At 71.8% G+C, this 52,964-nt stretch carries 40 protein-coding genes and 1 pseudogene; 32 read left to right on the top strand and 9 right to left on the bottom strand.

Annotation, left to right across the window (positions count from 1 at the left end; translation table 11 throughout):
- A partial coding sequence (locus tag BZB76_RS36690) for a maltotransferase domain-containing protein (protein ID WP_170180663.1) occupies positions 1 to 143 on the bottom strand: 143 nt, incomplete at its 3' end.
- Positions 144 to 258: 115 nt separating this feature from the next.
- Between BZB76_RS36690 and glgP the strand changes: the two genes are divergently transcribed.
- The 3 genes and pseudogenes from glgP to BZB76_RS17900 all read left to right on the top strand — a co-directional run bounded on the left by glgP (position 259) and on the right by BZB76_RS17900 (position 5,797).
- Positions 259 to 2,841 carry an alpha-glucan family phosphorylase gene (gene glgP / locus BZB76_RS17910; RefSeq protein ID WP_121435447.1) on the top strand — a complete coding sequence of 861 codons (2,583 nt, stop codon included), beginning with the start codon at positions 259 to 261 and terminating at the stop codon, positions 2,839 to 2,841.
- A gap of 47 nt (positions 2,842 to 2,888) precedes the next feature.
- A pseudogene (locus tag BZB76_RS17905) lies at positions 2,889 to 3,089 on the top strand (type II toxin-antitoxin system Phd/YefM family antitoxin); the annotation flags it as partial.
- A gap of 137 nt (positions 3,090 to 3,226) precedes the next feature.
- A complete protein-coding gene (locus BZB76_RS17900) occupies positions 3,227 to 5,797 on the top strand; it encodes a DUF4132 domain-containing protein (RefSeq protein ID WP_121435445.1) in 2,571 nt (856 codons plus the stop codon).
- Between the two features lie 15 nt (positions 5,798 to 5,812).
- Here BZB76_RS17900 and BZB76_RS17895 read toward each other — a convergent pair whose 3' ends face one another.
- Both BZB76_RS17895 and BZB76_RS17890 read right to left on the bottom strand, forming a co-directional pair.
- Positions 5,813 to 6,598: an SWIM zinc finger family protein gene (locus BZB76_RS17895; protein ID WP_121435444.1), complete on the bottom strand. Its 786-nt coding sequence runs from the start codon at positions 6,596 to 6,598 to the stop codon at positions 5,813 to 5,815.
- Positions 6,598 to 9,576, bottom strand: coding sequence for a DEAD/DEAH box helicase (locus tag BZB76_RS17890; protein WP_121435443.1), 2,979 nt, complete (start codon positions 9,574 to 9,576; stop codon positions 6,598 to 6,600). The genes BZB76_RS17895 and BZB76_RS17890 overlap by 1 nt, the downstream gene beginning before the upstream one ends.
- Before the next feature lie 121 nt (positions 9,577 to 9,697).
- On the opposite strand from BZB76_RS17890, the gene BZB76_RS17885 reads away from it, so the two are divergent.
- Positions 9,698 to 10,480 (top strand): enoyl-CoA hydratase/isomerase family protein, encoded by a 783-nt coding sequence (locus BZB76_RS17885; RefSeq protein ID WP_121435566.1) that lies wholly within the window; start codon positions 9,698 to 9,700, stop codon positions 10,478 to 10,480.
- On the opposite strand, the gene BZB76_RS17880 is transcribed toward BZB76_RS17885, so the two are convergent.
- Positions 10,467 to 10,748: a winged helix-turn-helix transcriptional regulator gene (locus tag BZB76_RS17880; RefSeq protein WP_121435442.1), complete on the bottom strand. Its 282-nt coding sequence runs from the start codon at positions 10,746 to 10,748 to the stop codon at positions 10,467 to 10,469. The genes BZB76_RS17885 and BZB76_RS17880 overlap by 14 nt on opposite strands.
- 146 nt (positions 10,749 to 10,894) lie before the next feature.
- On the opposite strand from BZB76_RS17880, the gene BZB76_RS17875 reads away from it, so the two are divergent.
- The 7 genes from BZB76_RS17875 to BZB76_RS17845 all read left to right on the top strand — a co-directional run bounded on the left by BZB76_RS17875 (position 10,895) and on the right by BZB76_RS17845 (position 19,006).
- Entirely contained in the window at positions 10,895 to 11,662 is a 768-nt protein-coding gene (locus BZB76_RS17875) for an SDR family NAD(P)-dependent oxidoreductase (protein ID WP_121435441.1), read from the top strand.
- A gap of 208 nt (positions 11,663 to 11,870) precedes the next feature.
- A complete protein-coding gene (locus BZB76_RS17870) occupies positions 11,871 to 12,821 on the top strand; it encodes an acyl-ACP desaturase (RefSeq protein ID WP_121435440.1) in 951 nt (316 codons plus the stop codon).
- Positions 12,822 to 12,865: 44 nt separating this feature from the next.
- The gene (locus BZB76_RS17865; protein ID WP_121435439.1) at positions 12,866 to 13,690 is read left to right on the top strand and encodes a serine/threonine-protein kinase; all 825 of its coding nucleotides are present in this window, start codon (positions 12,866 to 12,868) and stop codon (positions 13,688 to 13,690) included.
- Between the two features lie 50 nt (positions 13,691 to 13,740).
- Positions 13,741 to 15,672 carry a serine/threonine-protein kinase gene (locus tag BZB76_RS36390; RefSeq protein WP_170180662.1) on the top strand — a complete coding sequence of 644 codons (1,932 nt, stop codon included), beginning with the start codon at positions 13,741 to 13,743 and terminating at the stop codon, positions 15,670 to 15,672.
- Positions 15,673 to 15,721: 49 nt separating this feature from the next.
- The gene (locus tag BZB76_RS17855; RefSeq protein ID WP_121435437.1) at positions 15,722 to 17,092 is read left to right on the top strand and encodes a protein kinase family protein; all 1,371 of its coding nucleotides are present in this window, start codon (positions 15,722 to 15,724) and stop codon (positions 17,090 to 17,092) included.
- Positions 17,093 to 17,252: 160 nt separating this feature from the next.
- Complete coding sequence (locus tag BZB76_RS17850; RefSeq protein WP_121435436.1) at positions 17,253 to 18,032, top strand: electron transfer flavoprotein subunit beta/FixA family protein; 780 nt, start codon at positions 17,253 to 17,255, stop codon at positions 18,030 to 18,032.
- Positions 18,033 to 18,055: 23 nt separating this feature from the next.
- Positions 18,056 to 19,006 carry an electron transfer flavoprotein subunit alpha/FixB family protein gene (locus BZB76_RS17845; protein ID WP_121435435.1) on the top strand — a complete coding sequence of 317 codons (951 nt, stop codon included), beginning with the start codon at positions 18,056 to 18,058 and terminating at the stop codon, positions 19,004 to 19,006.
- Between the two features lie 38 nt (positions 19,007 to 19,044).
- On the opposite strand, the gene BZB76_RS17840 is transcribed toward BZB76_RS17845, so the two are convergent.
- Positions 19,045 to 20,238: an MFS transporter gene (locus BZB76_RS17840; protein ID WP_121435434.1), complete on the bottom strand. Its 1,194-nt coding sequence runs from the start codon at positions 20,236 to 20,238 to the stop codon at positions 19,045 to 19,047.
- Between the two features lie 78 nt (positions 20,239 to 20,316).
- On the bottom strand, positions 20,317 to 20,850 hold the full coding sequence (locus BZB76_RS17835; RefSeq protein WP_121435433.1) for a TetR/AcrR family transcriptional regulator: 534 nt from the start codon (positions 20,848 to 20,850) through the stop codon (positions 20,317 to 20,319).
- Between the two features lie 113 nt (positions 20,851 to 20,963).
- On the opposite strand from BZB76_RS17835, the gene BZB76_RS17830 reads away from it, so the two are divergent.
- Positions 20,964 to 22,133, top strand: a complete 1,170-nt coding sequence (locus BZB76_RS17830) for a cysteine desulfurase family protein (RefSeq protein WP_121435565.1) — start codon at positions 20,964 to 20,966, stop codon at positions 22,131 to 22,133.
- A 124-nt stretch (positions 22,134 to 22,257) separates the two neighbouring features.
- Positions 22,258 to 23,022, top strand: coding sequence for a DUF1206 domain-containing protein (locus BZB76_RS17825; protein WP_246007011.1), 765 nt, complete (start codon positions 22,258 to 22,260; stop codon positions 23,020 to 23,022).
- A 14-nt stretch (positions 23,023 to 23,036) separates the two neighbouring features.
- On the opposite strand, the gene BZB76_RS17820 is transcribed toward BZB76_RS17825, so the two are convergent.
- Positions 23,037 to 24,218 (bottom strand): DUF695 domain-containing protein, encoded by a 1,182-nt coding sequence (locus BZB76_RS17820; RefSeq protein ID WP_246007010.1) that lies wholly within the window; start codon positions 24,216 to 24,218, stop codon positions 23,037 to 23,039.
- Positions 24,219 to 24,447: 229 nt separating this feature from the next.
- Here BZB76_RS17820 and mnmA point away from each other — a divergent pair, with 229 nt between their 5' ends.
- From mnmA to BZB76_RS17800, 4 genes are all read left to right on the top strand, one after another.
- Positions 24,448 to 25,524 carry a tRNA 2-thiouridine(34) synthase MnmA gene (mnmA, locus tag BZB76_RS17815; protein WP_121435431.1) on the top strand — a complete coding sequence of 359 codons (1,077 nt, stop codon included), beginning with the start codon at positions 24,448 to 24,450 and terminating at the stop codon, positions 25,522 to 25,524.
- A gap of 40 nt (positions 25,525 to 25,564) precedes the next feature.
- The gene (locus tag BZB76_RS17810) at positions 25,565 to 26,578 is read left to right on the top strand and encodes a methionine synthase (RefSeq protein WP_121435430.1); all 1,014 of its coding nucleotides are present in this window, start codon (positions 25,565 to 25,567) and stop codon (positions 26,576 to 26,578) included.
- 51 nt (positions 26,579 to 26,629) lie between these two features.
- Positions 26,630 to 28,801 (top strand): NAD-dependent DNA ligase LigA, encoded by a 2,172-nt coding sequence (gene ligA / locus BZB76_RS17805; protein ID WP_121435429.1) that lies wholly within the window; start codon positions 26,630 to 26,632, stop codon positions 28,799 to 28,801.
- A 257-nt stretch (positions 28,802 to 29,058) separates the two neighbouring features.
- Entirely contained in the window at positions 29,059 to 31,185 is a 2,127-nt protein-coding gene (locus BZB76_RS17800; RefSeq protein WP_121435428.1) for a putative bifunctional diguanylate cyclase/phosphodiesterase, read from the top strand.
- A 6-nt stretch (positions 31,186 to 31,191) separates the two neighbouring features.
- On the opposite strand, the gene BZB76_RS17795 is transcribed toward BZB76_RS17800, so the two are convergent.
- Complete coding sequence (locus tag BZB76_RS17795; protein ID WP_121435427.1) at positions 31,192 to 31,434, bottom strand: DUF6458 family protein; 243 nt, start codon at positions 31,432 to 31,434, stop codon at positions 31,192 to 31,194.
- Positions 31,435 to 31,588: 154 nt separating this feature from the next.
- Between BZB76_RS17795 and gatC the strand changes: the two genes are divergently transcribed.
- From gatC to gatB, 5 genes are read left to right on the top strand one after another with little or no spacing between them, the layout of a single operon-like run.
- Complete coding sequence (gene gatC, locus BZB76_RS17790; protein ID WP_121435426.1) at positions 31,589 to 31,888, top strand: Asp-tRNA(Asn)/Glu-tRNA(Gln) amidotransferase subunit GatC; 300 nt, start codon at positions 31,589 to 31,591, stop codon at positions 31,886 to 31,888.
- On the top strand, positions 31,888 to 33,372 hold the full coding sequence (gatA, locus tag BZB76_RS17785; protein ID WP_211343034.1) for an Asp-tRNA(Asn)/Glu-tRNA(Gln) amidotransferase subunit GatA: 1,485 nt from the start codon (positions 31,888 to 31,890) through the stop codon (positions 33,370 to 33,372). Before gatC ends, gatA begins: the two co-directional genes overlap by 1 nt.
- Positions 33,373 to 33,396: 24 nt before the next feature.
- Positions 33,397 to 34,554, top strand: coding sequence for an AAA family ATPase (locus tag BZB76_RS17780; RefSeq protein WP_121435424.1), 1,158 nt, complete (start codon positions 33,397 to 33,399; stop codon positions 34,552 to 34,554).
- Entirely contained in the window at positions 34,551 to 35,153 is a 603-nt protein-coding gene (locus BZB76_RS17775) for a DUF4276 family protein (RefSeq protein WP_121435423.1), read from the top strand. The genes BZB76_RS17780 and BZB76_RS17775 overlap by 4 nt, the downstream gene beginning before the upstream one ends.
- 14 nt (positions 35,154 to 35,167) lie before the next feature.
- Positions 35,168 to 36,652, top strand: coding sequence for an Asp-tRNA(Asn)/Glu-tRNA(Gln) amidotransferase subunit GatB (gene gatB, locus BZB76_RS17770; RefSeq protein ID WP_121435422.1), 1,485 nt, complete (start codon positions 35,168 to 35,170; stop codon positions 36,650 to 36,652).
- 4 nt (positions 36,653 to 36,656) lie between these two features.
- Here gatB and BZB76_RS17765 read toward each other — a convergent pair whose 3' ends face one another.
- The gene (locus BZB76_RS17765; RefSeq protein WP_121435421.1) at positions 36,657 to 37,754 is read right to left on the bottom strand and encodes a PQQ-dependent sugar dehydrogenase; all 1,098 of its coding nucleotides are present in this window, start codon (positions 37,752 to 37,754) and stop codon (positions 36,657 to 36,659) included.
- 430 nt (positions 37,755 to 38,184) lie between these two features.
- Here BZB76_RS17765 and BZB76_RS17760 point away from each other — a divergent pair, with 430 nt between their 5' ends.
- The 10 genes from BZB76_RS17760 (at position 38,185) to serA (ending at position 52,536) form a co-directional block, all read left to right on the top strand.
- The gene (locus tag BZB76_RS17760) at positions 38,185 to 41,043 is read left to right on the top strand and encodes a putative bifunctional diguanylate cyclase/phosphodiesterase (RefSeq protein WP_121435420.1); all 2,859 of its coding nucleotides are present in this window, start codon (positions 38,185 to 38,187) and stop codon (positions 41,041 to 41,043) included.
- A gap of 115 nt (positions 41,044 to 41,158) precedes the next feature.
- Positions 41,159 to 43,045, top strand: coding sequence for an acetolactate synthase large subunit (locus BZB76_RS17755; RefSeq protein ID WP_281273877.1), 1,887 nt, complete (start codon positions 41,159 to 41,161; stop codon positions 43,043 to 43,045).
- A gap of 4 nt (positions 43,046 to 43,049) precedes the next feature.
- Entirely contained in the window at positions 43,050 to 43,574 is a 525-nt protein-coding gene (gene ilvN / locus BZB76_RS17750; protein WP_117399668.1) for an acetolactate synthase small subunit, read from the top strand.
- Positions 43,575 to 43,626: 52 nt separating this feature from the next.
- The gene (ilvC, locus tag BZB76_RS17745) at positions 43,627 to 44,610 is read left to right on the top strand and encodes a ketol-acid reductoisomerase (protein ID WP_121435418.1); all 984 of its coding nucleotides are present in this window, start codon (positions 43,627 to 43,629) and stop codon (positions 44,608 to 44,610) included.
- Between the two features lie 128 nt (positions 44,611 to 44,738).
- On the top strand, positions 44,739 to 45,350 hold the full coding sequence (locus BZB76_RS17740) for a PadR family transcriptional regulator (protein ID WP_121435417.1): 612 nt from the start codon (positions 44,739 to 44,741) through the stop codon (positions 45,348 to 45,350).
- Complete coding sequence (locus BZB76_RS17735) at positions 45,347 to 46,063, top strand: ABC transporter ATP-binding protein (RefSeq protein ID WP_121435416.1); 717 nt, start codon at positions 45,347 to 45,349, stop codon at positions 46,061 to 46,063. Before BZB76_RS17740 ends, BZB76_RS17735 begins: the two co-directional genes overlap by 4 nt.
- The gene (locus BZB76_RS17730) at positions 46,060 to 48,030 is read left to right on the top strand and encodes an FtsX-like permease family protein (RefSeq protein WP_121435415.1); all 1,971 of its coding nucleotides are present in this window, start codon (positions 46,060 to 46,062) and stop codon (positions 48,028 to 48,030) included. The genes BZB76_RS17735 and BZB76_RS17730 overlap by 4 nt, the downstream gene beginning before the upstream one ends.
- A 97-nt stretch (positions 48,031 to 48,127) precedes the next feature.
- Entirely contained in the window at positions 48,128 to 49,654 is a 1,527-nt protein-coding gene (locus tag BZB76_RS17725) for a DUF2079 domain-containing protein (RefSeq protein ID WP_147449459.1), read from the top strand.
- Between the two features lie 365 nt (positions 49,655 to 50,019).
- Entirely contained in the window at positions 50,020 to 50,658 is a 639-nt protein-coding gene (locus tag BZB76_RS17720; protein ID WP_246007009.1) for a thymidylate synthase family protein, read from the top strand.
- 288 nt (positions 50,659 to 50,946) lie between these two features.
- Positions 50,947 to 52,536: a phosphoglycerate dehydrogenase gene (gene serA, locus BZB76_RS17715; RefSeq protein ID WP_121435413.1), complete on the top strand. Its 1,590-nt coding sequence runs from the start codon at positions 50,947 to 50,949 to the stop codon at positions 52,534 to 52,536.
- Positions 52,537 to 52,964: the final 428 nt, after the last annotated feature.

Below are 52,964 nucleotides of genomic sequence, written 5' to 3'. Positions count from 1 at the left end.
GTCGCCGACACCTCGACCGTCTCACCCACCACCGCCTTGGCAGGCCACCGACCACACCCCACCACCGGCGCGACATCAATAATCGGAATGCGACCAACCCGCGGAATCCCGGTCCCGCCGGACGTCCCGGACTCGACGTGCATGTGCCGTCCCCTACCCGTGCGAACCTTCCAAAACGTCCATGGGCGGGAACGGGACAGGCAAAGTGCGTCCATCGCCTGTCGCACCACCGGACCGCAGCACATACCGTGACGTTGTGTGAAGGCAATCCGACGTTTCACGGTCCGTACCGTCCTTCCCGAGCCGCTCCGGCTGCTCGAGGAACTGGTTCTCAACCTGCGCTGGTCGTGGCACCACGAGACGCTCGACCTGTTCCGCGCCGTGGACCCGGCGTTGTGGAAGGCCGTCCACCACGACCCGGTCCGGCTGCTCGGCGAGGTCGCGCCGGACCGGCTGGCGCAGTTGGCGAAGGACCGGCGGTTCCTGCGCCGTCTCCGCGACACCGCCGACGACCTGCACGAATACCTGACCGCGCCGCGCTGGTACCAGTCGCGTGCCGGGGGCCCGTCCGCGATCGCCTACTTCTCGCCCGAGTACGGCATCACGGCCGCGCTGCCGCAGTACTCCGGCGGCCTCGGCATCCTGGCCGGTGACCATCTCAAGACGGCGAGCGACCTCGGCGTCCCGATCATCGCCGTCGGGCTGCTCTACCGGCACGGTTACTTCTCGCAGTCACTTTCGCCGGACGGTTGGCAGTTGGAGCGCTACCCGCCGATCGACCCGAACGGGCTGCCGCTGGCCCTCCTCCGTGAACAGGACGGGTCACCGGTCCGCGTCGTCCTCGACCTGCCGAAGGGCCGGGGCCTGCACGCGCAGGTGTGGATCGCGCAGGTCGGACGCGTCCCGCAACTCCTGCTCGACTCCGACGTCGAGGAGAACGACCAGTCGGCCCGGGACGTCACCGACCGGCTGTACGGCGGCGGCGGCGATCACCGGCTGCTCCAGGAGATGCTGCTCGGCATCGGCGGCGTACGGGCGATCCGGGCGTACTGCCGCATCACCGGACATCCGGAACCGGAGGTGTTCCACACCAACGAAGGCCACGCCGGGTTCCTCGGCGTGGAACGCATCCGCGAACTCGTCGCCGAGGAGGGCCTGACCTTCGACGAGGCGTTGGAGGCGACCCGCGCGGGCACGGTCTTCACCACGCACACCCCCGTCCCGGCGGGCATCGACCGGTTCCCCCGCGACCTGGTCGGCCGGTACTTCGACGGTTCCGCCGAGAAGGTCGAACGGGTCCTCGCGCTCGGCGCGGAGGACTACCCCGGCGGCGACCGCACCGTCTTCAACATGGCCGTGATGGGAATGCGGCTGGCGCAGCGCGTCAACGGCGTCAGCGAACTGCACGGACGGGTCAGCCGGGAGATGTTCGGCGGGCTGTGGGGCGGCTTCGACACCGCCGAGGTCCCGGTCGGGTCCATCACCAACGGGGTGCACGCGGGCACGTGGGTGGCACGCGAGATCCTGGAACTCGCCGCGCGGGAGGTGCCGTCCATCCTCGAGTCCGGCAAGGGCTGGGAAGAGGTGCGTGCCCGCCCCGGCACCGAACTGTGGCGGATCCGCGGCGTCCTCCGTCGGCGGCTCGTCATGGAGGCGCGGCGCAGGCTCCGCGAGTCGTGGCGGCAGCGGGGCGCGAGCGAGGCCGAGACCGCCTGGATCGACCAGGCCCTCGACCCGGACGTGCTGACGATCGGGTTCGCGCGGCGCGTCCCGTCCTACAAGCGGCTCACGCTCATGACGAGCGACCCGGACCGGCTCCGCGCGATCCTCCTGAACGAGGAACGGCCGGTGCAGATCGTCATCGCGGGCAAGGCACACCCGGCGGACGAGGGCGGCAAACGGCTGATCCAGGACATCGTGCGGTTCACCGAGTCGGAGGACGTCCGGCACCGGATCGTGTTCCTGCCCGACTACGACATGGCCCTCGCGCAGTACATGGTGCAGGGCTGCGACGTGTGGATGAACAACCCGCTGCGTCCACTGGAGGCGTGCGGCACGTCCGGGATGAAGGCGGCCCTGAACGGCGCGCTGAATTTGTCGATCCTCGACGGGTGGTGGGACGAGTGGTACGACGGCCAGAACGGCTGGGCGATCCCGTCCGCCGACGGCCTCGCCGCCCCCGACCGGCGCGACGAACTGGAGGCCGCCGCGCTGTACGACTTGATCGAGCACCACGTGTCCGTCACGTTCTACGACCGTGACGCGGCGGGCCTGCCGCGCCGCTGGCTGGAGATGGTCAAGCACACCGTCGCCACCCTCGGCCCGAAGGTGCTGGCGTCCCGGATGATGCGCGACTACGTCGAGGCCCTGTACGCCCCCGCCGCCGCGTCCGAACGCACCATGGTCGCCGACCGCTTCGCGGGCGCCCGCGACCTCGCGGCCTGGAAGCGCCGCGTCCGCAAGGCCTGGCCGGGCGTCGCCGTCGAACACATCGAGTCGAACGGCGCGGAGAGCCCCCAGGTCGGCGCCCAGCTCTCCGTCCGAGTCGTCGTCGACCTGGGCGGCCTCACCCCCGAAGACGTCGCCGTCGAGGCGGTCTACGGCCGCGTGGACGACTCCGACGCCCTGATCGACCCGTCCTACCTACAACTGGAGGAAGACGAACCGGCAGAAAACGGCCGAGTCCGCTACACAGGCGAACTCCCTCTCAACCGCAGCGGCGCCTTCGGCTACAACGTCCGCGTCGTCCCCATTCACCCGATGCTCACCGGCCGCGCCGACATGGGCCTGGTCACCCTGCCGCCCACACCCCCCGGCATGACCAACGGCGACCTCCGCTAGCCACCCGATCGGTTCCGGGGCCTGATACGAATGATGATGACCAGGTTCCCGTGCGGATCACTTCCAGGGGGAGAGACGCCGTCCTGATGTCGGCCGAGGACTACGACTCCTGGCAGGAGACGATCTATCTGTTGCGTTCTCCGGCCAACGCTCGACGCCTCATGGAGGCCGTGGCTCGCGATAAGGAAAGTCGTCCGGCAGTGGCGAAGACCGTGGAGGAGCTGGAACGCTCGGCCGGTGACGGGTAAGAGGCCCGATTCGGCGAAGACCCACTCGATCTCCGGCGGCATTTCCCCGGCGAGCAGCCGGGCGCGGGTACGGCCCGGGACGCCGGTCCCTGTTCCTCCGGTGGGAGTGTCGGAGGTGGGGGTTAGGTTCCCGGGGCATGGTGAAGATGGTGGACGTTCCGGCTGAGTGGCGCGAGCACATTCATCCCCGGCGCGGGGGCATCCCTGGGCCGACCGTTGTTCTGGACGAGGACGCGGCCGCGCGGGCGCGGGAGTGGCAGCGTCTCGCGCGGCCGATCGCCGAGGACATGGCGGAGCACGAGCGCACCGAACCGGAGTTGGGCAAGGCCGTCCGGGCGTGGCTGGGGGGAGAGCCCGACCCCGTGGGGGCGGCGGCCGTCGCCTCGATCGCGGTGCGGTACGTACACGACGTCGACGGTGCGATGTTCCTGGACGCGTGGGTGCTCGATCACGGGCCGGCGTTCGCCGCGTGCGCGGTCACCGAGGCGTCCGCCATCGAGTTGGGCCCGGTGCCGCGCCCGATGACACCCGACACCGACGGCGTCGTCCGCGTCGTCGCCTACCTGGGGGAAGGGCCGAAGGGGTGGCGCGGGGAGATCCGGCGCCCGACCCGCGGGGATTTTCGGATCGCGGGTCGGTGGGTCGCCGAGGACTCGGTGGTCAAGCGGCTCCGCACGCTGCTGGCGGCGGCTCCGGAGACCGAGTACCGCGACGCCGTCGCGCGGCTGGCGGAGCACCGCGGCGACGACGCCAGGCGCGCCACGGTCTCTTATCTCGTGCCCACCGAGAAGGCCTGGGTGGACGAGAGCCTCGACGAGTACGGCGGAGTTCTCGACTACGAACACCGGCTCTGTTCGCTGTCCAGGGCCGCGCACGTCGACCAGGCGCGCGGGATGGTGGTGACGCCCGCCGTGGTCGGGACGTTACTCGACGGGTTGGGCGCGGACGCTCTTCCGCTGCTTCGCAGGGAACTCGGCTACGACGAGGAGAAACGTCCGATCGTGCTGCGGGGGCTTCTCGCGATCCCCGACGAGGCGATCTTCGCCGTCCTGCTCGACCATGCGGGCGGCGAGGGCGTGCCCCCCGCGTTGAAGGAGGCGACCGAACGGTACCCGGTACAGGCCGTCCGGGCGCTGGCGTCGTCGGCCGGGGACGACACGACCCGGGGTATGGTCGCGGCCGGGCTGCTGCGTGGGCTGCTGTTCGCCGAGCCCGATCTCGTCGAGGAACTGCCGCCAGGGGCGGCTGTTGAAGGGCCCCGGCCACCGGTCCCGGACGCCGACGACCTGCCCGGCGCGCTCAACGGCAGGCCGCCGCGCGGCGCGAAGGTCGACTGGGCCGACCCGACGCTGCTTCCGCAGATCCTCACGCGGGGCCGCGACCGGGCGCTGCCCGCGCGGGCGACCCGGTGCCTGCTGGCCCTGCTCGCCAAGGACGCCCCCGAGGTCGCGGACGTCCGCGAGTTCTGCGACCGGCATTCGCTGGCCGAGTTCTCCTGGGCGTTGTTCCAACGGTGGTTCGCGCTCGGCGCGTCCACCCGGCACAAGTGGGCGCTCACGCAGCTCGGCCTGATCGGCGACGACACGACGGTGCGGCGGCTCAGCGTCCTGATCCGGCGGTGGCCGGGCGAGGGCCGCACCGCGCGGGCCAAGACGGCGCTGGACGTCCTCGCCCGGATCGGCACCGACGTCGCCCTCACCCACCTGTTCGAACTGACCCGCAGGGGGAAGTACAAGGGGCTCAAGGCCACGGCGGCCCGGAAGATCGACGAGATCGCCGCCGCGCGTGGCATCACGGCGGACGACCTCGCCGACCGTGCCGTTCCCGACTTCGGTCTGGACGCCCAGGGCACTCTCGTCCTCGACTACGGCCCGCGGCGGTTCACCGTGGCGTTCGACGAGCGGCTCGTCCCGCTGGTCGTGGAGCCGAACGGGCGGGTCCGCAAGAGCGCGCCGAAACCCGGGCCGCGGGAAGACCCGGCCGCGCACGCCCTGTTCACCGGCCTCAAGAAGGACCTGCGCACGATCGCCGACCGGGAGATCAAACGCCTCGAACTGGCCATGACGACCCGGCGGAGCTGGACGCCGGACGACTTCCACTCCCTGTTCGTCACCCATCCGCTGATGGGGCACATCGTCCGCCGCCTGGTGTGGATCACCGACGGCGGCACCGCCTTCCGTGTCGCCGAGGACCGCACCTACGCCGACGTCGACGACGATCCGTTCACCCCCGCCCCTGACGCGCGGGTCGCCATCGCTCATCCGGTGTTGCTGGACGATGTGGAGGCCTGGGCCGAACTGTTCGCCGACTACGAGATCCTTCAGCCGTTCGAGCAGCTCGGACGGCCCGTCTACCGCCTCACCGGCGACGAGCGCGCCGCGCACCGGCTCGCCCGGGTGGAGGGGCTCGCGCTGCCCTACGGCAAGGCCATGGGCCACTCCCAGGGGCGCTGGGAATCGGTCGACGAGGACGGCAGGTTCTCGGGCGCCTGGCTCGCCCGGCGCGACCCGGCGGGCCTGTACGTGGTGGCGGAGTTGACCCCCGGCATCGACCACTACATGTACGGCGAGGGAGCCGACCAGAAGATCACTGCCCTGTGGGCGGGGCCCGCCCCTACACGTCCGCCGAAGGACACGGTGCCGCTCGGAAGCGTCGACCCCGTCACGATGAGCGAGGCCGTCCACGACCTCGTGCGCAGCGCGTCCTGATGGTCCATGGTCGCGTTATTCGGGGGTGAGGGCCTCGTAGGCGGGGGCCAGCACGTCGGTGAGGGGGCGGCGGCGGATCTTGATGGGTGGAGGTGGGGCCACCCGCAGGACGAAGCCGGGCGGGACGGGTGGTGTCGCCGGACGGTCGCGGAGGTGGGCCAGGCCCGACGGGGGTGTCCAGAAGCCGGAGGCGGTGAGCGGCTCGTCTTCCAGGTCGAAGGGGTCGGGTTCGGTCGCCGCGCCGCGCCGCAGTGCCGCCAGCAGTTGCTGCCTGCCACGTCCGTTCCACTGAAGGATGAGGAACGGGTCGTCGTCGAACGCCTCGGCCAGCAGGTACAGGACGGCCGCGGCGTGCTTGCACGGGTCGCCCCAGTCGGGGCAGTCGCACATCAGGTGCAGATCCTCGGCCGAGTAGGGGAACAGGGAGAGGCCCAGTTCGGCGAAGACCCACTCGATCTCCGGCGGCATCTCCCCGGCGAGCAGCCGGGCGCGGAACACGGCCCGGGACGCCAGTTCCCGCTCCGCCGCGCGCCAGCCGTCGGCGTCGATCGCCTCGATGCCGAGCGCCACCTCGTACGGGTCGGGCGCCGTCCCGTGGACCCGCGCGGTGACCTCGTAGGGGGCGACCTTCAGGTCGAACACGTGGCCCTTGCGGGCGTAGGCGCGGCCGCGCTGGAGCCGGCCCTTGTCGGCGAACGACTCGACCAGGTCGATGAAGCGGCGCGACCACCACTGGGAGCCGATCGAGCCGCGTCTCGTGCGGGCCCTGATGCCCTCGAAGCCGTCGAGGCCCTCGTCCATCAGTCGCTCACCGCCTCGGGGGACAGGCGCAGGACGTCGCGCAGTTCCGCGACGGACAGTTCGGTCAGCCACTCCTCGCCGGTGCCGACGATGGAGTCGGCGAGGGCCTTCTTGCGTTCGATCATCTCGTCGACGCGCTCCTCCATCGTCCCGACGCAGATGAACTTGCGGACCTGGACGTTGCGGGTCTGTCCGATGCGGAACGCGCGGTCGGTGGCCTGGTCCTCGACGGCGGGGTTCCACCAGCGGTCGACGTGCACGACGTGGTTGGCGGCCGTGAGGGTGAGGCCCGTTCCGGCGGCCTTGAGGGACAGCAGGAAGATCGCGGGTTCGGGGTCGTCCTGGAAGCGCTGGACGAGGTCGTCGCGCGCCTGTTTCGACGTGCCGCCGTGCAGCCACAGGACGGGACGTTCGAGACGCGCCGCGAGGTAGGGCCGGAGCATCGAGCCGAACTCGGCGTACTGGGTGAAGACCAGCGCCTTCTCGTTCTGCTCCAGGACCTCGGCGCAGATCTCTTCGAGGCGTTCGAGCTTGCCGGAGCGGCCGGGGAGGCGTGAGCCGTCCTTGAGGAGCTGCGCCGGATGGTTGCAGACCTGTTTCAGCTTGGCCATGGTCGCCAGGACGAGCCCGCGGCGCTGTGTCTCGTCCGCCTCGGCGATCTGGGTGAGCATGTCCTCCACGGTGGCCTGGTAGAGGGACGCCTGCTCGGTGGTGAGATTGCAGTAGACCTTGATCTCCTGCTTCTCCGGCAGATCCGAGATGATCGACCTGTCGGTCTTGAGGCGGCGGAGGACGAACGGCTGGGTCGCCCGCCGCAGCGCCAGCGCCGCCTGCTCGTCGCCCTCCCGCTCGATCGGGATCGCGAACCGGCGCCGGAACTCGGCGCGCGGGCCGAGCAGCCCGGGGTTCGCGAACTCCATGATCGACCAGAGTTCGGTCAGATGGTTCTCCACCGGCGTTCCGGTGAGCGCGATCCGGGCGCGGGCCGGGATGCTCCGCACCGCCCTGGCCTGCCGGGTCCCGCTGTTCTTGAGCGCCTGCGCCTCGTCGCAGACGACCCGTTCCCAGCCGATCCCGGCGAGGGTCTCGGCGTCCCGCGTCGCCGTGCCGTAGGTGGTGAGGACGAGGTCGGCGCCCGCGGCGGCCTCGACGAGATCGTCGCCGCGGCGCCGGGACGTCCCGTGATGGACGTACACGCGCAGCTTCGGAGCGAACCGGGCCGCCTCCCGCTGCCAACTCCCCACCAGCGACATCGGCAGGATCGCCAGGGTCGCGCCGGGCGCCGCGCCGTCCGCCCGCTCATGGACGAGCAGGGACAGCACGGAGATCGTCTTCCCGAGGCCCATGTCGTCGGCGAGCAGGGCGCCGAGGCCCAGACCGTCCATGAACGCCAGCCAGGCGAGCCCCCGCTCCTGGTAGGGGCGCAGTTCGGCGTCCAGCTCGTCGGGCGTGCGCATGGGGGTGAGACGGCGGTCGGCCTCGCCGGACAGAAGATCGCCCAGGGCGCCGGACGCCTCGACGCCGGTGAGGGGGAGGGCGTCGTCGCCCGCGTGAACGACCGCGCGGATCGCCTCGGCGGCCGTCATACGGCCGTGGCGCGGACGGCGAAGGAAGTCGAGCGCGGCCTGCAACTGTTCCTCGTCCAGCTCCACCCACCGGCCGCGCAGCCGGACGAGCGGCGTCTTGAGCCGGGCCAGTTCCTCCAGTTCGGCCTCGTCGATGCTGTCGTCGCCGATCGCGAGGTCCCAGCGGAAGTCGACCATGGCCTTCAGGTCGAAGCCGGAGGGCGCGGCGGCGCCGGACGAGGCCTCGGGGTCGTCCCGGGTCGTCAGCCGCATGCCGAGCTTCGCCTTGCCCGCCCACTGGGGGAGCAGGACGCCGAACCCCGCCGCGGCGAGCATCGGCGCCGCCTCGCGGAGGAAGCGGAACGCGCCCGCCGTGTCGAGGAGCAGCTCGGCCGGCTCCGGGCCGTCCAGCGCGCGGGCCAGGTCGGGGAACAGGCGCAGGGCGCGGCCGAGCCCGGTGAGGAGCGTCTCCTCGGCGTCCGCGAGCGAGGTGGCCTCCCCACCCCACACGAGCGCGGCGGGAACGTAAAGGCTCGGGTCGTCGGTGCCCTGGAGGGCGAACTCCACCCGCCACGCGTCGTCGGTCTTCTCCTCCTCGGCGCCGGGTTCGGCGAGGCGGAAGCAGACGCGCAAGGGCCCCGCCGGGCGGCGCGCGGCGGCGGCCCACGCCTCCAGTTCGGCGATCAGGTCGTCCGGGTCGTCGCGGGGCTCCCGCGCCACCCGCGGGGACGGGCCGGTCAGCGCCGCCACCCAGCGTTCGGCGAGGGGCAGCCGGTCGGGGACCTTGCGCCGCGACACCAGCAGCGGATGCGGCACCACGCCCCGGACGGCCGTGTCGACCAGCCCGGACAGCGCCTCCCGCAGCACCTCGGCGGCGGGACGTCCACCGTCGGCGGCGCGGCAGGCGGCGGGCATGGCGCGGGCCAGCGCCCGGTAGCGGGCCGGGTCGTCGATCACCGGGCGCCAGCGGGCCACGAGATCGCCGTCCTCGCGCACCAGCGCGGGCAGCACCTGGCCGCGTTCGGTGAGATGGACGGCCTCGTCCGCGACCATACGGAGAAAGCGCAGGTCGGTGCCGGGGATCACGTCGGCGGCGGCCTCGGCGGCCTGGAGCAGGGCCATGGCGGGGAACGGCTCCAGGACGAGCGCGGGCACCCGCCAGGGACGCAGTTCGGGCTCCCGCGACACCGGCTCGGGGCCCAGTTCGGCGGACGGCAGCGGATGGTCGCCGAGGGTGGGCAGCGACATCGACAGTTCGACGCGGAACGCGGTGCGCACGAGCGGCTCGTACGAGGTGCCGGTGAAGTCGCACGTGGCGAACGGGTGAACGTCCGGGGAGAGCTCGTGCGGCCCGGTGCGCTCGGCCCACAGGCAGAGCGCACCACCATGCCAGGTGGCGTGGGCGACGAGCATGGTTCCCGAAGCTACCAGCAGCCTCCGACGTCACGCGTCGGCACAGCGGCCCCGGAGCGCGTTCGGCCGTTGTCTGGTTAGGCTCGTGGCGTTCGTCACCGAATCGCACAGGAGGGTCGCCGTGGGCGAGTTCGTACGGGTCGAGGTCGAGGACGGAATCGCGACGATCAGGCTGGACCGTCCGAAGATGAACGCCCTGAACGCCCAGATGCAGCGGGAACTGATCGACGCGGCCCGCCAGGTCACCCAGGACGACGCGGTCGGCTCGGTCGTCCTCTACGGCGGCGAGAAGGTGTTCGCGGCGGGCGCCGACATCAAGGAGATGGCCCCGATGTCGTACGCGCAGATGTCGGCGGGCCACTCGCGGCTGCTCCAGGACTTCGCCAGGGCCCTCGCCGGAATCCCGAAGCCGGTGATCGCCGCGATCACCGGATACGCGCTGGGCGGCGGACTGGAGGTGGCGCTGACGGCCGACTTCCGCGTCGCGGGCGAGAGCGCGAAGGTGGGGCAGCCGGAGATCCAGCTCGGCATCATCCCCGGCGCGGGCGGCACGCAGCGGCTGTCCCGGCTGATCGGGCCGACCAGGGCCAAGGACCTGATCTTCTCCGGACGGCATGTCGCGGCGGACGAGGCACTCGCGATCGGGCTCGTCGACCGTGTCGTCCCGGACGCCGACGTCTACACGGCCGCCAAGGAGTGGGCCGCCACGTTCGTCGGCGGTCCCGCGATCGCGCTGCGGGCCGCCAAGCAGGCCATCGACGCGGGCCTCGAGGTCGACCTGGAGACCGGACTGGAGATCGAACGGACGCAGTTCGCGGCCCTGTTCGCCACCGAGGACCAGGCGGCGGGCATGCGCAGCTTCATGGAGGAGGGCCCCGGCAAGGCGAAGTTCACCGGCCGCTGAGCGCCTGCGCGTTGAGGACCTCGTCGGCATAACGCTCCGTCCAGCGCCCGAGCGCGAACAGCGGTTCGAGCATGCCGCGTCCCGGCCCGGTCAGGTCGTACTCGACACGCGGCGGCGCCTCGGCGTACCGGCGGCGCGTGACGCGGCCGTCGCGTTCGAGGCGGCGGAGCGATTGGTTCAGCACCTTGTGGCTGATGCCGCCGATCCGGTCCTGGAGTTCGCGCGGACGGAGCGGGCTGTCCCGCAGCGTCCACAATCCGACCGTCATGCCGCCGCCGCTCGAGCATGCCGGCGGTGAGCCGGAAGCCGTATCCGCACGAGGTTCGGGCGCCCAGGTCTCGGACGGATGAATCTCGGGAGTTTCTTGGGCGAGCCGCACGGGCCCACCAAGATCGGCCGATAGCATCTCGCGCCATGCGACACGCGTATCGCACCGCGCTCGTGACGGGTGCGTCCAGCGGCATCGGTGAGAGCTTCGCCCGGCTGCTCGCCGGTCGCGGCACCGATCTGGTGATCGTGGCGCGCCGGGCCGAACGACTGGACGTCCTGGCCCGCGAGCTGGTCGAGCGGTACCGCGTCGCCGTGGAGGTGCTGGCGGCCGACCTGACCGACCCCCTCCAGCGCGCCGAGGTGGAGGGACGGCTGAGCGCCGATCCGGTGGAACTTCTGGTGAACAACGCCGGTCGCGGTGCTTTTGGACCGTTCGCGGAGGCGCCGCTGGACGACCAGCTCGCCCAGATCGAGCTGAACGTGACCGCGCTTGTCCGGCTCACCCGCGCGGTCCTGCCGGGGATGGTCGGGCGGGGCCGCGGCGGGGTGTTGAACGTGGCGTCGATGTCGGGGTTCACGCCGTCGCCCGGCAGCGCCACCTACGGGGCGACGAAGGCGTATGTGGCGGCGTTCTCGGAGAGCCTGCACTCGGAGGTGGCGGGCAGCGGCGTCCATGTGACCGCGCTGTGTCCCGGATTGACCCGCACGCGGGACGACGTCGCGTCCCACCCGCTGTGGCTGCGCCGGGACGACGTCGCGCGGGCCGGCCTCGACGCGGTGGCGGCCGGACGGGCCATGTGCGTCCCCGGCGTGCAGTACAAGGCGGCGTTCCCGGCGTTGCGGCTCGTCCCGAGGCCGCTGCTGCGGGCCGCGGTGAGCCGGATGCGCCACCAGGCGGCGGACACCTGGTGACAAAGGCCTCACCCGCTCTTATTGCTCAGATCTACAAAACTCGCCACGCCGCGCTTGTAACAGGGGTGGCTTGACGACGGGTGCGCGAACTGGCGACGATCGAACCTACGGTTGCGTAGGTTATGTATCGCCTGCTGGCAGCCCCTCCGGTGCCGCGAGCACGGTGGCACCGACCGGCCAGAACGCCCTCGTCCAGCGAAGGAACCGCATGTCCCTGACCCCCGAAGAGAAGCTCCAGACCGCTCTCCTGGTCGACCTCGAGCCGGTGGTCGAGAAGGAACTGAACCGGCACCTGTCGATGGCCAAGGAATGGTTCCCCCACCAGTACGTGCCCTGGAGTGAGGGCCGTGACTTCGACGGGCCCCTGGGCGGCGAGCCGTGGTCGATCGAGCAGTCCAAACTGAGCCTGGAGGCGCGCGAGTCGCTCATCGTCAACCTGCTCACCGAGGACAACCTGCCCGGCTACCACAACGCCATCTCCACGGCGTTCAGCCGCGACGGCGCCTGGGGCACCTGGGTGAACCGGTGGACGGCCGAGGAGAACCGGCACGGCATCGTCATCCGCGACTACCTGACCGCCACCCGCGCGGTCGACCCGGTCGCGCTGGAGCGTGCCCGGATGCGCCACATGGAGGCCGGCTACGAGGCCGACCACGGCGACTCGTTCCTGCACGGGGCGGCGTACGTGTCGTTCCAGGAACTCGCGACCCGGGTGTCGCACCGCAACACCGGCAGGGCGTCCGGCGACCCGCTGTGCGAGCAGATGCTGGCCCGTGTCGCCGCCGACGAGAACCTCCACATGATCTTCTACCGGAACCTGCTGGCCGCCGCGCTGGAGGCCGCGCCGAACGAGACGATGCGGGCGATCACCGACGTCGTCAAGGGCTTCCAGATGCCCGGTCACAGCATCGACGGCTTCCTGCGCAAGTCCGTCCTGATCGCCAACGCGGGCATCTACGACCTGCGGCTGCACCACGACGACGTTCTCGTCCCGGTCCTGCGCAAGTGGAACATCTTCGACCGCACCGACCTGACCGGCGACGGCGCGAAGGCGCTGGACGAACTCGGCGAGTTCCTGGCGCAGTTGGACGCCGCCGCCACCAGGTTCGAGACCCGACGTGAGGAGCGCCGCGCCCGCCAGGCCGCCCGGAAGGAGTAAATTTCACCGGGAACGAGTGCCCGTTTTCTGGCGTCAAAAGGGTTATGGGGAATGATCGGCGGCTCGGGGCCTACCGGTTGCTGGGGGAGATCGGCCGGGGGAGCACCGCGATGGTGTACCTGGCGATGGACCCCCACGGCCGCGAGGTCGCGGTGAAGCGACTCGCCCCGCAGGTCGCCGGGGAGCCGGAGGCGATCAGCCGGTTGGCCCGCGAGATGTCCGCGCAGGCGCGCGTGCGCAGCAGGTACGTCGCGCGCCTGGTGGACGGGGCCATCACGGCGGACCGGCCGTACGTGGTCATGCAGTACGTCCCCGGCTGCCCGCTCGGCGATCTGATCCCGGCGTACGGGCCGCTGCGCCGTGACCGGCTCATCCGGTTCGCGCGGCGGCTGGCGCTCGCGCTCGGGGACGTCCACGACGCGGGCGTCCTGCACCGGGACGTCGCGCCCGGCAACGTGATCGTGATGGGCGACCGGCCGACGCTGATCGACTTCGGCATCGCGCACGAGACCGGCGCCCCGCAGCTCACCAGGCGCGGCATGGTCGTCGGGACGCCCGCCTACCTGGCGCCCGAACTGATCGAGGGCGGGCGCGCCACCCCCGCCTCCGACGTGTTCTCCTGGGCGGCGACCGTCGCGTTCGCCGCGACGGGACGTCCCCCGTTCGGGCGCGGCTCACTGCACGGGGTGTGCTTCCGCATCCTGCGCGGCCAGGCCGACCTCGACGGCGTACCGGAACCGCTGGCCCCGCTGCTGCGGGCGGCGTTCGACCGAGACCCGGCGGCCCGGCCGACGGCCCGGTGGCTCGCCGGAGCGCTCGCGGCCCGCGACGGCACCGTGTCCCGCCGCGCCGGGGTGACGGCGGCCTGACAATGCGGAGAACTTCGAGGACGATCGACGGGGGTAGGGTTTCGGAAACGATGAGGGGAGCTGTCACGTCCGGGGACCGAATCGGCCACTACAGCGTGCTCCAGACCCTGGGGGAAGGGGGAATGGGCGTCGTCTACCTCGGCGCCGACCCCGAGGGGCGCAACGTGGCCATCAAGGTGCTGCGGCCCGCGGTCGCGGGCGACGCCACGGCGCGTCGCCGGCTGGCCCGCGAGGTCGACTCGATGCGCCGGGTGCACAGCCCGCACGTCGCGGAGATCCTCGACGCCGACGTGACCGCCGACCAGCCCTACATCGTCACCCAGTACGTGCCCGGCCGGACGCTTGAGGAGATCGTCGAGGAGTCCGGGCCGATCTACGGGCCGGGCCTGCGGCGGCTCGCGGTCGGGCTGGGCACCGCGCTGTCGGCGATCCACGGCGCCGGGATCGTGCACCGCGACCTCAAACCCGGCAACGTCATGCTCGTCGACGGCGAGCCCATCGTGATCGACTTCGGTATCGCGCAGGCCGCCGACGCGACCCGGCTCACCGCCACCGGCATGGTCATCGGCACGCCCGGCTACCTGGCCCCCGAACTCATCGAGGGCGAGGACGCGGGCCCGCCCTCGGACGTGCACGCCTGGGCCGGAACGGTCGCCTACGCCGCCACCGGCCGCCCGCCGTTCGGCTCCGGCACCTTCGAGTCGATCTTCTACAAGATCATGCAGGGCACGCCCGACCTGGACGGCGTGCCCGACGCGCTGCTGCCCGTGCTGCGCTCGGCGATGGCACGGCACCCGGCCGAACGACCCACCGCGGTCAAGCTGGTGCAGCTCACCCGGCGCATCCACCTCGAAGCCACCATCACCGACCAGACCATGGTCGACCGGCACTACCCGTCGTCCGCCTCGCGGTCGACCGGGTCACGGTCGGCCGGTACGGCCCAGCCGATCGAGGAGACGGCGCCGGACCACTCCAGGAACTTCTCCATGCCGCTGCCCGCGCCGCACCCGCAGGACGCTCCGCCGCGGTCGAGCACACCGGGGACCACGGCGCTCCCGGCGCTCCCGGCGCCCGGTCCGCCTCCGCCGCCACCCGCGCCGGCCCCGTCTCCGGCCCCGGCGCCGGCACAGCCGAAGGACTTCGTCGGGCAGCTCCCCCCGGCCGCGCCGCCGCCCGTCCCGCCACCGGGGCCCGCGCCGTACTACGCCCCGCAGCAGTACGGGCCGCCCTCGGACCAGCCGCAGGACCAGCCGCGTCGCGGCGCGTTGCAGCGCCGCCCTCCGGAGCCGGAGGGGCCGCGCGGCGAACTGGAGCGCGCCGACCGGGCCCGCGCCGACGTGGCCGCCCGCGCCCGCGCCGAACGCGATCGTCGCAAGCCCTACGGCTGGTACCGGCTGATCAGCTTCCTCGTCCTGGTCGCGCTGCTCGGCTTCGCCGACATCGCGCCGCTGTTCGCGGTCGGTGTCACGATCGCCGGGGTGCTCGTCCTGCGGATGGGCGACAAGGCCGCCAGGGGCATGGAGGGACGGCGGACCCGCCGGGGCCCGCGCACCGGTGACGCCGTGGCCGCCGCGTTCCGGACGCCGCTGCACCTGCCGGGCGCCCTGATGGCCACGGTTCTGTGGACCTCGCTGAGCGTGCTCGCCGGACTGATCATCCTCGGCGTTCTGATCTTCGCCGCCTCCGGTATGACCGCCTCGAACGCCATCGCCTACTCCGCCATGGCGGTGATCGGATTGCTCTGCCTCGCGCCGGGCAGCGGCGCCCCGCGACGCCAGCTCGCCCGGATCTGGGGCGCGGCGTTCCCGCGCACGGGCGCGGCGGCCGCGGGCGCGCTGGTCGTCGGCGTCCTCGCGGCGGTGCTGGTCGTGCTGGCGCAGGAGCGACCGCCCGACACCGCCCCGCTGGACGGGATGAGCCGAGACCTGGAGGCCCTGCGCGCCGACGTCCGCGACCTCGTGTCCAACGCACCGGGCATGTGAGCGGACGCGGCTCTGCGCGGCGCCTCCGGTCGATAGGGTGGCGTGCCATATGAGCGGCGACATCGACCGGCAGGCGCACATCGGTCAGTACCGGCTGCTGTCCAGGCTGGGCGGCGGTGACGGCTCGGGCTCCGGGGCCGTCCACCGGGCCGCCGGGCCCGACGGCCGCGACGTGGCGATCAGACTGCTCGCGCCGGACGCGACCCCCGACATCGCCCGGATGCGCGCGGTGCTCAGCCCCTACGTGGTGGACGTCCTGGACGGTGCCGCCGCCGCGTCCCCGCCCTATGTCGTCTCCCGGTTCGTTCCGGGAAGGCCGCTGGCGGAGACGGTGGCCGAACACGGCCCGATGTCGGGTGACGCGCTGCGCCGCATGGCCTTCGGGCTGGCGAAGGCGCTCGCCGCCATCCACCGGGCCGGTCTCGCGCACGGTGCCCTCGACCCCACGACGGTCCTGGTCGTCGACGGCGCGCCCGTCGTCGTCGACTTCGCGTTGACCGCCGCCGACGTCGCCGACGACATCCGCGCCTGGGCCGAGACCGTGGCGTTCGCCGCCACCGGAACCGGCGAGATGGTCGCCGGTTCCCTGCCCGGCGCCCTGCCCGCCGGGCTGCGCCCGATGGTCGCCGCGGCCTGCCACCCCGACCCCGCCGCCCGCCCCTCGGCCGCCGAGCTGGCCGAGGCGACATCCCGGCTGACCCTGCCTGAGACGCCCGCCCCGCCGCGTCAGGCACCGCCGCGTGAGGCACCACCGCGTCAGGCACCGGCGCGTCCCACAGCACCGGCTCCACCGCCGCGCGCAGCCCAGACCTCCGCGCCACCCGCCCCCGCCGCCACTCCGGCCGCCACCGTCTCCGCGTCGGCGGCGGACGCGCACGGGCTGGCCGTGGCACGCGGCTGGGCCCGGCTGCTCGCGGCCATGGTCGTGGTCATCGCGGTCGGTCTGGTGCTCATGGCGCCGATCGTGGGCCTGGCGCTGTCGCTGGCCGCGGTGACGCTGCTGCGGGTCGCGGGAACGACCGCGCGCGGCTGGGCGTGGGCCTTCGGCCGGACACTGCTGACCGTCCCGTACGCGGCGGCGTTCACCGTCGCGGTGCCGCTCGGGCTTGTCGCGGTGTCCGCGGTCGGCGGGGAGATCGACTCGCTCAGCGCCTGCGCGTTCGGCGCCGGGGCCGGCGCGGCGGTGCTGTGGACGGCGCCGGGCGTCAACGGCCCGCGACGGCAGCTGGAGCGGATGTTCGTGTCCGTCGCGCGGCGGCCGCGGGGCATCGCGACCGCGGGAGTGGTCCTCGGCGTGCTGGCGCTGGCGACGGTGGTCGGCGCGCTCACGCTGACGCCGAGCTTCTCGCCCATGTACGGGCTGCAGAGTTCGCTGGAGAGCACGATGGACCGGTGGCAGACGGGCGTCAACCGGTTCTGAGGAATGTCCCCGATGCTGCTACCCGCGAGTAACCTAGGGGTGCGCAGCCGAAGTCGGGACCCGGTTCCGAAGCTCGTTCGGGTGTTTGGCAGGCTGTGACATCGAAGTCCGCCGCTGACCTCAGCGGCCAACGGAGTGCAGGGGAGGTCGGCCACCCACCATGAACATCGTCGTCCTGGTGAAGCAGGTTCCCGACACGGAGAGCCCGCGCAAGCTGAAGTCCGATGACAGCACGCTGGACCGCGCCGCCGCCGACGGCGTCATCAACGAACTCGACGAGTACGCGATCGAGGAGGCGCTGCGGGTCAAGGAGGCCCACGACGGTGAGGTGACCGTCCTGACCATGGGGCCGGACAAGGCCACCGACTCCATCCGCAAGGCCCTGGCCATGGGCGCCGACAAGGCCGTCCACCTCGTCGACGACGGTCTCGCCGGCTCCGACGCGCTCCAGACGTCCTACGCGATCCAGCAGGTCCTCGGCCGCACCGGGTTCGACCTGGTGATCCTCGGGTCGGAGTCCACCGACGCGCGGACCGGGCTGCTGGCCGCGATGCTCGCCGAGCGGCTCGGCGTCGCGCAGCTGTCCCTCGCGAACAAGCTCGAGATCGACGGGACGTCCGTCCGGGCGCAGCGGCAGACCGATTACGGCTTCGACCGTGTCGAGGCGACCCTGCCCGCGGTCGTCAGCGTCGTCGAGAAGATCAACGATCCGCGCTACCCCTCGTTCAAGGGGATCATGGCGGCCAAGAAGAAGCCGGTGGAGACGCTCGGTCTCACCGACGCGGGCATCGAGCCGGCGCGGGTCGGCCTGGCGAACGCGGCCACCGAGGTGGTCGACTTCGCCGAGGCGCCGCCGCGCGAGAAGGGCCAGATCGTCACCGACGAGGGCGACGGCGGCGCGAAGATCGCCGAGTTCCTCGCCGCGAAGAAGTTCGTCTGACCGGGGAAGGGGATTAGCGAACCATGGCGGAGATTCTCGTCCTCGTCGACCACGTCGACGGTGAGGTCAAGAAGGTCACGCTCGAACTGCTGACGCTGGCGAACAGGCTCGGCGAGGCGGCCGCGGTGTGGGTCGGCCCCGGCTTCGAGGGTGCGAAGGACAGGCTCGGCGAGTACGGCGCCGGCAAGGTCTACGTCGCCGACGACCCGGAGCTGACGTCCTATGTCGTCGCGCCGAAGGCCGCGCTCCTGACGAAGCTCGTGAACGACCGGTCCCCGGCCGCGGTGCTGGTGCCCGCGACCGGCGAGGGCAAGGAGATCGCCGGACGGCTCGCCGTCCGGACGGGCTCCGGCGTGCTCACCGACGTCGTGGACGTCACCGACGGATTCGTCGCCGAGCACTCCATCTTCGGTGGCGGTGTCATCGCGCACGCCCGCGTGCGGACCGGCACGCCGATCATCGCCGTCCGGCCCAACTCGGTGACCCCCGAGCCCGCTCCGGCGACCCCGGCGGAGGAGGCGGTGACCGTCGAGCTGTCGGACGCCGACCGGGCCGCGAAGGTCGTGGAGAAGGTCGTGCAGGAGAAGGGCGAGCGCCCTGACCTGACCGAGGCCGCGATCGTCGTGTCCGGCGGGCGCGGTGTCGGCGGCGCCGAGAACTTCTCGATCATCGAGGGCCTGGCCGACTCGCTCGGCGGTGCCGTCGGCGCGTCCCGCGCCGCGACCGACGCCGGCTGGTACCCGCACACGTTCCAGGTCGGCCAGACCGGCAAGACCGTGTCGCCGCAGCTGTACATCGCGGTCGGCATCTCCGGCGCCATCCAGCACCGGGCCGGGATGCAGACGTCGAAGACCATCGTCGCCATCAACAAGGATTCCGAGGCGCCGATCTTCGAACTCGTCGACTTCGGTGTGGTGGGCGACCTGTTCCAGGTCGCGCCGCAGCTCACCGAGGAGATCACCAAGCGGAAGTGACCGACGGACGGGCCCCGGCCCGGACCGCCGCCGGCCGATCAGGCGGCGACCGGTTCGGGGCCGGGGTCGGTCACGTCGACGGGCGTGGCGTCGGCCGCCCCGTCCACCGGGACGAACCGGGCACCGGCGGCGATGAGCAGCGACAGGACGACGACCGTGCCCACTCCCAGCCGCAGCGACGTGGCGTCCGACAGGAACCCGACCACGACCGGGCCGAGCAGCAGCCCGCCGTAGCCGATCGCGCTGACCTGCGCGACGGCCGCGCCCGGACGGTCCGGCGCGGCGGTCCCGGCCAGTGACATCGTCGTCGGGACGACCGCGCAGACCATCAGTCCCGTGACGAAGAACCCGGCGAGGGCGAGGGCCGGCACGGGCGACAGCACGACGACGGTCATGCCGAGCGCGGTACCGACGCCCGCGCCGGCCAGCAACCTGCGGGTGCCCACATGGGCCCGGACGCGGTCGCCGAAGATCCGGCCGGTCAGCATCGCCGCCTCGAACATCGGGAGCCCGGCCGCGGCCACGGCCTCGCTCGCGTCCATCTCGTCGTGCAGCAGCAGTCCGCTCCAGTCGGCGATCGACCCCTCGGTCATGAACGCGATGAAGCAGAGGGCGCCGATCAGGTACACCGCGAGCGGCATGCGGCGCGCCCGGCGTCCCGTCCCGGCGGACGCGGCGGCCGGCGGGTCGGGCAGGTACGTGCGGCCGAGCGCGAGCCCGGCGGGGAGCGTCAGCGCGGCGGCGGCGAGGACCGTCTCGGTGAACCCCAGCCCGACCGCCGCGGTCACGACGCCGAGCAGGCCGCCGCTCATCGCGCCGACGGACCAGCCGGCGTGCAGACCGCTCATCACGGGCCGCTTGTACGCCCGTTCGACGGCGGTGCCCTGCGCGTTCATCGCGATGTCGGTGATCCCGAACGTCATGCCGAACACCACGACGGCGGCGAGCAGCGCGCCGTGGCCGGGCGCGAGCGCGACGGCCGCGTAGGAGAGCGCCGTCAGCGGCAGCGCCAGCCGCAGCGTGGCGCGGCTCCCGGCGCGGGACATCACGACGCGCAGCGCCTGCATGGCGGTGATCGCGCCGAGCCCCCAGACGAGGACGACGATGCCGACCTCGGCCTCGCTGAGTTCGAACTTGTCGACCAGCGCGGGCATCCGGGACACCCACACCCCGGTCAGCAGGCCCGCCAGCGCGAAGGTCAGGAACGTCCCCCAACGAGCGCGGGGCAGCATGGCTCACCTCTTTCTTCGGCTCGGCACAATCTCGTCATGGAACGCTCCAAACACGGAGCGGTGGGCGGGCGCCCGGGGTCATCCGTCCAGCAGGCCGAGGAGCCGCCGGCGCAGGGCGGCGAGCTGCTCCTCGTCGAACAGCCCGGGATCGTGGCTCATGACCTCCCAGAGGCCCTCGACCGCGAGCCGGACGGTCATCGCGGTGCACGGGTCGGTGTCCTCCGCCGGGTCGCGGCCGTGCCAGCGGCGCATCGCCTCGTTCAGCGGCGCCGCCTGCTCGGGGTCGGCCGCGGCGGCCGTGATGGCCGACCAGCGCCGGTGCGTGCGGGCGTCACCGGTCAGGAGCTCGAAGGTGGCCTCGACGTAGGCGCGGGTGTAGGCGTCCGCGGTGCCGTCCCCGAAGGAGTCGATGTAGGAGGCGACCAGGTCGTCGAACTCGTCGATGGTCCGCGCCACCATCGCCCGGACCAGCGCCTCCTTCGTGGGGAAGTGGTAGAGCAGCCCACCCTTGCTGACGCCGGCCTGCTCGGCGACCGCGGTGAGCGTCAACGCCCGCGTTCCCTGCTCGAAGAGGACGGTCTCGGCGGCGTCCAGGAGGGCTTCTCGTTTCATGACGCGCCTACTGTACCGGCTGGACGGTACAGTCCACCAGTCCGAGGGTGCCGACCGCCACCGCCCGGGTCCCCGGAGGGAACATCGGCGGCGCGGCTACTGTTGTCCGCGTGGTGACCTACCTCGACCATGCGGCGACCACCCCGATGCTGCCCGAGGCCATCGAGGCGATGACGGCCGAGCTGCGCGAGCTGGGGAACCCGTCGTCCCTGCACGCGGCCGGGCGCCGCGCCCGCCGCGTCGTCGAGGAGTCCCGCGAGGTCATCGCGGAGGCGTTCGACGCCCGGCCGAGCGAGGTCGTGTTCACCTCCGGCGGCACCGAGGCCGACAACCTCGCCGTCAAGGGCCTCTACTGGGCCCGCCGCGCCGCCGACCCCGCCCGCGACCGGGTGCTGGCCGGCGCCGTCGAGCACCATGCCGTCCTGGACGCCGTGCGGTGGCTCGCCGACCACGAGGGCGCCCGTGTGGACTGGATTCCCGTGGACTCCGCCGGACGTGTCCGTCCCGAGGCGCTCCGCGAGGCGCTCGGCACCGGCGACGACGTGGCCCTCGTCACGGTGATGTGGGCCAACAACGAGGTCGGGACCGTCCAGCCGGTCGCCGAACTGGCCGCCGTCGCCCGCGAGCGCGAAGTGCCCCTGCACACCGACGCCGTCCAGGCCGCCGGGGCGCTGCCCGTGTCGTTCGCGGCGAGCGGGGCGCAGGCCCTGGCCGTCACCGGCCACAAACTCGGCGGGCCCGTCGGCGTCGGCGCGCTGCTGCTGGCCAAGCCCAAGGAGCCCGTCTTCCTCGACCCGGTGCCGCTGCTGCACGGCGGCGGGCAGGAACGCGACGTCCGGTCCGGGACGCTCGACACCGCGGCCATCGCCGGGTTCGCCGCCGCCGTCCAGGCCGCGACCGCCCACCGCGAGGTCGAGGCGCGTCGCCTCACCGAGCTGCGCGACCTGCTGATCGACGCCGTCCGCGCAGCGGTGCCGGACGCGGTCCTGAACGGCGACCCCGTCGACCGGCTCCCCGGCAACGCGCACTTCTCCTTCCCCGGCTGCGAGGGCGACGCCCTGCTCATGCTGCTGGACGCCCGCGGCATCGCCTGCTCCACCGGCTCGGCCTGCTCGGCCGGGGTGTCGCAGCCGAGCCACGTCCTGACGGCGATGGGCGCCGAGCACGCCCGGGGATCCCTGCGCTTCACCCTCGGCCACACCTCCACCGAGGACGACGTCAAGGCGCTCGCCGACGCGCTCGCCCCCGTCGTCGAACGCGCGCGCCGTGCCGGTTTTGGGTGACTGACCGGCTTTGATGGTGTTTGACCGTCTCTTGAACGGGGACGGCGTGTCCGTGGCGACGACGGATGTGAGCGACGGACTCGAACGGGCGGCGGGACACCCTTGGTTCCACGGTGTGTCCCGCGTGGGACTGGTGGCGCGCGGCCTTCTCTACCTCCTCATCGGCTGGCTGGCCCTTCAGGTCGCCTTCGGCGGCGGCGGGCAGGAGGCCGACCGTAAGGGGGCGTTGCAGATCGTCGCCGACAAACCCGGCGGTCCGGTCGTCATCGTGCTGATGGCCGTCGGGTTCGCGGCCCTGGCCCTCTGGCAGTTCGCCGAAGCCGGGTTCGGACGGCCGACGCCCGACGGCGACAAGCCCACCAAACGCCTCGCCTCCGCCGCGCGCGGCGTCGTCTACGCGGCCGGATGCGCGGCCACCCTGCTGTTCATGCTCGGCCACCAGGGCGCGTCCAGCGACCAGCAGTCGAAGACCTTCACCGCGCGCCTGATGGGCCAGCCCGGCGGGCGCTGGCTCGTGCTGGCGATCGCCGCGGGCTTCGTGATCTGGGGCGTCGTCGTGGTCGTCCAGGCGGTCCGCCGCACGTTCATGGACGAACTCGACACCGCGAAGATGGGACATGTCGCCCGGCGTGTCGTCCAGCCGTTCGGTGTCGTCGGCAACGCCGCCCGCGGGCTCGTCGGCGCCGCCGCCGGCGCCTTCCTCGCCTACGCGGCCATCACCTTCCAGCCGGACAAGGCCAAGGGCCTGGACGGCACCCTCCGCGAGTTCGCCGACACCCCCGCCGGAGCCTGGGGCCTCGCCGCCGTCGCCGTGGGCGTCCTCACCTTCGGCCTGTACAGCCTTGGCGAGGCCCGCTACCGCAAGGTCGACTCGACCAGGCCCATCTAGGTCCGTCCCGGACGTCAGGGCTGGTAGGGAGCCAGGGCCTTCCAGCCGGGATCGCTGGTGGAGGCGACCCTGGCCTTGCCCTCGGGCCACCCGGCCGCGAGCTGGTCGAGTTCGGAGATGACACCCGAGTCGGGATCGACGTACAGGTGGAAGACGCGCAGGCCGTCGCCGGTCTCGCGGACGGCGAGGACGGCCCGGTCGCCGAGCCTGGTGAGCTTCTTCTCGAAGGCGCGCAGCGCGCTCGACGACGGCTCGACGGGCAGCCGGTCGGGATTGCTGTTGGCGTACGGGACGCTGATCGCCACGTGCAGGTCGCAGAGCGGGTAGTCCTGGCGGTGCAACGGGAACCGGGCGCCGAGGCGGGCGGGATGGCCGCGCGGGGTGCGGCCCTCGCCGGTCAGCCAGGCGGGCTCGGCGAACGGCTCGGCGATCTGCTCGATCACCGAGGGCAGCATCGACGGCGGGAGCGCGTCGATCGGCGCCTCCGTGGCGATCGAGACCTCGCCGACCCAGCGGGCGACGTCGTCCTCGCCGAGCGCCCAGTGCAGGACGTTCAGCGCGACCTGGATGCGCTGCTCCTCGGCGACGAACAGGAAGTCGGGATGGTAGGCGGTGAGATGCACGCGGGCGCGGTCGGCGTCGGCGCGCATGCCGAGCCGGACGTACTCCAGGTCGAACTCGTGGTCACCGAGGATGAGGTCCTGGTTGAGCATCTCCGGGTCGGGCTGCCGCGCCGGATGGAACACCCACCCGGCCGCCGCCGCCCCGGACGGCGCGGCCCGGACCCAGCGCTCGGTGATGCCGCGCAGCTCCGGGTTCCCGCCGCCGGTCACGGTGAGGAACGGGGCCCGGTCCTCCGCGCCGCCGATCTCCCAGAGCAGTCCCGGATGGATCTTGTGGACGCGGCGCGACAGCTCCTCCATCGTCTCCGCGGAGAGCCCACCGCCGGGCGGGCCCGGTTCGGGGGCGTCGAGGTCGGCGGCGTCGAGGTCCGGGAGGTCGAGATCGGCCACGTGGTCCGCCTCGGGCGCGTCGAGGTGCGCGGCGGACCCGGACGAATCGGCCACGGGCGTGTCGGGCCCGGCGGCCAGGGACGCTTCGATCGTCGGGCGGGCCTGCGCCCACCATTCCCAGAACTCGCTGATCGCGGGCGGCGTCACCGCGGACGCGTCGCGCGGACGACGGAAGATTCCCACCTGTCGTCTCTTCCTTGTCGTGGTCAAGCGGCCGAACCGCCTCATGACCGGGGCCGATGAGGTCGCTGGAGTTTGTTTTCCCGGCATGGCGGGGCTCCGCCGGGTCCGGCGAGGCCATGTCCGTCCCGGTAAACCCTACGTGAGGCACCGCGTTTCCCGTCGGCGCCGGCCCCGGCGACCGAAATACGGTGGCGGGGGAGTGGGTCGTGGCGCGTACCCTCGAAGGGTTATGGCACTGCGCGTACTTGCCGCCATGTCGGGCGGCGTCGACTCCGCCGTGGCCGCCGCCCGCGCCGCCGAGGCGGGGCACGAGGTCACCGGCGTCCACATGGCCCTGTCCACCAATCCGCAGTCGTACCGGACGGGCGCCCGGGGCTGCTGCACCCTGGAGGACTCCAGGGACGCCCGCCGGGCCGCCGACGTGATCGGCATCCCCTTCTACGTGTGGGATCTCGCCGAGCGCTTCCATGAGGACGTCGTCGAGGACTTCGTCAGCGAGTACGCGGCCGGCCGCACCCCGAACCCGTGTCTGCGCTGCAACGAGAAGATCAAGTTCGCGGCGCTGCTGGACCGGGCGATGGCCCTCGGGTTCGACGCCGTCTGCACCGGCCACTACGCGCGGCTGGACGGCGGCGTCCTGCGCCGCGGCGTCGACGAGGCCAAGGACCAGTCCTACGTGCTGGCCGTGTGCACGCCCGAGCAGCTCGCGCACGCGCTGTTCCCGCTCGGCGACACCACCAAGGCCGACATCCGGCGGGAGGCGGAGCGGCGTGGCCTGCGGGTGGCCGACAAGCCCGACAGCCACGACATCTGCTTCATCGCCGACGGCGACACCCGCGGCTTCCTCGCCGAGCGGCTCGGCACGGCGCCCGGCCCGATCGTCGACACCGACGGCAACGAGGTCGGACGGCACGACGGCGCCTACGCCTACACGATCGGCCAGCGCAAGGGCCTGCGGATCGGCACGCCCGCGCCGGACGGCCGCCCGCGCTACGTCCTGGACATCTCCCCGGTGACGAACACGGTGACCGTGGGGCCGCGCGACTCCCTGAACGTCGACGAGATCGTCGGCGAGCGCCCGGTGTGGCTGAGCGACGCCCCGGACGGGCCGTTCGACTGCCACGTCCAACTCCGCGCGCACGGGGAGGTCTACGGCTGCACGGCCGAGCGGGACGGCGACGTGCTGCGCGTCCGCCTGTCCAGTCCCGCCCGCGGTGTCGCCACGGGGCAGGCCGCCGTCCTGTACGACGGCGACCGGGTCCTGGCGTCCGCGACGATCGCCGAGACGGCCCGAGCCCTGGTGTAGGGCTCACCGCCGTGATCGCCGCGCCGATAGGGTTCGCGGTGTGACCAGTTATCCGTGGCAGGAGGGGACGGCGACCGGGATCGGGTCGTACCCGGGCGACGACCCGGCGGAGGCGCTGCGGATCGTCCTCGGTGAACTGCCCGAGATGCCGCATCTGCCGGAGCTGCCGGCCCGCGGTCCCGGTGCCGACCTGACGGGCCGGACGGCCGGTCTGCTGGTCGACATGCCGGTGCGGGTGGAGCCGTCCGGGTGGCGGTTCTCCGACCGGCCGGGCCGGGACACGCTCCGCTCCCACGACCATCTGGAACGCGACCTGGACGTCCTGGAGGAGATCGCGGGCGGCCATGACGGACCGTTCAAGATCCAGGTGTGCGGGCCGTGGACGCTGGCCGCGACGATCGAACTGCGCAACGGCGACCGGGCGCTGAAGGACGCCGGGGCCGTCCGCGACCTGGCCGCCTCGCTCGCCGAGGGCGTCGCCGCGCATGTCGCGGACGTCCGCCGCCGCCTGCCCGCCGCGCGGATCGTCGTCCAGCTCGACGAGCCCGGCCTGCCCGCCGTGCTCGCCGGGACGATCCCGACGGCCAGCGGGTTCTCCCGGCTGCGGGCCATCGAGGAGCCCGTCGCGGAGGACACCCTCCGGACGGTGATCGACGCGGCCGCCGCGGACGACGCGGCGTACCCGATCGTCCACTGCTGCGCGCGGAACGTCCCGTACGCGCTGCTGCGCGGCGCGGGCGCGCAGGCGATCTCGGTCGACCTGCGCATGGTCCCCAGGCGCGACGACGACGCGGTCGGGGAGACGATCGACGCCGGAACGGGCCTTCTCCTCGGCGCGGTGCCCGCGACCGACACCGCCCTGCCGTCCCTCCGGGCGACCGCGGAGCCGGTGAAGGAGCTGTGGCGGCGGCTCGGGTTCCCGCCCGCGCGACTGGCGCGCCAGGTCGTGATCACCCCGGCCTGCGGCATGGCCGGGGCGTCCCCGCGCCACGTCCGCGAAGCGCTGAGACGATGCCGCGACACGGCCCGGATGATCTTTGAGGATGCCGAGTGACCTGGGGCGCGGCGGGCTCACAATGTCGGAGGCAGTCGCCACAATAGGGGCATGAGCATGAGCGACGGGGTGCCCGCCGAGGCACGTCAGCGGCACCTTGAGCTGAGCCAGGAGATCGACGAGGCCAACTACCGTTACTACGTCCTCGACCAGCCGACGCTCACCGACGCCGAGTACGACTCCCGGATGCGCGAGATCCGCGATCTGGAGGAGCGCCATCCGGAGTTGGTCACGCCCGACTCGCCGACGCAGCGGGTCGGCGCGCCCATCGTCACCGACTTCGCGACCGTCGACCATCTGGAGCGGATGCAGAGCCTCGACAACGCGATGAGCGACGACGAGCTCCAGGCGTGGGACGAGCGCGTCGTGCGGGAGGTCGGCGAGGTCGCCGGTTACCTGTGCGAGCTGAAGATCGACGGGTTGGCGATCGCGCTGACCTACGAGAACGGGCGGCTGGTCCGCGGCGTCACCCGCGGCGACGGGCGCACCGGCGAGGACGTCACCCACAACGTCCGCACCATCGCCGACGTCCCGACCCGGCTGGAGGGCGCGGGCTGGCCGGACGTCCTGGAGGTCCGCGGCGAGGTGTTCCTGCCCGTCAAGGGGTTCGAGCAGGTGAACGCCGCGCAGGTGGCGGCCGGTAAGGACCCGTTCGCCAACCCGCGCAACGCGGCGGCCGGGTCGCTGCGCCAGAAGGACCCGCGGATCACCGCGCAGCGGCCGCTCGGGATGCTCGTCCACGGGTTCGGCGCCTGGCGCGGCGGCGGCACGCGGCCGCAGAGCCAGTCCGGCGCCTACGAACTGATGCGGAGCTGGGGGCTGCCGGTCAGCGACCGGTACGAGGTCCTCGACGGAATGGACGCCGTCCGCGACTACATCGCCAGGTACGGCGAAGACCGGCACGCCACCGAGTACGAGATCGACGGCGTGGTCGTCAAGGTCGACCAGTTCTCGCTCCAGCGCCGGCTCGGCTCCACCAGCCGGGCGCCGCGCTGGGCGATCGCGTGGAAGTACCCGCCCGAGGAGGTCAACACCAGGCTCCTCGACATCAAGGTCGGCGTCGGGCGGACCGGGCGCGTCACCCCCTACGGCGTGATGGAGCCGGTCAAGGTCGCCGGGTCCACCGTCGAGCGGGCCACGCTGCACAACGAGGGCGAGGTGAAGCGCAAGGGCGTCCTGATCGGCGACACGGTCGTGCTCCGCAAGGCGGGCGATGTGATCCCCGAGATCGTCGCGCCGGTCACCGGGCTGCGGGACGGCTCCGAGCGCGAGTTCGTCATGCCCACGCACTGCCCGGAGTGCGGCACCGAGCTGGCGTACGAGAAGGAGGGCGCCGCCGACATCCGCTGCCCGAACGCGCGGTACTGCCCGGGGCAGCTGCGCGAGCGCCTGTACTTCGTCGCGAGCCGCAACGCCTTCGACATCGAGGCGCTCGGCTATGTCGGCGTGACGGCGTTGACGCAGCCGCTGGAGCCCGCCGAGCCGCCGGTCCGGAACGAGGGCGACCTGTTCCACCTGACCGTGGAGCAGCTGCTGCCGATCAGGAACCTCGTCCTCGACCAGCGGACGGGCACGCCCAAGATCGACCCGGCCACGGGCGAACCGAAGGTCGTGTCGTTCTTCGCCAACAAGGAGGGCGAGCCGAAGAAGACCGTCGCGATCCTCTTCGACCAGCTGGAGAAGGCGAAGCGGCAGCCGCTGTGGCGGGTGCTGGTGGCGCTGTCGATCCGGCATGTGGGGCCGTCCGCGGCGCAGGACCTCGCCCGCGAGATGCGGTCGATGGACGCGATCGCGAACGCTTCCGAGGAGGAGCTGGCCGCGGTCGACGGGGTCGGGGCGACGATCGCGGCCTCGATCCGGGCGTGGTTCGAGGTCGACTGGCATCGCGAGATCGTGGCGAAGTGGCGGGCCGCGGGCGTCCGGATGGAGGACGAGGGCGCGGCGGGCCCGCGTCCGCTGGAGGGCGTCACCGTGGTGATCACCGGGTCGCTGGAGGGGTTCAGCCGGGACTCGGCGACCGAGGCGGTGCAGCGGCTCGGCGGAAAGGTGACGGGATCGGTGTCGAAGAAGACGGGCTTTGTCGTCGTCGGCGACAGCCCGGGCTCTAAATACGACAAAGCCGTCAAACTGGGCGTACCGGTGTTGGCGGAGGAAGGGTTCCGTGTGCTGCTGGCCGAGGGGCCGGATGCGGCCAAGAACGTGACCGTGCGCGCCGACGAATAACACCACGTGGTCAAAACCTCACCACCAGGTTCGCGTTACTCAGGGGTACACTTCAACTACCCAACGGCGAGGGGCGGGGGATGGACGGGGCATAACGGAACGTGCCCAAACGGTTTCGCGAAGTTGAGCGAAGGCCGTACTCTCCCACTCATCACGACCTACACCTGAATTCCCGGACGTAACACCCGGGGGGCGTCCCCCGAGGTCGGGGCCGCCCGGTGCCGGGGGAACGGCCCCCCGAACCCCCCGAGGATGTGATGAAGGACCCGAACAACACGCGGAACACGGCGCCACGCCGTGGCTCCCCGTTGTGGATCTACTTCGTCGTCGTCATCCTGCTCGGCGTCGCCGCGTCCGCCGTCACGTTCACCGGGGTGACCGGCGCGGACCTGGACGCGATCGCCGGAACGCCCGTGTTCTGGATCCTCGCCTGCTTCATCATCTTCGGCGAACTGCGGCCGATCATCACGCCCGGCTCCACCGAGAACAACGGCGCGACCATGTCCACCACGTTCTCGTTCGCCGCGCTGCTGTACGCGGGGCTGCCGGTCGCCGCCGCGCTCCAGGCCGTCGCCGTCATCACCTGCGGGATCTTCCGGGGCCGCGCCCCGCACCGCATCGCCTTCAACGTCGCGCAGTACACCCTCAGCCTCGCCGCGGCGCAGCTCGTCCTCGCGCTGTTCGGCGCCCTCGCCACGCCCACCGACCTGTGGGTGCCGAGCGGGACCGACCTGGCCGCCATCGCGCTCGCCGGCACCGTCTACTTCGTCTGCAACGACACCCTCGTCGGCTCCGCCGTCGCGCTGCACGAGCGGGTCTCCCTGATCAAGGCGCTGCGCTGGGACCTCGGCTACCAGGTCCTGGTGCATCTGGCCCTGCTCGGCCTCGCGCCGTTGATGGTCGTGGCCATGGACCGCTCCGCGGCGTTCGTCCCGCTCATCGTCCTGCCGTTCATCGCCGTCTACCTGAACGCGTCGGCGTCCGTCCGCCGCGAACACCAGGCGCTGCACGACGGGCTGACCGGCCTCCCGAACCGCAAACTGTTGATCGTCCGGACGGAGGAGGCCCTCGCCGAAGCGCGCAGCGCCGAGAAACGGGACGCCGGCAGAGACGCCGACAAACGCGCCCGCGCCGCCCTCGGCACGCGCCGCCGCAAGGCGGACCCGCCGAAGCACCGCGCCGGGCTGTTCCTGCTCGACCTCGACCGTTTCAAGGAGGTCAACGACACCCTCGGGCATCCCACCGGCGACCGCCTCCTCCAACTCGTCGCGCACCGCCTCACCCACAGCGTCCGTCCCGGCGACCTCGTGGCGCGGCTCGGCGGCGACGAGTTCGCGGTGCTGCTGCCGACCGTCCGCGACGAGGCCGCCGCCCGCGAGGTCGCCGCCCGCCTGCGCGCGGCGCTGAGCGAACCCGTCCGGCTGGACGGCATGTCGTTCGACCTGGAGGGCAGCGTCGGCATCGCGCTGTTCCCCGACCACGCGCCCGACTTCGAGCTGCTGCTCCAGCGCGCCGACGTCGCCATGTACAACGCCAAGGAGGCCCGGACCGGCGTCGAGATCTACTCCTCCCGCAAGGACCGCAACTCCCCGGCCCGGCTCCGCATGCTCGGCGACCTGCGCCGCGCCGTCGACCGCTCCGAACTGGAGCTGTACTACCAGCCGAAGGTGTCCCTGCGGGACGGTCAGCTCGTCGGCATGGAGGCGCTGCTGCGCTGGCGCCACCCCGAGAAGGGGCTCCTCGAACCCGAGGCGTTCCTGTCGATCGCCGAGCAGACGTATCTGATGCGCTCCATCACCCACCACGTCGTGGAGGCCGCGCTCGCGCAGGCCGCCGCCTGGTGGCGGGAGGACCTCACCGTCCAGGTCGCGGTGAACGCCTCCGGCCGCGACCTGTTCGACACCGGCCTCACCGAGACGATCGAGGAGGGCCTGCTCGCCCGCGGCCTGCCCGCCGCCGCCCTCCAACTGGAGATCACCGAGCGGATCCTGATGAACGAGCCCGCCTACGCGTCCGACACCGTCGGCGCGCTCGCCGAACTCGGCATCCCGCTCAGCCTGGACGACTTCGGCACCGGCTACTCCTCCCTCGTCCGGCTGAACCGGCTGCCCGTCGAGGAGATCAAGATCGACTCCTCGTTCGTGGGCCGGCTCACCGAGTCGCCCGAGGACGCCGTCATCGTCCGCTCCATCATCGACCTCGTCCGCACCCTCGGCCTGCGCTCGGTCGCCGAGGGCGTCGAGGACCCGGCCACCGCGGGCCGGCTCCGCGAGATGGGCTGCGACGCCGCACAGGGCTGGCACTTCGGCCGTCCCATGGACGCCGACACCGCCACCGACTGGCTCCGCCGCCACATGCAACGCGCTCCGGAACCCGCGGCCTGAGGTCGCTCAGTACGGGCGGCGGGTCTCGTAGTCGTCGTAGTACTCCTCACGCACACGCGGCGGCGGACGGCGCTCCACCGTCCGGCGGGCCGAGGCGATCCGGACGATGCCGACGACCAGGCCGATGAGCCCGCCGACCATCAGGATCACACCGACCAGCCGAATGTCGACGCCGCTGAACTCGTAGTTGACCGCATAGGCCAAGATCGCGCCGATGATGATGAGGGCGATACTGCCGCCGATCGTCACGGCGGCCTCCTCTCGTCGTCCCGGGGGTGGACGACACATCCGTTCCCCCCACCAGGGATCGAAACGCCGCGCCCGGGAAACGGGTCGGGCGGACGCGGGCGCGGCCCATAGGATGGCCGGTGAACCCAAATACTTCGCAGGAACGGTTTCCCACATGTCCGCCATCACCCGTGACGAGGTGTCGCATCTCGCCCGGCTGTCCCGGCTGGCGCTCCGCGACGATGAGCTCGACCATCTCGCCGCCCAGCTCGACCAGATCATCTCCGCGGTCGCGCGGGTGCAGGAGGTCGCCGCGGAGGACATCCCGCCCACCTCGCACGCGCTGCCGCTGACCAACGTCTACCGGACGGACGAGGTCCGGCCCTGCCTCACGCCCGAGCAGGCCCTGACCGGCGCGCCCGCCGCGGAGGAGCAGCGCTTCCGCGTCCCGCGGATCCTGGACGAGGAGGCCTGATGGAACTGGTCGGCAAGAGCGCGGCGGAGCTCGGCGAGCTTCTCGCCGCCGGTGCGACGTCCGCCGTCGAGGTGGCGCAGGCCCACCTCGACCGCATCGCCGCCGTGGACGAACGGGTGAACGCGTTCCTGCACGTCGACGCCGAGACGACGCTGGCGCAGGCCCGCCGGGTGGACGAGCGCCGCGCCGCGGGCGAGGAACTCGGCCCGCTCGCCGGCGTCCCCATCGCCCACAAGGACGTCTTCACCACCCACGACATGCCCACCACCGCCGGGTCCAAGATCCTTGAGGGGTGGCGGCCGCCGTACGACGCGACCGTGACGGCCCGGCTGCGCGAGGCGGGGCTGGTCATCCTCGGCAAGACGAACATGGACGAGTTCGCCATGGGCTCGTCCACGGAGAACAGCGCCTACGGCGTCACCCGCAACCCGTGGGACCTCGACCGCGTCCCCGGTGGCTCGTCCGGCGGCTCCTCCGCGGCCGTCGCCGCCTACGAGGCGCCGCTGTCCACCGGCACCGACACCGGCGGTTCGATCCGGCAGCCCGCCGCGGTCACCGGCATCGTCGGCATGAAGCCCACCTACGGCGGCTCGTCCCGCTACGGCGTGATCGCGTTCGCCTCGTCCCTGGACACACCCGGCCCGTTCGCCCGCACCGTCCTGGACGCGGCCCTCCTGCACGAGGCGTTCAGCGGCCACGACCCGATGGACTCCACCTCGATCAGCGAGCCCGTCCCGCCGGTCGTCGAAGCCGCCCGCCGCGCGGACGTCAACGGCCTGCGCGTCGGCGTCGTCAAGGAGTTCGCGGGCGAGGGCTACCAGCCCGGCGTGTCCGCCCGCTTCAACGAGGCGGTGGAACTCCTGGAGTCCCTCGGCGCGAAGGTCGTCGAGGTCTCCTGCCCGCACTTCACCTACGCGCTGCCCGCCTACTACCTGGTCGCGCCGTCGGAGTGCTCGTCCAACCTGGCCCGCTTCGACGCCATGCGCTACGGCCTGCGCGTCGGCGACGACGGCACCCGCAGCGCCGAGGAGGTCATGGCCCTCACCCGCGCCGAGGGCTTCGGCCCCGAGGTCAAGCGGCGCATCATGCTCGGCACGTACGCGCTGTCGTCCGGCTACTACGACGCCTACTACGGCAAGGCCCAGCAGGTCCGCACCCTCATCAGGCGCGACTTCGAGTCCGCCTTCGAGCAGGTGGACGTGCTCGTCTCACCGACCACCCCGACCACCGCGTTCCCGATCGGCGAACGCGCCGACGACCCGATCTCCATGTACCTGGCCGACCTGTGCACGATCCCGGCCAACATGACGGGCAACGCCGCGATCTCCGTCCCCTGCGGCCTGTCCGACGGCCTCCCCGTCGGCCTCCAGATCATGGCCCCCGTCCTCGGCGACGACCGCGTCTACCGCGTCGGCGCCGCCGTCGAACGCGCCCTCGAAGACCGCTGGGGCGGCCCCCTCCTGGCCCAGGCCCCCGCCCTCTAGGCGCCCGGGAACGGCGGTACGTCAATGATCACCCGCATCGAGATCGACGGCTTCAAGTCCTTCCTGGACTTCGAGCTGGACGTCCCGCCGTTCCTCGCCCTCGTCGGCCCCAACGCCAGCGGCAAATCCAACCTCCTCGACGCCATCGAGTACAACCGCGCGACGTTGCGGTCGTCGTCGCCCCTTCTGGAGGCACGACGGGGACGTCCGCACGAACTCTTCCACCGGGTCGTCAAGGGGAGCCCCGTTGAGGAGTTCTCCATCTCAGTGCACAGGTTGTTGCAGTTGTCTGAGGGCTTCGTAGGGATCGTCAGACACTCAGGTGCCTTGCGCGTTCCGCGCGTGCGCGACAAGTCGCCAAGGGAACTGGATCTGACCCCCCGGACGGAACTGCCCCATGCTGTGCGTGAGCGGGCGTGGGAGGGCGTGCATGAGGTGTTGAACAAGCCTGACAAGCAACCGGTTCTCGCCCTGCTGAACGAAATCGACAACGCCGCTCTCAACGTTCGAGAGTACGTTCCCGAGCCACGGGTGATGCGGGGTACGGCTCCTGTGGCGGACACGCGGCCGCTTCTGCCCGATGGCAGCAACCTGGCCGCGGTCCTTGGGCGGCTGAGTACGTCCGATGCGCTGGACGACCTCGTGGTGGACCTCGCCTCGCTGGTTCCGGACGTCACCGAGATCAAGACCGAACTGAACGAGAAGCGTCAAGAATGGTCGTTCGATCTCGTCGTCGAAGGACAGGGCACTGTGCCCAGCACTCTCCTGTCGGACGGCACCCTCCGCGTTCTCGGGCTGCTCGCCGCGCTGCACGACCCCGATCACTCCGGCGTCCTGATGGTGGAGGAGATCGAGAACGGGCTGCACCCGGCGCGGCTCGCCGAGTTGCTGCGTCGCATCCAGGAGCGGGTGACCGATCTGAGCGACCCCGAGTCGCTCGACCGGCCGTTGCGGCAGGTCATCATCACCAGCCATTCGCCGGTGGTCGTCTCGGAGCTCTATCGGACACGGCCGGAGTCGCTGATTTTCATGGACACGGCGGTCCGCGTTGATCCGGAAAGCGACCGAGTCTCTCGCGTCACGGTGGCCAAACCCGTCCGCGACGAGGGGGAGCCGGGAACGTTCGTGTCTCCCCGGCAGGTCCGCAAGTACTTGGGCACGGTCCGGCAGGACGCGCCGTGAGCCGTCCGCTGGTACCGGGGTTGTTGGCCGAGAACACCACCGACGAGCGTTTTCTCGGGGTCGTGGTGTTCCGTCAGCTCAGGGCGCTGACGGAGAAGGGTACGCGGCACGTCGTGGACGTCGCCAAGACCGAGATCGGCGACTGTTGGACGATCAAGGACGCCGATCGGGTCTGCCGGGCGGTGCTGGAACTGGCCGCGGACTGCCATCTGATCTGCGTCCACAACGACCACAACGAGCGTGGCAAGGCCGAGAAGGTCGTGGAGGTGCTGCGCGAGCGGGGCCTGACCACGCCGGTGGTCCCGCTGGTGCCGGTGCGGGAGACCGAGGCGTGGCTGCTCGCCGACCGTGCCGTCTGGGCGGGGCTGCGGGGCAGTGACCCGAGCCGTCTGCCCGCACGCCCCCGGGCCGTGGAGAAGATCCTCGACCCCAAGCCCGTGCTGGACGCGGTTCGGCCGCAGGTCGGTCGTCGTCCTCGGGCGGACTACTACGAATACATAGGACAGAACATCGACCTCGATGTGCTCGCGCAGGTGCCGGCGTACGCGGACTGGGTGGACGAGACGGAAGAGGCGTTGAAGGGACTGGGATTGCTGTGAGCGTGGAAACGCCGATGAAGTATGACGAGGCGCTGGCGCGGTTCGAGCCGGTGTTGGGGATCGAGACGCATATCGAACTCGGGACCGCGTCGAAGATGTTCTGTGGGTGCCCGACCGGGTTCGGGGCGGAGCCGAACACTCAGGTGTGTCCGGTGTGCCTCGGGTTGCCGGGGTCGTTGCCCGTGACGAACCGGTCCGCGATCGAGGGGATCATCAAGATCGGGCTCGCGTTGAACTGCGAGATCGTGGAGTGGTGCCGGTTCGCTCGGAAGAACTACTTCTATCCGGACATGCCGAAGAACTTCCAGATCTCGCAGTACGACGAGCCGTTGTGCGTGGACGGATACCTCGAGGTGGACGTCGACGGCGACACGTACCGGATCGAGATCGAGCGCGTCCACATGGAGGAGGACACCGGCAAGTCGCTGCACGTCGGCGGTTCGACCGGACGGATCCACGGCGCCGAGTACTCGCTGGTCGACTACAACCGGGCGGGCATCCCGCTGGTCGAGATCGTCACGAAGCCGATCGTCGCGACGGGGGAGAAGGCGCCGCTGGTGGCGCGCGCGTACGCGACGGAGCTGCGGGAGCTGGTCCGGTCGCTGGGCGTGTCGGACGTGCGCATGGAGCAGGGGTCGATGCGCTGTGACGTGAACGTGTCGCTCATGCCGCGCGGCGCGAGTGAGTGGGGTACGCGGACCGAGACGAAGAACGTCAACTCGCTGCGGTCGGTGGAGCGGGCCGTCCGGTCGGAGATCGAGCGGCAGGCGGGCGTGCTGGCGGACGGTGGACGCATCGTCCAGGAGACACGGCACTTCCACGAGGACACGGGCGGCACGACGAGCGGGCGCAGCAAGGAGGAGGCGCAGGACTACCGGTACTTCCCCGAGCCCGACCTGGTGCCGATGGCGCCGTCGCGGGAGTGGGTGGAGGAGCTGCGGGCGTCCCTGCCGGAGCTTCCGGCCGCCCGGCGCCGCCGCATCCAGCAGGAGTGGGGGCTGTCCGACCTGGAGCTGCGGGACGTCGTCAACGCCGGTGCCGTCGACCTCATCGAGGCGACGATCGCGCACGGCGCCGACGCGCCCGCCGCCCGCAAGTGGTGGATGAACGAGCTGTCGCGGCGCGCCACCGAGCAGGGCGTCGAGCTGGCCGATCTGCCGGTCACGCCGGAGCAGGTCGCCCGGGTTCAGGCGATGATCGCCGCGGGGGAGCTGAACGACAAGCTGGCCCGCAAGGTCTTCGAGGGCGTGCTCGCCGGGGAGGGCACGCCGGACGAGGTCGTCGCCGCGCGGGGCCTCAAGGTCGTCAGCGACGACGGCGAGCTGGCGGCCGTGGTCGACCAGGTGATCGCCGACAACGCCGAGGTGGCCGACAAGATCCGCGCCGGGAAGGTCGCCGCCGCGGGCGCCCTCGTCGGCGCGGTGATGAAGGCCACCCGCGGTCAGGCCGACGCCGGACGCGCCCGCGAACTCATCCTGGCGAAGCTGGGCGCGTCCTGACCGGTCAGCGCACGGGAACGCTGAAGATGCGGTCGTCGTCGGCGGCGGGTTCGCCCCGCCCGTCGCGGTTGCTGGTGGCGATCCACAGGGTGCCGTCGGGAGCGGAGGCGACGGCGCGGAGACGGCCGTAGGCGGAGTCGAGGCGTGCCACGGGACGGCCCGTCCTGCCGTTGTCGAGAGGGATCTGCCAGAGGCGTTCGCCGCGGAGGGCGGCGGCCCACAGGGAGCCGCCCGCGTAGGCGAGGCCGGACGGGGACGCCTCGTTCGTCGTCCAGGTGAGGAGGGGGTCGGTGAAGCCGTCGCGGTCGCCGACGCCCTCCACCTCGGGCCAGCCGTAGTTCTTGCCCTTCTCGATGAGGTTGACCTCGTCGAAGCGGTCCTGGCCGAACTCGGTGGCGTAGAGGCGGCCCTTGTCGTCCCAGGCGAGGCCCTGGACGTTGCGGTGCCCGTACGACCAGACACGGTTCCCGAACGGGTTGCCGGGGGCGGCCTTCCCGTCCGGCGTGACGCGGAGGATCTTGCCGCCGAGGGAGTCCTTCTGCTGGGACAGTCCGGTCTCACCGGTCTCGCCGGTCGTGATGTAGAGCATCCTGTCGGGGCCGAACTGGAGGCGCCCGCCGTTGTGGACGCCGCCCTTCGGGATGCCGGTGACGATGGGCTGCGGCGTGCCGGTGAGGGTGCGGTCGAAGGTGGCGCGGACGACCCGGTTGTCGTCCTCGGCCGTGTAGTACAGGTAGATGAGGCGGTCGCTGGCGTGGGTGGGGGAGACGGCGACGCCCATCAGGCCGCCCTCGCCGCCCGGGTCGACGCCCGGGACCGTGCCGACCTGCTCCTTCGCCCCGGACGGTGTGACGCGCACGAGCCTGGCCGTGTCCCGTTCGGTGACGAGCGCGTCGCCGCCGGGGAGGAACGCCATCGCCCACGGCACCCTCAGGTCGTCGGCGACCTTGCGTGGTTCGCCGGGAGCCGTGCTCCCGGACGTGGCGGAGGTGGTCAGCGGTGGCGGGGTGTGCGCGCCGCCGTCACCGCCGCCGGAGGAGTCCGACGAGCACGCCGCGAGGAACACCGCGGTCGCGGCCAGGGCGATGGTGTGACGTCTCATAGCGCCTCCGTGATCTGAACGGACCGGCCGGGCCCGCCGTTTCCGGCAGTCGCCTCCGGATTCGGTCACTCAGCGTATTGCCGGACGGGGTCGTGGAGGGGCGATGTTCGGCTTTCGGGCGTCCCAATCCGCGAGACGACGAGGTCGTTTGTCGCCGGGAGGACGCCCAGCCTCAATCGCTCCGTGACCTACCGAACGTACATTGAGCGTCACGGTGATCCCGTAGTGCAGCAATGTCGCTGATCTCCCGGCGGTCGACGCCCGATGTTGCTCGCCACCGGCCCGCGCTGATCCCTGCGCGGGGCACGATTCAAGACCTTTCGCCCGTTATCCGATCGGTGAGGGTCGTGAACCCGACATCTCCCCTGGCGCGATGCCGCGCATGAAGGGACCGAACGCTCCACTCCGGGGCAGGAAGGGACATGGCGCGATGAGCGGCGAGAACGCCAGGCGGGTGCCGCCGCGTGCGCTGCCGGTCGCCATGGCCGCGGTCGTCGGTGTGCTGTACGCCACCGGCTCCCTGCTCGGATGGGGCGGGCGCGCGTTCATCGCGTGGGCGGAGGTCGGCGCCGCGGGCGCCGCCGCGATCTCCCTGCTGCTGTCGGCCCGGCTGCCGGACGGCGTTCCCGCCGACACCGGACCGGGCGGCGTGTGGCGCACGTCCTGGCGTTGGTACGGCATCGCCGCCGCGTCCTGGTTTCTCGGCGCGCTCGGCAGCGCCCTGTCGGACGGTCACGCCCGCAGCGCGCTGTCACTGTCGATACCCGACCTTTTCTATCTTTTCGCCCTGGGTGCGCTGGTGGTCGGCCTGGTGGCGCCGATCAGCCTGCCCCGCGACACCGGGGCGTGGCTGCGCTACGCCGCCGACACCTACGTCTGCGCGTCCGCGCTGTTCGTGCTCGGCTGGGTCGCGTTGTTCGGCACGCTCTACCACCGGTCGGGGGAGACGCCCACCGAGTTCCTGCTGGAACTGCTGTATCCGCTGATCGACATCGTGTTCATCTGCGGCGCGCTGCCGTTCGTCCTCGGCGCGGCGCGCGGTCATCGCCGCCTCGCGTGGATGGGGTACGGCGCGTTGACGGCCATCGCGGTCGCCGACATCGTGACGACGTTCATCCGGCTGGACGGCGGCGGACCGGCCGACGACCCGTCCGACATCCTGCGACTCGCCGGGCTGCTGCTCCTGCTGCTGGTGCCGTGGACGGGCCCGGCCGCCGAGCCCGAGCAGCCCGTCGACGACATCCCCGAGGGCGAGACCGTCGCCGCCCCGGCGGACGCGCAGAGCGGCCGCATGATCGGCCCCGGTCTGGCGCCCGCCGCGGTCGCCGCCGCGGCCGGGCTGTTCATCGCCGGGCACTCGCTCACCGAGGAGAACGGGCTCGAACCGGCCATCTCGATCACCGCGGGCTCGGCGGCGCTGGTGCTGATCGCGCGACTGGCGGGCCTGCTGCGGGAGAACGAGTCGCTGCGCCATGCCGTACGAACCGGAGAGGAACACTTCCGTGCCCTGACGGAGAGCATCAACGACGCGGTGCTCATCTGTGACCTGGACGCCACGGTCCAGTACGCCAGCGCCGGGGCACTGAACACGTACCACTACAGGCCGGACGAACTGCTCGGACGTCCGCTGAGCGACCTCATCCACCCGGAGGACCTGCCGCGCGTCCAGGACGTGTTCACCGAGTTCCTCGACGACGACCAGGCGGGTGCCTTCTCCGACGGCTTCCAGGACGGGTTCCAGGACGCGCTGCGCGTGTCGTGCCGGGTGCGCGCGGCGGACGGCACCTGGCTGCCGACCGAGTCGACGATCTCCCGCTACAGCGGCTCGGACGGCGCACCCGCCCGGCTGCTGGTCACCACGCGGGACCTCAGCGAGCAGGCGGCCCTGCAACGGCAGGTCGCCCATCTGACGTTCCACGACGGTCTGACGGGCCTGCCGAACCGCTCCTACTTCGAGGAGCGCACCAGGGAGCTGCTGTCGCGGCACCCGTCCGCCGGTGAGGTCGCGGTCGTGTTCGTCGACCTGGACGGTTTCACCGCGGTGAACGACTCCGACGGGCACGCCGCCGGTGACCAGGTGCTGGCCCAGGCGGCGCGGCGGCTGCGGGCGAACGTCCACACCGAGGACACGGTGGCGCGGTGGGGCGGCGACGAGTTCGCCGTCCTCGTCCAGTTGCCGCCGGACGACCGTGAGACCCGCGCCACAGTGGAACTCGCCGGGCGTCTGCTGCGCGTCCTTTCGGTCGACCCATATCAAGTTGGTGACAAACAGATCGTGCTGACGGCGAGTGTCGGCATCGCGTTCGCCGGAGACGAGGAGCCGTCGAGGGGCGCGCGCGACGACGCGGAGGCGGGACGCAGGCTCCGTCGCACCGCCGCCGATCTGATGCGCAACGGCGACCTCGCGATGGCCCGCGCGAAGGAACTCGGCGGCGGCCGCGTCGAGGTGTACGCGCCGGACATGCACGCCGACGTCGTCCGGCGCCTGGAACTCGGCAGCGACCTGCAGCGCGCGATGGCCGAGGAGCAGTTCGCGATCGAGTTCCAGCCGGTCGTGGACCTCGCGACGTCCCGGGTCACCGGCGTGGAGGCGCTGCTGCGCTGGTGGCGGGGAGGCGAGACGGTACCGCCCGAGGAGTTCATCGGACCGGCGGAGGAGTCCGGTCTGATGGTCCCGCTCGGCGGCTGGGTGCTGCGGGAGGCGTGCCGGGAGGTCGCCCGGTGGCGCCGTGACTCGTGGGCGGTGGGCCTGTCGGTGAACTTCACCGCCCGGCAGATCGCCGCGCCCCGGTTCGTGGAGTCGGTCGCGGCGGCGCTGGAGGAGACGGGGCTGCCGCCGCACGCGCTGACGCTGGAGGTGCGGGAGGAGGTCCTCGTCGAGGACGCGGGCCAGAACGTGGAGCGCCTCGTGGAGCTGCGTGACCTCGGCGTCAGGCTCGCGATCGACGACTTCGGCACCGGATACGCCTCGCTCGCCTACCTCGGCCAGCTGCCCGTCGACATCATTAAGATCGACCCGTCGTTCGTCGCGGGACTCGGCTCGGACGAGACGCTGACACTGCTGACCCGGACGATCGTGCGGCTCGGCAGCGATCTCGGGCTGACCGTGGTGGCGGAGGGCATCGAACGGCCCGAGCAGCTCCAGTTGCTCCGCGAGATGGGCTGCCCGCGCGGTCAGGGCTTCCTCGTGGCGCGTCCGATGGCGGCGGAGCGGGTGGAGTCGCTGGTCCGGACGAACCTGGAGGGCCGCAACCTCCCCGGTGACGTCCCGCTGCCGCTTCCGGGCTGATCACGAACGGGACCCCGTCTCAGTAGGTGAGACAAAGTGTCCATGGATTTGACCAGCGGCTCGACATCCGCGAAAGTGGGGCTCGTGCAGAGCATCTTCGCCATTCTCGTAGTACTTGGTCGGCGCGCAGGCTGACCAAGCTCTCCGACCTGCGCGCCTCCCCTCGATCGCCCCACGGCGGCGGGGGTTTTTTGTTGCCCGGCGAGAATCCTCACCCTCTCCCCAAGGAACGCAGATCATGACGACCGAACAGATGACGGGAGCCCAGGCGCTGGTCCGCGCCCTGGAGAACGTGGGCGTGGACACCGTGTTCGGCATCCCGGGCGGCGCGATCCTCCCGGCGTACGACCCGCTCTTCGACTCCGCGAAGCTGCGGCACATCCTCGTCCGGCACGAGCAGGGCGCAGGTCACGCCGCCCAGGGCTACGCGATGGTGACCGGCAAGGTCGGGGTGTGCATGGCGACCAGCGGGCCGGGCGCGACGAACCTGGTCACGGCGATCTCCGACGCCTATATGGACTCCGTGCCGATCGTGGCGATCACCGGGCAGGTGGCGTCCTCGCTGATCGGCACGGACGGCTTCCAGGAGGCCGACATCGCGGGCATCACGATGCCCATCACCAAGCACAACTTCCTCGTGACCCAGGCCGGGGAGATCGCCCGGACGATCGCGGAGGCGTTCCACATCGCCGGCACCGGCCGTCCCGGACCGGTCCTCGTCGACATCGCCAAGGACGCGCTGCAGGCCACGGTGGACTTCGAGTGGCCCGTTCCGCTCCAGCTCCCCGGCTACCGGCCGGTGACCCGCCCGCACTCCAAGCAGGTCCGCGAGGCGGCGCGGCTGATCGTCCAGTCGGCGCGGCCGGTCCTGTACGTCGGCGGCGGGGTGCTGAAGGCCGGCGCGTCCGCCGAGCTGAAGGTTTTGGCGGAGCTGACCGGCGCGCCCGTCGTGACCACCCTGATGGCGAAGGGCGCGCTGCCCGACAGCCATCCGCTGCACATGGGCATGCCCGGCATGCACGGCGCGGTCGGCGCGGTCGGCGCGCTCCAGCGGGCCGACCTGCTGGTCACGCTCGGCGCCCGGTTCGACGACCGTGTCACCGGGAAGCTGGACGGGTTCGCGCCCGGCGCCAAGGTCGTGCACGCCGACATCGACCCGGCGGAGATCTCCAAGAACCGGCATGCCGACGTCCCGATCGTCGGCGACGCCCGCGAGGTCATCGCCGACCTGATCGTCGCCGTGCAGAACGAGCACGCGGCGGGCCGCAAGGGCGACTACTCCGCCTGGTGGCGGCAGCTCGACGCGTGGCGCCAGACGTACCCGCTGGGCTACGACGTCCCCGATGACGGTTCGCTGTCGCCGCAGTACGTGATCGAGCGCATCGGCCGGATCGCCGGGCCGGACGCCTACTACGTCGCGGGCGTCGGCCAGCACCAGATGTGGGCCGCGCAGTTCATCAAGTACGAGCGGCCGGGAGCGTTCCTGAACTCCGGCGGCGCCGGGACGATGGGATACGCCGTCCCCGCCGCGATGGGCGCCAAGGTCGGCGCGCCCGGCTCGACGGTCTGGGCGATCGACGGCGACGGCTGCTTCCAGATGACCAACCAGGAGCTCGCGACCTGCGCGATCGAGGGGATCCCGGTCAAGATCGCCGTGATCAACAATGGGAACCTGGGCATGGTCCGGCAGTGGCAGACGCTGTTCTACAACGAGCGGTACTCGAACACGACGCTGCAGACCCAGTCCGAGCACGCCGCCAAGCGCATCCCCGACTTCGTCAAGCTGGCCGAGGCGTACGGTTGTGTGGGCCTGCGCTGCGAGAAGGCCGAGGACGTGGACGAGGTCATCGCCAAGGCCATGGAGATCAACGACGCGCCGGTCGTGATCGACTTCGTGGTGCACAAGGACGCCATGGTCTGGCCGATGGTCGCGGCCGGCACCACCAACGACGACATCAAGATCGCGCGGGACCTGGCGCCCGAGTGGGAGAACGGAGACTGACCCGATGAGCCTGCACACATTGTCGGTGCTCGTGGAGAACAAGCCCGGCATCCTGGCCCGGGTCGCGGCGCTGTTCTCCCGGCGCGGCTTCAACATCGAGTCCCTCGCGGTCGGTGTCACCGAGCACCCGGAGATCTCCCGGATGACGATCGTGGTGAACGTCGAGGATCTGCCGCTCGAACAGGTCACCAAGCAGCTCAACAAGCTGATCAACGTCCTGAAGATCGTCGAGCTGGATCCGTCGGCGTCCGTCCAGCGTGAGCTCGTGCTGGTCAAGGTGCGCGCCGACGCCGAGACGCGCTCGCAGGTGCTGGAGACCGTCACGCTGTTCCGCGCCAAGGTGGTGGACGTCGCGCCGGACGCCGTCACCATCGAGGCGACCGGCAACCGCGACAAGCTCGACGCGTTCATCCGGGTCCTGGAGCCGTTCGGCATCAAGGAGCTGGTGCAGTCGGGCATGGTGGCCATCGGCCGTGGCGCCCGGTCCATCACCGACCGTTCGCTGCGGGCCATCGAGCGCAGCGCCTGACCGCGGAACTTCAACCAACAGATCAACGAAAGGCAACAGCACTGTGGCTGAGATGTTCTATGACGACGCCGCCGACCTGAGCGTGATCCAGGGCCGGCATGTGGCGATCATCGGCTACGGCAGCCAGGGGCACGCGCACGCGCTCTCGCTGCGCGACTCCGGGGTCGACGTGCGGGTCGGCCTGCGCGAGGGGTCGGCCAGCAGGGAGAAGGCGGAGGCCGAGGGGCTGCGCGTCGTCACTCCGGCGGAGGCGGCCGAGGAGGCCGACCTGATCATGCTGCTGGCCCCGGACCACCACCACCGGGAGATCTTCGAGAAGGACATCAAGCCGGCGCTCGTCGAGGGCGACGCGCTGTTCTTCGGCCACGGCTTCAGCATCCGGTACGGCCTCGTCCAGCCGCCGGAGGGCGTGGACGTGGCGATGGTCGCGCCGAAGGGGCCGGGGCACCTGGTCCGCCGCCAGTTCGTCGCCGGCCGTGGCGTGCCGGTGATCGTCGCCGTGGAGAAGGACCCGTCGGGCAACGCCTGGCCGCTGGCCCTCTCCTACGCCAAGGCGATCGGCGGCCTGCGCGCGGGCGGTATCAAGACGACGTTCACCGAGGAGACCGAGACCGACCTGTTCGGTGAGCAGACGGTGCTGTGCGGTGGCGTCTCCGAGCTGATCAAGACGGGGTTCGAGGTGCTGACCGAGGCCGGCTACCAGCCGGAGGTCGCCTACTTCGAGGTCCTGCACGAGATGAAGCTGATCGTCGACCTGATGTACGAGGGCGGCGTGTCGAAGATGTACTGGTCGGTGTCCGACAACGCCGAGTACGGCGGCTACAGCCGTGGCCCGCGCGTGATCACGCCGGAGACCAAGGCCGCGATGAAGAAGATCCTCGGCGAGATCCAGTCCGGGCAGTACGCCAAGGAGCTGGTGGACGAGTTCGAGGGCGGCCAGAAGCAGTTCGGCCGGTACCGCGAGGAACTCGCCGAGCACCCGATCGAGAAGACGGGTGCCGAGCTTCGTCCGATGATGAGCTGGCTCAACGGCTGACGTCACCCGCGGCGCGTCGTCCCGGGTCAAGTCCCTCACCTGGAGCGGCGCGCCTTGCCGTTGGATCTGCCCGGTGGATGCATACTCGGTATTGCCATAGCCATACTCCGTATGCATACTTGGTAGGCATGTCAATCCGTCATGGCCTGCTGGCGCTTCTGTCCCAGGGGCCCCGCTACGGCTACCAACTCCGCGCCGAGTTCGAGTCGTCCACCGGTTCCACCTGGCCGCTCAACATCGGGCAGGTCTACTCCACGCTCTCCCGTCTCGAACGCGACGACCTGATCACCCGCGTCGGCGCCGACGAGGAGGGCCGTTTCGTCTACCGGATCACCCCGGAGGGCGAGCAGGACGTGCGACGGTGGTTCGCCACCCCGATCGTCCGCTCCGACCGGCCGCGCGACGAACTCGCGATCAAGCTGGCGATGGCCGTCACCACACCCGGTGTGGACGTCGAGCAGGTCGTCCAGACCCAGCGCACCGCCACCCTCCGCGCCCTCCAGGACCTCACCCGGCTCAAGGCCGACGTGCCGTCCGTCCCGGCCGAGCAGGCCGACCGCGCCTGGCGGCTGGTCCTCGAATCCATGATCTTCCGGGCGGAGGCCGAGATCCGCTGGCTCGACCACTGCGAGTCCTATGTGACCCGCACCGAGCCCGCGGCGCCGTCCGCGCCGGCGGCCGCTCCGACCGACGCCGACCGGGAGGCCGACCCGGCGCTCGAGGGGAAGGCGCGCCGATGAGCCTGCTGGCCCTGCGGAGCGTCTTCCGCGAACACGGCACCGGACCCGGACTCGTCCACGCCCTCAGGGGCGTGACCCTGGACGTCGCGCCCGGGGAGTTCGTCGCCGTGATGGGGCCGTCCGGCTCCGGCAAGTCGACGATGCTGACCCTCGCCGGAGGCCTCGACACGCCCACGTCCGGCCAGGTGATCGTGAACGGGACCGACCTCGGCGCGCTCGGCCGCGCCGGACGGTCCGCGCTGCGCCGCCGCGTCATCGGCTACCTGTTCCAGGACCTCAACCTCATCCCGAGTCTGACCGCCGCCGAGAACGTCATGCTCCCTCGCGAACTCGACGGCGTCCGCGCCCGCCGGGCCCGCAGGGAGGCGCGGGACGCGCTGGCCGAGGTCGGGGTCGAGGACCTGGCCGACCGGTTCCCCGACGAGATGTCCGGCGGCCAGCAGCAGCGCGTGGCGATCGCCCGCGCGCTCGTCGGCGACCGCCGTCTCGTCCTCGCCGACGAACCGACCGGCGCGCTCGACAGCCACACCGGCGAGGAGGTCATGCGCGTCCTGCGCGCCCGCTGCGACGCCGGCGCGTCCTGCCTGATGGTCACGCACGAGTCGCGGCACGCCGCCTGGGCGGACCGGGTCGTGTTCCTGCGGGACGGCCGCGTCGTGGACGGCACCCCCGGGCGCTCCGGCCCTGAGGCCCTGCTCCAGGAGGCGCCGTGAACCGCTACCGCTTCGCCCTGCGGATCGCCCGGCAGGACGCCCGGCGCGCCAAGGGCCGCACCGCGCTGATCCTGTGCATGATCGGGTTTCCGATCGCCGTCATCGTCGCGCTCACCGTCCTGTGGGCGACGGGCCAGACTGCCGTGCAGTCCGAAGAGTCGGTCGAGGTGGCCCCTTCCGCGGACGCCGTCATCGCCCTGGCGGTCACGTTAATCCTGCTGGAGGTCGCCCTTCTGGCCGGACCCGCGTTCGTGGTGGACGCCCGCAGGCGCCGCCGCGTCCTCGCGCTCGTCGCCGCGTCGGGCGGCACCGACCGGGACCTGCGCGCCGTCGTCCTCGCCTCCGGTGTGCTCCTCGGCGGGATCGCCGCGCTGGCCGGGACGGCGCTCGGCGTCCTCGCGGCGGCGGCGTCCCTGCCGATATTCGAGGCCGTTGAAGGCGACCCGCTCGGATCGTTCCGCGTGCCGTGGCTCCAGGTCCTCGTGGTGACGCTGCTCGGCGCGGGCAGCGGCGTCCTGGCCTCGCTCCTGCCCGCGAGCCAGGCCGCCCGGATGGACGTCTGCGCCGCGCTCTCCGGGCGCCGCGACCCGCCCGGCCGGTCACGACGCGGCTGGCCGGTCGTCGGCGGCGTCCTCGTCCTCGGGGGAGTGGCGATGTCGCTGGTCGGTGTCCGGTCCCTGCGCGAGTTCGGAGCCGCCCTCGGCGCGGCGGCGATCATCATCGGGCTCGTGCTGGTGAGCCCGTGGATCGTCGGGGCGTCCGGGCGGATCGCGCCCCGCCTGCCGCTGCCCCTGCGCCTGGCCGTCCGGGACGGCGCCCGCAACCGCGCCAGGACCGCACCCGCGGTCGCCGCGATCATGGCGGCGGTCGCCGCGATCACCGCGCTGGCCATCGGGGGCGCCAGCGACCACCGGCAGAACCAGATCGAGTACCGGGCGACGGTTCCCCTGGGGAGCGCGCTGATCCACGCGCCGTACGCCAACCCGGACGCGGCGGAGCGCGCGGTCCGACGCGACCTGCCCGGTGTGCCCGTGCTCACCCTGCGGTCGTTGCCCGGCTACGGCAGCGTCTGCATGAGCGAGAAGACGACGGACTGTCCCTCCGTGTCCTTCGCCGGCGAGGGCGGGGAGGCCGCGAACATCGTCCTGGACAACGTGGTCGGCGGCTCCCGCGAGGCGCGCATGCTGCTCGGCCGTGACGATCCCGCCGTGGCGTCCGCCCTGGACGCGGGCCGGATCGTCCTGTTCGGGGCGGCTCCGTCCGCGGACGGGAGGACGACCGCCAAGGTGGTCGTGTGGGACCACGACCGGGAACGCACGCTCAGGCAGGTGACGGACCTGCCCGCCGCCGCCACGAACGCCGGTGCGCCCGTGCGGGCCATCGTCCCGCCGAAGCTCGCCGAGCGGATCGGCCTGCCCGTCCGGACGGAGGCGTTCGGCGTCGACCGCGCCGACCACCGCGTCACCAGGGCCGAGGAGACGCGGCTGAAGGAGACCATGCACGCCTTCGAGGACAGGGCCGACATCGTCTACGTGGAGCGGGGCTTCACCGAGTCGTTCAACAGGTCGGCGCTGCTGCTGGCGGCGGTCGCGGCCATCCTGGCGCTCGGCGGCGCGCTGATCGCGACGAGCCTCGCGGCGGCCGACGCCCGGCCCGATCTCGCGACCCTGGAGGGCGTCGGCGCCAGGCCGCGCACCCGGCGGCTGGTGACGATGGGCCAGGCCGTGTTCGTCGCCGTGCTCGGCTGCTGGCTCGGCATCGTGGGCGGGCTCGTACCCGGGCTCGCGGTGACGCGACCGCTCACCGACCAGACGGAGATGCCGGGCGTACCGGAGCACGGCCCCATCGTCGACGTCCCATGGCTGCTGCTGTTCGCCGTCGGCGTGGCCGTCCCCCTCGTGGCGGGCCTCGTCGCCGGGACGTTCGCCCGCGGCGGGCCCCCGCTGACCCGCCGCGCCCTCTCGTGACGGATCCGCCGGAGGGGCCTCTTTTCGGGCACGTTTCCTGAGGGCTCCCACCGGGGGCCCCGGCCACGCGCCGGACGCTGCTGGTAGCGTCCGGCGCGTGGCTGAGGCGGTGGCGGAGGAGGAGCGCGTCGAACGCCCCCTGGCGGACCGGTGGGAACGGTCCGGACGCCGACGGACGGCGATCGCGGCGATGATCGCGGCGAGCGCCGTCCTGTACGCGGTGTACTCGCTGATGCGGCTGCGCGCCTTTCGGGCCGGCAGCTACGACCTGGTCATCTTCGATCAGGCGATCCGCTCCTACAGCCGGTTCGGTCCGCCGGTCGCCATGGTCAAGGGCGTCCACAACGGCTTCGGACCCGACTTCTCCGTCCTCGGTGACCACTTCTCCCCGATCCTCGCCCTGCTGGCGCCGCTGTACTGGATCCACGACGGGCCCGAGACGCTGCTGCTCGCCCAGGCCGTCCTGTTCGCGCTCGCCATCGTCCCGATCTGGCGGTTCACCGAGCGCAGGTTCGGCGCCGCCGCCGCGTACTGCGCCGCCGGGGCCTACGCGCTGTCCTGGCCGATCGCCGAGGCGCTGGCGTTCGACTTCCACGAGGTCGCGTTCGTGCCATTGCTGTCCGCGCTGATGGTGGAGCGGCACGACGCGGGACGGCGGGGGCAGGCGGCCGTCACGGCGCTCCTCCTGCTGTTGGTCAAGGAGGACATGGGGCTGCTGCTCGCGGGCTTCGGCATGTACCTGCTCGTCCGTGACGGGTGGAGACCCCGGCGGCCGCGGGAACCGCTGCCGAGGGGCGACCGGCGGGCCGGGCTCGCCTATGTCGTCGTCGGCCTGGTCGCGACCTGGGTCTGCTCCCGCCTGCTCATCGCGGCGTTCGGCGGGGACAACGACTACTACTGGGCGTACGGGTCACTCGGCCCCGACCTGCCGCACGCGGCCGTCCACGCGGTGACCCACCCGTGGGACGTCGTCTCCGTCCTCGGCACCCCGCCGCGCAAGCTCCTGACGATGGCGCTCGTCGTCCTGCCACTGCTGTTGCTGCCCCTGGCGTCGCCGCTGACCCTGGCCGCACTGCCACTTCTGGCCGAACGGATGCTCAACAGCCGCTTCAGTAACTGGTGGGAACCGCATTACCACTACAACGCGTTCATTGTCGCGGTGCTCTTGCTGGCGGCGGTGGACGGGGCGGCACGGCTGCGCGGCAGATTTCGCGCGCTGAAACGGACGCCGTCCGTTCTTCCGACGGCCGCGATCCTTTCCGCGATGGTCATCTGCGCGCCGTTCTTCGCGTACCGGCACCTGGCCGACCCCGCACTGTGGAAACCGAACGAACGGGCCCGTGCGGCGGCCGCGGCCGCCGCGAAGATCCCGGACGGCGCGCTCGTCGAGGCGGCCAACGGCGTCGGCCCCGCCCTGTCGCCGCGCGCCCGCGTCCTGCTGTGGGACCGGCGCTCCCGGGGCGCGCCGTGGGTCGTCGCCTACGTCGACCGGCTGGAGTTCCCGTTCGGGAGCGTCGCGGAGCAGCGGCGGCGTGTCGAGGAACTGGCGGCGGAGGGGTACCGCGAGGTCTTCCGTCAGGACGGCTACATCGTGCTGTATCGCACGCCCATGGGCCCGCGGTGAGCCATAATCACGGCGCTTTGGGTGGATTGTCGGGGTGACCGATCATCCCGACCGTGGTCAAAAAGCCGGTGAAGGCACCTTCTGGCTAAAATACCCTGTCTTTTTGGCGGTCTTTGCCTGATACTTGAGGAAAGCCGTGACGGCCGTGGCCGGCGCGGGCACCCCGCGCTCACACTCGTCCGACCGCTGCCGGAACGGCACAGGGGCGGCGGAGAGCATGAGTGGTGTGATGCTGGTCAAGAACGACGAAGGGCACGGGCCGGAGACGAAGCGGAGAACAATCTCAGCGCGGCAATCCCCGCGGCATGAAATTCCCGGATCCGCAAAGCGCCCCCCGGGGCGAATTACGGTGGGGAGAACGTGACGTGCAGGTGAAGGCGGACAACGAGGTTCAGCGCTGGGACACGTGCGGGCAGGCGTGGATCGGCGTCCTGCGGCACGTGTGGTCCGCCGGTGAGGCGGGCCTGGAGGACGGCGGCCCCATCATCGAGGGACCGCCGCTGCTGTTCGAGGTCGCCTCGCTGAGCTGGGAGGACCCGATCCTCCGCGAGCACGGCGACCACACGAGGATCGTCCGGCGCGCTCAGGAGCGCACGCGGCACGCCGTCCGCGGACGGTACTGGCCGAGGCTGCACGACCTGGAGGGCAACGACCAGATCCGCTGGGTCGTCGACCTGCTGCGGGCCCGGCCGTGGACGACCAGCGCGTGGATCTCGCTCACGATCCCCGGCGAGCCGGCGGAGGGGCTGCCGTCCCTGACGGCCCTGTCCTTCCGGATCCGCGGCTACCGGCTGATCATGACGGCGATGTTCCGGTCGCAGGACGTCTACCGCGGCTACCTGACCTACATCCCGCTCCGCGAGGTGCAGATCCAGGTCGCCGACGACCTCGGACTGCCCGCCGGGCCGCTGCGGCTGTTCGTGGACGTCCCGCACGTCCATGTCGCCGACGCGGAGCGGGTCGCGTCCGTCCTCACCGCGATGCCCGCGCCCAGCGCGGCCTGAGCGGACCGGCGGGCGGGCACGGCGGAGCCGCCCGGCGATCACGCACGCCCGCGAAACCGGGCGGGCGGTGTCATCCCGGGCGGCGCCGGACGAACATGAATCGCGTGCCGTTGCGGGAGTTCGAGGGGCGTCCCCCCGCAAAGGGGTCGGGCCGGAGTCTCCCCGCCGCGAACCGTGCCCCGCCCCGGGAGATAGACTCGCCTGCGGGGGCGAGGGCACGACGAGGTGACCCGCGAACTTCACTGCCCACCACCCACACACCCACATTCTCCGAAGGACTGTTTCCTCTTGAGCAAGCCCGTCGTCCTCGTCGCAGAAGAACTGTCCCCGGCAGGCATCGCCGTGCTGGAAGCCGACTACGAGGTCCGCCACGTCGACGGCGCCGACCGCGAGCAGTTGCTGGCCGCCGTCGCCGATGTCGACGCGCTGATCGTCCGCAGCGCCACCAAGGTCACCGCCGAGGTGTGCCGCCACGCCACCAGGCTCCGCGTCGTCGCCCGCGCGGGCGTCGGCCTCGACAACGTCGACGTCGAGGCCGCCACCAAGGCCGGCGTCATGGTCGTCAACGCGCCCACGTCCAACATCGTCACCGCCGCCGAGCACGCGATCGCGCTGCTGCTCGCCACCGCCCGGAACGTTCCGCAGGGCCACACCGCCCTCAAGCAGGGCGAGTGGAAACGCTCCAAGTACACCGGCGTCGAACTCCAGGGCAAGACCGTCGGCGTCCTCGGCCTCGGCCGCATCGGCGTGCTCGTCGCGCAGCGCCTCGCCGCCTTCGACATGAACGTGATCGCCTACGACCCGTACGTGCAGGCCGCCCGCGCCGCCCAGCTCGGCGTGAAACTCGTCACGCTGGACGAACTGCTCCGCGAGTCCGACTTCATCACCGTCCACCTGCCGAAGACCCCCGAGACCCTCGGCCTCATCGGCGACCGCGAACTCCGCCAGGTCAAGCCGAGCGTCCGGATCGTCAACGCGGCCCGCGGCGGCATCGTCGACGAGGAGGCGCTCGACCTCGCCCTCAAGGACGGCCGGGTCGCGGGCGCGGGCATCGACGTGTTCCGCACCGAGCCCTGCACCGACAGCCCCCTGTTCCACCATGACAACGTCGTCGTCACCCCGCACCTCGGCGCCAGCACCCACGAGGCCCAGGAGAAGGCGGGCACGCAGGTCGCCCGGTCGGTGAAACTGGCGCTGTCCGGCGAGTTCGTCCCCGACGCGGTCAACGTGCAGGGCGGCGCCGTCGCCGAGGACGTCAAGCCCGGCCTGCCGCTCGCCGAGAAGCTCGGCCGCATCTTCACCTCCCTCGCCGGAGGCGTCCCCGTCCGCCTCGACGTCGTCGTCCGCGGCGAGATCGCCGAACACGACGTCAAGGTCCTGGAACTCGCCGCCCTCAAGGGCGTGTTCCTGGACGTGATCGAGGAGACCGTGACGTTCGTCAACGCGCCGCTGCTGGCCCGCGACCGCGGCGTCGAGGTCACCCTCACCACCAGCGAGGACAGCCCCGACTGGCGCAACGTCGTGCAGGTCCGCGGCACCATGGCGGACGGCTCCGTCGTCTCGGTGTCCGGCACGCTCACCGGCCCCAAGCACGCCGAACGGATCGTCGAGATCAACGGCTACGACATGGAGCTCGTCCCGACCGAGCACATGGCGTTCTTCTCCTATGTCGACCGTCCCGGCATCGTCGGCGCCGTCGGCAAGATCCTCGGCGACGAGCAGGTCAACATCGCGGGCATGCAGGTCGGCCGGGACGCCAAGGGCGGCAAGGCGCTCATCGCCCTCACCGTCGACTCCGCCATCCCGCCGCAGCTCGTCGACGCCATCTCCGCCGAGGTCGGCGCCGACATGGGCCGCAGGGTCGACCTGGACGGCTGAACTTATTGCATTCACGGTCAGGGAGCACTCGCCTAGCGGCTCGTACCCCCTGACCGTGAATGTGTGAGCGCGACATCGCTTCGCGATCTGCCCGGGGAGGCTCGCCTTCGGCGTTGCCTCCCCGGGCAGGTAGCGCGCTCACGTGACGGCTGAGCGACCTTTTGGTGGCGGTTCTCGCTCTTATGGGCGTCTCAGGATGTGAGATTTTCGGCCACGGATCGGGACACGTCGGTCGTGGCTTAGGTAGTCTCGTGACAGTCATGCGGCGCTTCGTAGTAATCCTTCGCTGCCGCAGCGGGGCCTGATCATCGGCAGGCCGGCACCCGCTGCGGAGGCTCTGCCTGGCCGTGAGTCCGATCTCCCTCGCCGGACCGTGCGAACCACGGCGTCCCGGCGGCCCTGCGGCCACCAGCTCAGCGAACTGGAGT

The organism is Actinomadura pelletieri DSM 43383, assembly GCF_003634705.1.
GTDB lineage: Bacteria > Actinomycetota > Actinomycetes > Streptosporangiales > Streptosporangiaceae > Spirillospora > Spirillospora pelletieri.
The sequence above is the reverse complement of the archived record's forward strand: the minus strand, read 5'-3'. Positions and strand labels throughout refer to the sequence as shown.

What these genes read in the sequence shown, in the direction of transcription:
- BZB76_RS17850 (WP_121435436.1), top strand. Translation starts at nt 17,253, where the DNA reads ATGAACATCGTCGTCCTGGTGAAGCAGGTTCCCGACACGGAGAGCCCG.
- gatB (WP_121435422.1), top strand. Translation starts at nt 35,168, where the DNA reads ATGAAGTATGACGAGGCGCTGGCGCGGTTCGAGCCGGTGTTGGGGATC.
- ilvC (WP_121435418.1), top strand. Translation starts at nt 43,627, where the DNA reads ATGTTCTATGACGACGCCGCCGACCTGAGCGTGATCCAGGGCCGGCAT.
- BZB76_RS36390 (WP_170180662.1), top strand. Translation starts at nt 13,741, where the DNA reads ATGAGGGGAGCTGTCACGTCCGGGGACCGAATCGGCCACTACAGCGTG.
- BZB76_RS17880 (WP_121435442.1), bottom strand. Translation starts at nt 10,748, where the DNA reads ATGACGGTCGGATTGTGGACGCTGCGGGACAGCCCGCTCCGTCCGCGC.
- BZB76_RS17765 (WP_121435421.1), bottom strand. Translation starts at nt 37,754, where the DNA reads ATGAGACGTCACACCATCGCCCTGGCCGCGACCGCGGTGTTCCTCGCG.
- BZB76_RS17890 (WP_121435443.1), bottom strand. Translation starts at nt 9,576, where the DNA reads ATGCTCGTCGCCCACGCCACCTGGCATGGTGGTGCGCTCTGCCTGTGG.
- BZB76_RS17840 (WP_121435434.1), bottom strand. Translation starts at nt 20,238, where the DNA reads ATGCTGCCCCGCGCTCGTTGGGGGACGTTCCTGACCTTCGCGCTGGCG.
- BZB76_RS17835 (WP_121435433.1), bottom strand. Translation starts at nt 20,850, where the DNA reads ATGAAACGAGAAGCCCTCCTGGACGCCGCCGAGACCGTCCTCTTCGAG.
- BZB76_RS17900 (WP_121435445.1), top strand. Translation starts at nt 3,227, where the DNA reads ATGGTGAAGATGGTGGACGTTCCGGCTGAGTGGCGCGAGCACATTCAT.
- BZB76_RS17740 (WP_121435417.1), top strand. Translation starts at nt 44,739, where the DNA reads ATGTCAATCCGTCATGGCCTGCTGGCGCTTCTGTCCCAGGGGCCCCGC.
- BZB76_RS17855 (WP_121435437.1), top strand. Translation starts at nt 15,722, where the DNA reads ATGAGCGGCGACATCGACCGGCAGGCGCACATCGGTCAGTACCGGCTG.
- gatA (WP_211343034.1), top strand. Translation starts at nt 31,888, where the DNA reads ATGGAACTGGTCGGCAAGAGCGCGGCGGAGCTCGGCGAGCTTCTCGCC.
- BZB76_RS17875 (WP_121435441.1), top strand. Translation starts at nt 10,895, where the DNA reads ATGCGACACGCGTATCGCACCGCGCTCGTGACGGGTGCGTCCAGCGGC.
- BZB76_RS17760 (WP_121435420.1), top strand. Translation starts at nt 38,185, where the DNA reads ATGAGCGGCGAGAACGCCAGGCGGGTGCCGCCGCGTGCGCTGCCGGTC.
- BZB76_RS17865 (WP_121435439.1), top strand. Translation starts at nt 12,866, where the DNA reads ATGGGGAATGATCGGCGGCTCGGGGCCTACCGGTTGCTGGGGGAGATC.
- BZB76_RS17735 (WP_121435416.1), top strand. Translation starts at nt 45,347, where the DNA reads ATGAGCCTGCTGGCCCTGCGGAGCGTCTTCCGCGAACACGGCACCGGA.
- BZB76_RS17870 (WP_121435440.1), top strand. Translation starts at nt 11,871, where the DNA reads ATGTCCCTGACCCCCGAAGAGAAGCTCCAGACCGCTCTCCTGGTCGAC.
- BZB76_RS17895 (WP_121435444.1), bottom strand. Translation starts at nt 6,598, where the DNA reads ATGGACGAGGGCCTCGACGGCTTCGAGGGCATCAGGGCCCGCACGAGA.
- BZB76_RS17800 (WP_121435428.1), top strand. Translation starts at nt 29,059, where the DNA reads ATGAAGGACCCGAACAACACGCGGAACACGGCGCCACGCCGTGGCTCC.
- gatC (WP_121435426.1), top strand. Translation starts at nt 31,589, where the DNA reads ATGTCCGCCATCACCCGTGACGAGGTGTCGCATCTCGCCCGGCTGTCC.
- ligA (WP_121435429.1), top strand. Translation starts at nt 26,630, where the DNA reads ATGAGCATGAGCGACGGGGTGCCCGCCGAGGCACGTCAGCGGCACCTT.
- BZB76_RS17845 (WP_121435435.1), top strand. Translation starts at nt 18,056, where the DNA reads ATGGCGGAGATTCTCGTCCTCGTCGACCACGTCGACGGTGAGGTCAAG.
- ilvN (WP_117399668.1), top strand. Translation starts at nt 43,050, where the DNA reads ATGAGCCTGCACACATTGTCGGTGCTCGTGGAGAACAAGCCCGGCATC.
- BZB76_RS17780 (WP_121435424.1), top strand. Translation starts at nt 33,397, where the DNA reads ATGATCACCCGCATCGAGATCGACGGCTTCAAGTCCTTCCTGGACTTC.
- mnmA (WP_121435431.1), top strand. Translation starts at nt 24,448, where the DNA reads ATGGCACTGCGCGTACTTGCCGCCATGTCGGGCGGCGTCGACTCCGCC.